Annotated in this window: 56 protein-coding genes (2 of these 56 running past the window's edge); 12 read left to right on the forward strand and 44 right to left on the reverse strand. The window is 52.6% G+C overall.

Annotation, left to right across the window (positions count from 1 at the left end):
* Window positions 1-1,371: the 5' portion of an IMP dehydrogenase gene (gene guaB, locus PMPD1_RS16635; RefSeq protein ID WP_173635097.1), read on the reverse strand. The gene continues 96 nt to the left of window position 1, outside the view; only the first 1,371 of its 1,467 coding nucleotides appear in the window; it begins with the start codon at window positions 1,369-1,371; its stop codon lies off the left edge, out of view.
* Between the two features lie 169 nt (window positions 1,372-1,540).
* Here guaB and xseA point away from each other — a divergent pair, with 169 nt between their 5' ends.
* The 3 genes from xseA to PMPD1_RS16650 all read left to right on the forward strand — a co-directional run bounded on the left by xseA (window position 1,541) and on the right by PMPD1_RS16650 (window position 4,347).
* Window positions 1,541-2,902 (forward strand): exodeoxyribonuclease VII large subunit, encoded by a 1,362-nt coding sequence (xseA, locus tag PMPD1_RS16640; protein WP_173635098.1) that lies wholly within the window; start codon window positions 1,541-1,543, stop codon window positions 2,900-2,902.
* A gap of 99 nt (window positions 2,903-3,001) precedes the next feature.
* Complete coding sequence (locus PMPD1_RS16645) at window positions 3,002-4,018, forward strand: M4 family metallopeptidase (RefSeq protein WP_173635099.1); 1,017 nt, start codon at window positions 3,002-3,004, stop codon at window positions 4,016-4,018.
* Complete coding sequence (locus PMPD1_RS16650) at window positions 4,015-4,347, forward strand: protealysin inhibitor emfourin (RefSeq protein WP_173635100.1); 333 nt, start codon at window positions 4,015-4,017, stop codon at window positions 4,345-4,347. The genes PMPD1_RS16645 and PMPD1_RS16650 overlap by 4 nt, the downstream gene beginning before the upstream one ends.
* A 75-nt stretch (window positions 4,348-4,422) precedes the next feature.
* On the opposite strand, the gene PMPD1_RS16655 is transcribed toward PMPD1_RS16650, so the two are convergent.
* The 10 genes from PMPD1_RS16655 to ndk form a co-directional block, all read right to left on the reverse strand.
* Window positions 4,423-4,638: a zinc ribbon domain-containing protein gene (locus PMPD1_RS16655; RefSeq protein ID WP_173635101.1), complete on the reverse strand. Its 216-nt coding sequence runs from the start codon at window positions 4,636-4,638 to the stop codon at window positions 4,423-4,425.
* Between the two features lie 69 nt (window positions 4,639-4,707).
* On the reverse strand, window positions 4,708-6,201 hold the full coding sequence (der, locus tag PMPD1_RS16660) for a ribosome biogenesis GTPase Der (RefSeq protein WP_173635102.1): 1,494 nt from the start codon (window positions 6,199-6,201) through the stop codon (window positions 4,708-4,710).
* 162 nt (window positions 6,202-6,363) lie between these two features.
* Window positions 6,364-7,545, reverse strand: a complete 1,182-nt coding sequence (bamB, locus tag PMPD1_RS16665) for an outer membrane protein assembly factor BamB (protein ID WP_173635103.1) — start codon at window positions 7,543-7,545, stop codon at window positions 6,364-6,366.
* Window positions 7,546-7,564: 19 nt separating this feature from the next.
* Window positions 7,565-8,182, reverse strand: coding sequence for a YfgM family protein (locus PMPD1_RS16670; protein WP_173635104.1), 618 nt, complete (start codon window positions 8,180-8,182; stop codon window positions 7,565-7,567).
* Window positions 8,183-8,226: 44 nt separating this feature from the next.
* The gene (hisS, locus tag PMPD1_RS16675) at window positions 8,227-9,501 is read right to left on the reverse strand and encodes a histidine--tRNA ligase (RefSeq protein WP_173635105.1); all 1,275 of its coding nucleotides are present in this window, start codon (window positions 9,499-9,501) and stop codon (window positions 8,227-8,229) included.
* Between the two features lie 108 nt (window positions 9,502-9,609).
* Window positions 9,610-10,731, reverse strand: coding sequence for a flavodoxin-dependent (E)-4-hydroxy-3-methylbut-2-enyl-diphosphate synthase (gene ispG, locus PMPD1_RS16680; RefSeq protein ID WP_173635106.1), 1,122 nt, complete (start codon window positions 10,729-10,731; stop codon window positions 9,610-9,612).
* Window positions 10,732-10,769: 38 nt separating this feature from the next.
* Window positions 10,770-11,807: a cytoskeleton protein RodZ gene (gene rodZ, locus PMPD1_RS16685; RefSeq protein ID WP_173635107.1), complete on the reverse strand. Its 1,038-nt coding sequence runs from the start codon at window positions 11,805-11,807 to the stop codon at window positions 10,770-10,772.
* Entirely contained in the window at window positions 11,797-12,531 is a 735-nt protein-coding gene (pilW, locus tag PMPD1_RS16690) for a type IV pilus biogenesis/stability protein PilW (RefSeq protein ID WP_173635108.1), read from the reverse strand. Before pilW ends, rodZ begins: the two co-directional genes overlap by 11 nt.
* Window positions 12,532-12,624: 93 nt before the next feature.
* The gene (gene rlmN / locus PMPD1_RS16695) at window positions 12,625-13,794 is read right to left on the reverse strand and encodes a dual-specificity RNA methyltransferase RlmN (protein ID WP_173635109.1); all 1,170 of its coding nucleotides are present in this window, start codon (window positions 13,792-13,794) and stop codon (window positions 12,625-12,627) included.
* A gap of 234 nt (window positions 13,795-14,028) precedes the next feature.
* On the reverse strand, window positions 14,029-14,460 hold the full coding sequence (gene ndk / locus PMPD1_RS16700) for a nucleoside-diphosphate kinase (protein ID WP_173635110.1): 432 nt from the start codon (window positions 14,458-14,460) through the stop codon (window positions 14,029-14,031).
* 464 nt (window positions 14,461-14,924) lie between these two features.
* Between ndk and sseA the strand changes: the two genes are divergently transcribed.
* Window positions 14,925-15,767 (forward strand): 3-mercaptopyruvate sulfurtransferase, encoded by an 843-nt coding sequence (gene sseA / locus PMPD1_RS16705; RefSeq protein ID WP_173635111.1) that lies wholly within the window; start codon window positions 14,925-14,927, stop codon window positions 15,765-15,767.
* Window positions 15,768-16,070: 303 nt separating this feature from the next.
* Here sseA and sseB read toward each other — a convergent pair whose 3' ends face one another.
* The 11 genes from sseB to trmJ form a co-directional block, all read right to left on the reverse strand.
* The gene (gene sseB / locus PMPD1_RS16710; RefSeq protein ID WP_173635112.1) at window positions 16,071-16,844 is read right to left on the reverse strand and encodes an enhanced serine sensitivity protein SseB; all 774 of its coding nucleotides are present in this window, start codon (window positions 16,842-16,844) and stop codon (window positions 16,071-16,073) included.
* An 80-nt stretch (window positions 16,845-16,924) separates the two neighbouring features.
* A complete protein-coding gene (gene pepB / locus PMPD1_RS16715; RefSeq protein ID WP_173635113.1) occupies window positions 16,925-18,211 on the reverse strand; it encodes an aminopeptidase PepB in 1,287 nt (428 codons plus the stop codon).
* 106 nt (window positions 18,212-18,317) lie between these two features.
* Complete coding sequence (gene iscX / locus PMPD1_RS16720; RefSeq protein ID WP_173635114.1) at window positions 18,318-18,518, reverse strand: Fe-S cluster assembly protein IscX; 201 nt, start codon at window positions 18,516-18,518, stop codon at window positions 18,318-18,320.
* A gap of 60 nt (window positions 18,519-18,578) precedes the next feature.
* The gene (gene fdx / locus PMPD1_RS16725; protein WP_173635115.1) at window positions 18,579-18,914 is read right to left on the reverse strand and encodes an ISC system 2Fe-2S type ferredoxin; all 336 of its coding nucleotides are present in this window, start codon (window positions 18,912-18,914) and stop codon (window positions 18,579-18,581) included.
* 3 nt (window positions 18,915-18,917) lie between these two features.
* Window positions 18,918-20,768, reverse strand: coding sequence for a Fe-S protein assembly chaperone HscA (hscA, locus tag PMPD1_RS16730; protein ID WP_173635116.1), 1,851 nt, complete (start codon window positions 20,766-20,768; stop codon window positions 18,918-18,920).
* 15 nt (window positions 20,769-20,783) lie between these two features.
* Window positions 20,784-21,302 (reverse strand): co-chaperone HscB, encoded by a 519-nt coding sequence (hscB, locus tag PMPD1_RS16735; protein WP_173635117.1) that lies wholly within the window; start codon window positions 21,300-21,302, stop codon window positions 20,784-20,786.
* An 83-nt stretch (window positions 21,303-21,385) separates the two neighbouring features.
* On the reverse strand, window positions 21,386-21,709 hold the full coding sequence (gene iscA, locus PMPD1_RS16740) for an iron-sulfur cluster assembly protein IscA (RefSeq protein WP_173635118.1): 324 nt from the start codon (window positions 21,707-21,709) through the stop codon (window positions 21,386-21,388).
* A 12-nt stretch (window positions 21,710-21,721) separates the two neighbouring features.
* Window positions 21,722-22,105 (reverse strand): Fe-S cluster assembly scaffold IscU, encoded by a 384-nt coding sequence (iscU, locus tag PMPD1_RS16745; RefSeq protein ID WP_173635119.1) that lies wholly within the window; start codon window positions 22,103-22,105, stop codon window positions 21,722-21,724.
* A 24-nt stretch (window positions 22,106-22,129) separates the two neighbouring features.
* A complete protein-coding gene (locus tag PMPD1_RS16750; protein ID WP_173635120.1) occupies window positions 22,130-23,344 on the reverse strand; it encodes an IscS subfamily cysteine desulfurase in 1,215 nt (404 codons plus the stop codon).
* Window positions 23,345-23,493: 149 nt separating this feature from the next.
* On the reverse strand, window positions 23,494-23,988 hold the full coding sequence (gene iscR, locus PMPD1_RS16755) for a Fe-S cluster assembly transcriptional regulator IscR (protein WP_173635121.1): 495 nt from the start codon (window positions 23,986-23,988) through the stop codon (window positions 23,494-23,496).
* Window positions 23,989-24,138: 150 nt separating this feature from the next.
* The gene (gene trmJ / locus PMPD1_RS16760) at window positions 24,139-24,867 is read right to left on the reverse strand and encodes a tRNA (cytosine(32)/uridine(32)-2'-O)-methyltransferase TrmJ (RefSeq protein WP_173635122.1); all 729 of its coding nucleotides are present in this window, start codon (window positions 24,865-24,867) and stop codon (window positions 24,139-24,141) included.
* 119 nt (window positions 24,868-24,986) lie between these two features.
* On the opposite strand from trmJ, the gene suhB reads away from it, so the two are divergent.
* Complete coding sequence (gene suhB, locus PMPD1_RS16765) at window positions 24,987-25,790, forward strand: inositol-1-monophosphatase (RefSeq protein WP_173635123.1); 804 nt, start codon at window positions 24,987-24,989, stop codon at window positions 25,788-25,790.
* Between the two features lie 46 nt (window positions 25,791-25,836).
* On the opposite strand, the gene PMPD1_RS16770 is transcribed toward suhB, so the two are convergent.
* Together PMPD1_RS16770 and PMPD1_RS16775 are read right to left on the reverse strand one after the other, a co-directional pair.
* Window positions 25,837-26,832: a nickel/cobalt transporter gene (locus tag PMPD1_RS16770; RefSeq protein ID WP_173635124.1), complete on the reverse strand. Its 996-nt coding sequence runs from the start codon at window positions 26,830-26,832 to the stop codon at window positions 25,837-25,839.
* Complete coding sequence (locus tag PMPD1_RS16775; RefSeq protein WP_435529742.1) at window positions 26,823-27,452, reverse strand: DUF1007 family protein; 630 nt, start codon at window positions 27,450-27,452, stop codon at window positions 26,823-26,825. The genes PMPD1_RS16770 and PMPD1_RS16775 overlap by 10 nt, the downstream gene beginning before the upstream one ends.
* Window positions 27,453-27,615: 163 nt before the next feature.
* Here PMPD1_RS16775 and csiE point away from each other — a divergent pair, with 163 nt between their 5' ends.
* A complete protein-coding gene (gene csiE / locus PMPD1_RS16780; protein ID WP_173635125.1) occupies window positions 27,616-28,887 on the forward strand; it encodes a stationary phase inducible protein CsiE in 1,272 nt (423 codons plus the stop codon).
* A 65-nt stretch (window positions 28,888-28,952) separates the two neighbouring features.
* Window positions 28,953-30,185 (forward strand): glycosyltransferase family protein, encoded by a 1,233-nt coding sequence (locus PMPD1_RS16785; RefSeq protein WP_173635126.1) that lies wholly within the window; start codon window positions 28,953-28,955, stop codon window positions 30,183-30,185.
* 60 nt (window positions 30,186-30,245) lie between these two features.
* Here the strand turns inward: PMPD1_RS16785 and glyA are convergent, their stop codons facing one another.
* Window positions 30,246-31,499: a serine hydroxymethyltransferase gene (gene glyA, locus PMPD1_RS16790; RefSeq protein WP_173635127.1), complete on the reverse strand. Its 1,254-nt coding sequence runs from the start codon at window positions 31,497-31,499 to the stop codon at window positions 30,246-30,248.
* Between the two features lie 334 nt (window positions 31,500-31,833).
* Between glyA and hmpA the strand changes: the two genes are divergently transcribed.
* Complete coding sequence (gene hmpA / locus PMPD1_RS16795; RefSeq protein ID WP_173635128.1) at window positions 31,834-33,018, forward strand: NO-inducible flavohemoprotein; 1,185 nt, start codon at window positions 31,834-31,836, stop codon at window positions 33,016-33,018.
* Between the two features lie 69 nt (window positions 33,019-33,087).
* Here the strand turns inward: hmpA and glnB are convergent, their stop codons facing one another.
* The 5 genes from glnB to purL all read right to left on the reverse strand — a co-directional run bounded on the left by glnB (window position 33,088) and on the right by purL (window position 41,571).
* A complete protein-coding gene (gene glnB, locus PMPD1_RS16800) occupies window positions 33,088-33,426 on the reverse strand; it encodes a nitrogen regulatory protein P-II (RefSeq protein ID WP_173635129.1) in 339 nt (112 codons plus the stop codon).
* Window positions 33,427-33,546: 120 nt separating this feature from the next.
* Window positions 33,547-34,881, reverse strand: coding sequence for a two-component system response regulator GlrR (gene glrR, locus PMPD1_RS16805; protein WP_173635130.1), 1,335 nt, complete (start codon window positions 34,879-34,881; stop codon window positions 33,547-33,549).
* A complete protein-coding gene (gene qseG / locus PMPD1_RS16810) occupies window positions 34,871-35,641 on the reverse strand; it encodes a two-component system QseEF-associated lipoprotein QseG (protein WP_173635131.1) in 771 nt (256 codons plus the stop codon). Before qseG ends, glrR begins: the two co-directional genes overlap by 11 nt.
* Window positions 35,638-37,071: a sensor histidine kinase gene (locus tag PMPD1_RS16815; protein ID WP_173635132.1), complete on the reverse strand. Its 1,434-nt coding sequence runs from the start codon at window positions 37,069-37,071 to the stop codon at window positions 35,638-35,640. The genes qseG and PMPD1_RS16815 overlap by 4 nt, the downstream gene beginning before the upstream one ends.
* 609 nt (window positions 37,072-37,680) lie before the next feature.
* Window positions 37,681-41,571, reverse strand: coding sequence for a phosphoribosylformylglycinamidine synthase (purL, locus tag PMPD1_RS16820; RefSeq protein WP_173635133.1), 3,891 nt, complete (start codon window positions 41,569-41,571; stop codon window positions 37,681-37,683).
* Window positions 41,572-41,837: 266 nt separating this feature from the next.
* On the opposite strand from purL, the gene mltF reads away from it, so the two are divergent.
* Entirely contained in the window at window positions 41,838-43,295 is a 1,458-nt protein-coding gene (mltF, locus tag PMPD1_RS16825) for a membrane-bound lytic murein transglycosylase MltF (protein WP_173635134.1), read from the forward strand.
* A 1-nt stretch (window position 43,296) separates the two neighbouring features.
* Here the strand turns inward: mltF and tadA are convergent, their stop codons facing one another.
* A complete protein-coding gene (gene tadA / locus PMPD1_RS16830; protein ID WP_173635135.1) occupies window positions 43,297-43,794 on the reverse strand; it encodes a tRNA adenosine(34) deaminase TadA in 498 nt (165 codons plus the stop codon).
* A gap of 66 nt (window positions 43,795-43,860) precedes the next feature.
* On the reverse strand, window positions 43,861-44,529 hold the full coding sequence (gene yfhb / locus PMPD1_RS16835) for a phosphatidylglycerophosphatase C (RefSeq protein ID WP_435529696.1): 669 nt from the start codon (window positions 44,527-44,529) through the stop codon (window positions 43,861-43,863).
* A 171-nt stretch (window positions 44,530-44,700) separates the two neighbouring features.
* Between yfhb and PMPD1_RS16840 the strand changes: the two genes are divergently transcribed.
* Complete coding sequence (locus PMPD1_RS16840) at window positions 44,701-45,540, forward strand: MurR/RpiR family transcriptional regulator (protein ID WP_173635136.1); 840 nt, start codon at window positions 44,701-44,703, stop codon at window positions 45,538-45,540.
* A 55-nt stretch (window positions 45,541-45,595) separates the two neighbouring features.
* Window positions 45,596-45,850, forward strand: a complete 255-nt coding sequence (locus tag PMPD1_RS16845) for a YfhL family 4Fe-4S dicluster ferredoxin (protein WP_173635137.1) — start codon at window positions 45,596-45,598, stop codon at window positions 45,848-45,850.
* A gap of 16 nt (window positions 45,851-45,866) precedes the next feature.
* Here the strand turns inward: PMPD1_RS16845 and acpS are convergent, their stop codons facing one another.
* The 11 genes from acpS to rpoE all read right to left on the reverse strand — a co-directional run bounded on the left by acpS (window position 45,867) and on the right by rpoE (window position 55,317).
* Window positions 45,867-46,247 carry a holo-ACP synthase gene (gene acpS / locus PMPD1_RS16850; protein ID WP_173635138.1) on the reverse strand — a complete coding sequence of 127 codons (381 nt, stop codon included), beginning with the start codon at window positions 46,245-46,247 and terminating at the stop codon, window positions 45,867-45,869.
* Complete coding sequence (pdxJ, locus tag PMPD1_RS16855) at window positions 46,247-46,978, reverse strand: pyridoxine 5'-phosphate synthase (protein ID WP_173635139.1); 732 nt, start codon at window positions 46,976-46,978, stop codon at window positions 46,247-46,249. Before pdxJ ends, acpS begins: the two co-directional genes overlap by 1 nt.
* A gap of 79 nt (window positions 46,979-47,057) precedes the next feature.
* On the reverse strand, window positions 47,058-47,795 hold the full coding sequence (gene recO, locus PMPD1_RS16860; protein ID WP_173635140.1) for a DNA repair protein RecO: 738 nt from the start codon (window positions 47,793-47,795) through the stop codon (window positions 47,058-47,060).
* A gap of 7 nt (window positions 47,796-47,802) precedes the next feature.
* On the reverse strand, window positions 47,803-48,708 hold the full coding sequence (era, locus tag PMPD1_RS16865) for a GTPase Era (RefSeq protein ID WP_173635141.1): 906 nt from the start codon (window positions 48,706-48,708) through the stop codon (window positions 47,803-47,805).
* The gene (rnc, locus tag PMPD1_RS16870) at window positions 48,705-49,385 is read right to left on the reverse strand and encodes a ribonuclease III (RefSeq protein ID WP_173635142.1); all 681 of its coding nucleotides are present in this window, start codon (window positions 49,383-49,385) and stop codon (window positions 48,705-48,707) included. The genes era and rnc overlap by 4 nt, the downstream gene beginning before the upstream one ends.
* A 225-nt stretch (window positions 49,386-49,610) precedes the next feature.
* Complete coding sequence (gene lepB, locus PMPD1_RS16875; protein WP_173635143.1) at window positions 49,611-50,585, reverse strand: signal peptidase I; 975 nt, start codon at window positions 50,583-50,585, stop codon at window positions 49,611-49,613.
* Between the two features lie 9 nt (window positions 50,586-50,594).
* Window positions 50,595-52,394, reverse strand: a complete 1,800-nt coding sequence (gene lepA, locus PMPD1_RS16880; protein WP_173635144.1) for a translation elongation factor 4 — start codon at window positions 52,392-52,394, stop codon at window positions 50,595-50,597.
* A gap of 241 nt (window positions 52,395-52,635) precedes the next feature.
* Entirely contained in the window at window positions 52,636-53,106 is a 471-nt protein-coding gene (rseC, locus tag PMPD1_RS16885) for a SoxR-reducing system protein RseC (RefSeq protein WP_173635145.1), read from the reverse strand.
* Window positions 53,103-54,056 (reverse strand): sigma-E factor regulatory protein RseB, encoded by a 954-nt coding sequence (rseB, locus tag PMPD1_RS16890; protein WP_173635146.1) that lies wholly within the window; start codon window positions 54,054-54,056, stop codon window positions 53,103-53,105. Before rseB ends, rseC begins: the two co-directional genes overlap by 4 nt.
* Window positions 54,056-54,712: an anti-sigma-E factor RseA gene (gene rseA / locus PMPD1_RS16895; RefSeq protein WP_173635147.1), complete on the reverse strand. Its 657-nt coding sequence runs from the start codon at window positions 54,710-54,712 to the stop codon at window positions 54,056-54,058. The genes rseB and rseA overlap by 1 nt, the downstream gene beginning before the upstream one ends.
* Window positions 54,713-54,741: 29 nt before the next feature.
* Complete coding sequence (rpoE, locus tag PMPD1_RS16900) at window positions 54,742-55,317, reverse strand: RNA polymerase sigma factor RpoE (protein WP_039379714.1); 576 nt, start codon at window positions 55,315-55,317, stop codon at window positions 54,742-54,744.
* Between the two features lie 464 nt (window positions 55,318-55,781).
* Here rpoE and nadB point away from each other — a divergent pair, with 464 nt between their 5' ends.
* Entirely contained in the window at window positions 55,782-57,401 is a 1,620-nt protein-coding gene (gene nadB / locus PMPD1_RS16905; protein WP_173635148.1) for an L-aspartate oxidase, read from the forward strand.
* Here nadB and trmN read toward each other — a convergent pair.
* A protein-coding gene (trmN, locus tag PMPD1_RS16910; RefSeq protein WP_173635149.1) for a tRNA(1)(Val) (adenine(37)-N(6))-methyltransferase TrmN crosses the window boundary here: on the reverse strand, window positions 57,386-57,671 show its 3' end. Its footprint extends 452 nt past the window's final position; 286 of the gene's 738 nt are visible here — the last part of the coding sequence; the start codon falls outside the window, past its right edge; it ends in the stop codon at window positions 57,386-57,388. The genes nadB and trmN overlap by 16 nt on opposite strands.

Raw genomic sequence — 57,671 nt, forward strand, 5'->3', positions numbered from 1 at the left:
CGCTTTGGTGCGCAGTGCGTCAATCGTGCCGCAACCGGTTAAGCCCATACAAGAACGTAGGCCGCCCATTTGCTGGTGAACAATCTCTTTCAGGCGCCCTTTATAAGCGACACGGCCTTCAATCCCTTCCGGGACCAATTTGTCAGCCGCATTATCGGTCTGGAAGTAACGGTCAGAAGAACCTTTAGACATCGCACCCAGCGAACCCATACCGCGATAAGATTTAAACGCGCGCCCTTGGTAGAGTTCGATTTCTCCCGGTGACTCTTCGGTACCGGCCAGCATTGAGCCAACCATCACACACGCGGCGCCTGCGGCGATCGCTTTGGCAATATCACCCGAGAAGCGAATGCCACCATCGGCAATCACCGGGATGCCGGTGCCTTCCAGCGCGGCAACCGCGTCAGAAACGGCGGTGATTTGCGGTACGCCGACGCCAGTAACGATGCGGGTAGTACAAATTGAGCCGGGGCCAATGCCGACTTTCACCGCGCTCACGCCCGCTTCGACCAACGCCAGTGCGCCCGCGCCGGTTGCCACATTACCGCCAACAATTTGTAGATCGGGATACTTGGCGCGCGTTTCGCGAATACGCTGCAACACCCCTTCAGAATGCCCATGCGAGGAGTCAATCAACAGCACATCCACGCCAGCGGCGACCAGCGCGTCAACACGCTCCTCGTTACCAGCACCGGCACCCACCGCCGCCCCGACGCGCAGGCGACCGTGCTCGTCTTTACAGGCATGAGGTTTACGTTCCGCTTTTTGGAAATCTTTCACGGTGATCATGCCCAGCAGGTGGAAACTGTCATCCACCACCAGCGCTTTTTCCACACGTTTTTCATGCATTTTTTGCAGAACGATATCGCGTGCTTCACCCTCTTTTACCGTGACCAAACGCTCTTTCGGCGTCATCACAGCGGAGACCGGCAAGCTCATATCGGTAACGAAGCGCACATCACGACCGGTAATAATGCCGACCAGCTCGTTATCACTGTTTACTACCGGATAACCGGCAAAACCGTTACGTTCGGTCAGCGCTTTCACTTCCTGCAAAGGGGTATCTGGCAACACGGTCTGCGGGTCGGTCACTACGCCGCTTTCATGTTTCTTCACTTTGCGGACTTCGTCAGCCTGACGTTCAATGGACATATTCTTGTGAATGAACCCCAGACCGCCCTCTTGCGCCAGCGCAATGGCCAGATTCGCTTCGGTCACGGTATCCATCGCGGCAGAAAGCATAGGGATGTTTAAACGAATAGACTTCGTCAGTTGCGTGCTGAGATCGGCCGTATTAGGCAGAACGGTAGAGTGTGCGGGAACGAGTAAAACGTCGTCAAAAGTGAGTGCTTCTTTAGCGATTCGTAGCATGGCAATATCTCAACCTGGGGTGAATGAGAACAGATAAAATATTGCCGCGGCATTATACAGGCCGAAACCGATTGCCTCCAGCGTTTTTTATCAAAAAGTCTTGATCCGCCCTCTCAGCCATGTAGTATCAAAGGATTAACCCGCTGATTTTTTATTTGATCTCTATCACATGTCGCTACCGCCAACCGCCAATATTTTTACCGTCAGCCGTTTGAATACCACGGTGCGTAAGCTGCTGGAAGGAGAAATGGGTCAGGTCTGGCTGAGCGCGGAAATCTCCAACTTTTCGCAACCCGCCTCCGGTCACTGGTATTTCACCTTAAAGGATGATGCCGCCCAAGTCCGCAGCGCCATGTTCCGCAACAGTAACCGCCGCGTCACTTTTCGTCCGCAAAACGGCCAACAGGTCTTAGTGCGTGCCAACATCACGTTGTACGAGCCGCGCGGTGATTATCAGTTGATCGTTGAGAGCATGCAGCCTGCTGGCGATGGGCTACTGCAGCAACAGTTTGAGCAGTTAAAACAGCTACTGGCTGCCGAAGGTCTGTTCGATGCACGCTTTAAACAAGCTCTCCCCTCTCCGGCGACCTGCGTTGGCGTGATCACTTCCGCCACTGGTGCCGCATTACATGATGTGTTGCGCGTGCTGCACCGCCGCGATCCCGCGTTACCGGTGGTCATTTATCCTACCCCGGTTCAGGGCAGCGACGCTCCGGCATCGATTGCGCGGGCTATTGAACTCGCCAACCTGCGCGCCGAATGCGACGTTTTAATTGTCGGTCGCGGCGGCGGCTCGCTGGAGGATTTATGGAGCTTTAACGACCAACGCGTCGCGCGGGCTATTTTCGCCAGCCGTATTCCTATTGTCAGCGCGGTAGGCCATGAAACCGATGTCACCATCGCGGATTTTGTCGCCGATTTGCGTGCACCAACGCCCTCGGCGGCAGCGGAATTGGTTAGCCGTAATCAAATCGAATTATTGCGCCAGTTACAAGCGCAGCAACAGCGCCTGTCGATGGCCATGGATTATTATCTGGCCCAGAAACAACGCCAGTTCACCCGCTTGCACCACCGCTTACAGCAACAGCATCCACAGCTTCAGCTTGCGCGCCAGCAAACACAGTTATTTAAGCTTCAGCGCCGCCTGGATGATGCGATGCAGCAACGCTTACGCCTGGCGGGCCGCCAGCAGGAGCATTTAACACAGCGGCTTGCCGCGCAACAACCGCAAAACCGTCTCCATCGCGCCCAGCAAACACTGCAACAATGGCACTATCGTTTACAGCAGGCAATGCATAGCCAGCTCAATCGCGATAAGCAACGCTTTTCTACTCTTGCCGCACAGTTGGAGGGCGTTAGCCCGCTGGCGACGCTAGCGCGTGGGTTTAGCGTCACCACTGCCGTTGATGGTTCGGTCGTAAAGCAAACTCGCCAGTTGCACACCGGCGACACGTTGAAAACCCGGCTGGATGATGGCTGGGTTGAGAGTGAAGTCACCAAAGTTTTACCGCAAAAAAAGCCGAGACGCTGAATATCACGCCTGACTGGAAGGCGAAAAGTAAAGGAAACGCAGATACCCACCCGGCAAACTATACTTAAGGGACATTCACATATTGCCTGGGAGACGGGTATGTACTATGGCGTTATACCTCCCTATATCTTGCGTAAAATTATCGATAATTGTTCCGGCCAGCAGCAGGATCGCGCGCGCCGTACGCTGACGCATGTTCAGAGTTTGATGGCGAAAAATCGACGCAAGCCAACCGCGTCGCAAACTGCCGTTGCCGGCCATGTTGAACGCGAGATTTATGATACGCAAAATACCGAAACCTTACCCGGTACGCTGGTGCGTAAAGAGGGGCAACCGGGAAATAACGATGTTGCTGCCGATGAGGCGTGGGAATATCTTGGCGTCACCTGGGATTTTTACTCGCAAGCCTATCAACGCAACTCGCTGGACAATCAAGGGCTGACGTTAAAAGGAACCGTGCATTACGGCCAGGATTATCAGAATGCGTTCTGGAATGGGCAGCAAATGGTGTTTGGCGATGGTGATGGCGAGATCTTTAACCGCTTTACCATTGCGATTGATGTGGTGGGTCACGAGCTTACGCATGGCGTAACGGAAACCGAAGCAGGCTTAATCTATTTTGAACAGGCTGGCGCGTTAAATGAGTCGATTTCCGATGTGTTTGGCTCGCTAGTAAAACAATTTCACCTTAAACAAAGCGCCGATCAGGCCGACTGGATTATTGGCGAAGGGTTGTTGGCAGAGGGTATCAATGGCCGTGGATTGCGTTCGATGGCTGAGCCTGGCACCGCCTATGATGATCCTAAGCTGGGGAAAGATCCGCAGCCCGCGCATATGGATGATTACGTTAATACGCGTGAAGATAATGGCGGCGTGCATCTTAATTCGGGTATCCCTAATCGCGCTTTTTATCTTACTGCAAAAGCCCTTGGCGGCTACGCCTGGGAGCTGGCAGGACAAGCCTGGTACGATACTTTGTGTGATAAAGCGCTGCCGCAGGATGCCGATTTTGAAACCTTCGCGCAATTCACCTTACGCCACGGGCAAACACGCTTTAACAAATCGGTAGCACAAGCGATCGAGGAGGCCTGGAAGCAGGTCGGCGTTTTATCATGAAACCGCTGCCCGATCTGAATGATGATGCGGTGATTGATCTCGCGCGCGAGGGCGGGTTTGCCTTTATCCCGAAACTGGCGGCTGAGCGGCGTATTGCGCTAGCAGGTTTGCCGCTTTCACAAAAACAGCGCGTGTGCGCCATTCTCAGGCAGGCAATGTCGCTTGGCGAGCCGCCAAGCGCGAACAACCCCGCCGGGCATGGCGATCAATTTTATTTTCGGTTACGAATCAGCTACATCACCGCACAACAGACGGGCGATATTGTGTTGCTGATTCCCGAAAGCCAAGCGCCAGAGGAGTTGAAAAAACTGTGGCAAGAGGGTGAGTAACTTGCGGTAAGCACTGGCCGGGTATGCCCGGCTATTACATATAAGGCAATGACTCCATCACCTACACGGCGTGCTTTACGCCACCACAAACACCACCCGCTTCTTCGATATTAAGCCGTGACCGTGCTGGCAAAAATAGTCCACTGCCCCACAGGCTTTTAATACCTCTAACGGCTGGCCGCAATCCGGGCAGCGTGCTTCGCGCGCATATTGCGCGCCACATTCGGCACAGTGAAACCCCTTTTCGGTAAGCTGCAGCTCATGCTTACAAGCTGGACAGAGTGGTTCCATCGCTTAGCTCCTTATCCATCACCACACCACTTCAGAATTGATTCGGGGGCCACTTCGGCCCCCGTTAGCTTAACGCTTGTTCTTTTTCAAATGCGACATCAAACGCTTACGTTTGCGTTGTTGGTTCGGCGTTAACAAGTTACGCTTCCCGGCAAACGGGTTGTCGCCCTCTTTAAACTGAATCCGAATTGGCGTTCCCATCACGTTAAGCGAACGACGGAAATAGTTCATCAGGTAGCGCTTATATGAATCCGGCAAATCTTTCACCTGATTACCGTGGATCACCACAATCGGTGGGTTATAGCCACCGGCGTGCGCATATTTCAGTTTTACCCGACGGCCACGCACCAGTGGCGGCTGATGGTCATCCTCCGCCATACTCATGATGCGCGTCAGCATTGAGGTGTTTACCCGGCGGGTAGAGCAATCATACGCTTCGGTAATCGATTCAAACAGGTTGCCAACACCGCTGCCGTGCAGCGCTGAAATAAAGTGAATGCGTGCGAAGTCGATAAAGCCAAGACGGAAATCTAACGTCTCTTTGACTTCATCCTTCACTTCCTGTGACAAACCATCCCACTTGTTAACCACAATTACCAACGAGCGCCCACTGTTAAGGATGAACCCCAACAGTGACAAATCTTGATCGGAAATGCCTTCGCGCGCATCAATCACCAACAGCACGACGTTCGCGTCTTCAATAGCCTGCAGCGTCTTGATCACCGAGAACTTTTCCACCGTGTCGGTGATTTTTCCGCGTTTACGCACGCCCGCCGTATCAATCAAAATATACTCGCGGTCGTCACGCTCCATTGGGATATAGATACTGTCACGCGTGGTGCCCGGCATGTCATACACCACCACGCGGTCTTCACCGAGGATACGGTTGGTCAGCGTGGACTTACCTACGTTCGGACGCCCAACGATCGCCAGCTTAATCGGCAAGCCTGTAGGATCGAAATCCTCCTCTTCCTCGCCTTCCGGCAACTCACCGTTTTCTTCCGCCGCCAGCGCCGCCCAGTAAGCCTCGTTCTCTTCTTCTTCCGTCAACGGTCCAACGCTTTCGGTATCACCCATCCACGGCAGTAATACCGTTTCTAACAGGCTGGTGACGCCACGGCCGTGCGACGCTGCAATCGGGTGAATATCCCCCAACCCCAGCGAGTAAAAATCCACCACGGCAGCATCCGGATCGAGACCATCGGTTTTGTTAGCCACCAAAAAAGTCGGTTTTTCACGCGAACGCAAGTGCTTAGCAATCGCCTGATCGGCAGGCATCAAACCGGCGCGAGCATCGACCATAAACAGCACCACGTCAGCCTCTTCAATCGCCAGCAGCGATTGTTCCGCCATACGCGTTTCTACCCCTTCTTCACTCCCATCAATACCACCGGTATCAATGGCAATAAACTCACGTCCTTCCACTTCGGCTCGACCGTACTTGCGATCGCGAGTAAGACCAGGAAAATCCGCAACCAGCGCATCTCGCGTACGCGTTAAACGGTTAAACAGGGTGGATTTGCCCACGTTGGGACGCCCAACCAGCGCGACCACAGGTACCATATTGAAGCCTCATGACAAATAAACAGGAGCCCGTTTTCCGGCAGCATAACGGCATTAATGCCATGCCGACGGGCTGAAGGCGCTAAGGATAACACGCCGGGTAAAAAACGAAACGGCTCCTGTGATCAGGAGCCGTTGTCATACTACGACGAAACGAAGTTACTAACGCGTAAACGCGTACACTTCACCGTCTTTTGACTGAATCAACAGCTTATCGCTGGCCACCACTGGTTCGGTCTGGAAGCCGGAGCTATCCACTTTTTGCTGAGCGACGAAACGGCCATCATCGGTATTCAGCCAATGCAGATAACCTTCGCTGTCGCCGACCACGATATAACCATTATACAACACTGGCGAGGTCAGATTACGGTGCAATAACTCGCTTTGACGCCAGATAGCCACACCGCCATCGGTATTAAGCGCGATAACGCGATCGTCTTGATCCACCAGATAGATACGACCCGCATCAACAATAAGATCTTTCACCGAGCCGATTTCACGTTTCCATAAAATCTGACCGGAGCGCAAATCCAACGCGGTCAGATTCCCGTTGTACGCCAGCGCATAGACCACACCATTCACAATTACCGGCGTGGTATCCACATCACTCAGGCGATCAATTTCGGTTGCGCCGCTCGGTTGGGAAATGCGCTGCTGCCAAATCAACTGGCCCTGGTTAAGGATAACCGCGCTAACACGCCCGTTATCGCCACCCACAATGGCACCGCCAAATGCGGTTGCCGGCGCCGACTCGCCGCGCAGCGACAGAGCGGGCATATCAAGGTTAACCGTCCACTTAATTGAACCGCTGTTCTGATCCAGCCCCTGCAACATACCGTTACTGGTGTGGATCAAGACTAAGCCGTCACTGACCACCGGACGCGATACTGCTTCGCCCGCAACTTGCGTTTGCCATGCGGTTTTCCCGTCTGCGCTATTCAGCGCAAACACTACGCCACGTTCGCTACCGATATAGATATGATCGGCTGTTGCGGTGATACCGCCAGACAGTAATGCAGGAAGATTTTTAGAGAAGAACCCTTTGTTTTCCGAGAGGTTAACCTTCCATTTTTCTTTACCGTTCGAGGCATCAAGCGCTTTCACGATACCAAAACGATCGGCGGCAAACACCGTACTGTCTTGCCATGCAGGATGCAGATTGGAATAAAAATCACCAACGCCATCCCCCACAGAAGTACTCCAGACTTTTTCCGGCGTGAACTGGTTTTCAACTTTCGGCAACGGGGCCATTTTCACTACATCTTCTTCGCCGCTGAACAGCGAACAACCGCTGAGTAACGTGACTGAGACCAGTCCGGGCAGCAGGTATTTACGTAATTCCATGCGCTCTCTCTTGAATGGATTAACCTAAGTTATTCATTTTCATCTGCATCATTTCTTTCAGCGCCGGAGAAGCATCCGAATCAATGCCTTTTTTCCACGCATCACGCGCGCCCTGTTTATCGCCTTTACTCAATAATGCTTCACCACGAAGATCGGCAACAATAGCGGTCCAGCCATCGCCTTTAATACCATCAAGGGTCTTCAACACCTCGTCCGCTTTTTTCTGTTGCAGTTGGATACGCGCCAGACGCAAATTAAGCACCGCCTGAAGGTTGGCATCTTTAGTGTCTTGCAAACCGCGTTGCAATTGCGTTACCGCATTACCCAAGTCGTTCTTATCAACGTACTGTTTAGCCAGATCGAGCGAAGCCAACGCGCCATAGGTGTTATTGTTGTTGCTGGCGAATTGCGTTACCGCCTCAACGGTCTGCGGCTTGCTGCCATCCAGTTCAGTAGTCAGTTTTTGATACTCTGCCGAGGTTTCTTTCGCGCTGCCATTTTCGTGGTTGCTCCAGTAACGCCAGCCCACTAAGGCACCCACGCCCAGCACCACACCAATCACCAATGCTTTACCATTGTCGGCAAAGAAACGACGGAGTGCATCAACCTGTTCGTTTTCGTTGCTATAGACTTCCACGCAATCCTTCTCCTTAACATTAAATCCTGCGACGCTGAAAAACGTTATTTCAACAGCGTGGCCAAGGTATTAGCCAGCAGGTCTTGCGCCAGCGTCTGCTGTTCGCCAGTGCGCAGATCTTTAACCACTACCTGCCCTGCTGCGATCTCATCTTCACCCAAAACCAGCGCGACGCGAGCGCCCCATTTATCCGCCCGGGCGAACTGCTTCTTAAAATTACCACCGCCAAAGTTGGTCATTAATTTCAATTGCGGCGTAGCATCACGTAATTTTTCCGCCAGTTGCATCGCCGCTGACTGCACACCCTGACCGGAAGCGATAACATAGACATCAACAATGCGTGTCGGTTCAAATTCCGGATTAACCGCTTGCACCAACAGAACTAAACGCTCAAGCCCCATGGCAAAGCCTACGCCCGGCGTCGCACGGCCACCTAATTGCTCAACCAAGCCATCGTAACGGCCGCCGCCGCATACCGTGCCCTGTGAGCCTAAACTGGTGGTAACCCATTCAAACACCGTGCGGTTATAGTAATCTAACCCTCGCACCAAGCGCTGATTAACGGTATAGGTGATGCCAGCGTCATCCAACAGCCCACACAAGCCAGCAAAATGGTCGCGTGACTCTTCATCGAGGTAGTCAAACAGCTTTGGCGCATCATTCAGCAACTGTTGAACGTCAGGATTTTTGCTGTCCAGCACACGCAGCGGATTAGTGTACATACGGCGTTTACAATCCTCATCCAGCACCTCTTGATGCTGCTCAAGGAAGGCAACCAACGCCTCACGGTAACGCGCACGCGCCTCCAGCGAACCAATAGAGTTCAGTTCAAGCGAGACGTGATCGGCAATCCCCAACGCTTTCCACCAGCGAGCGGTCATCATAATCATTTCGGCATCAATATCCGGCCCTTGTAGACCAAAGACCTCGGCGCCTATTTGATGGAATTGACGATAACGCCCTTTTTGCGGACGTTCATAGCGGAACATTGGGCCGATATACCACAAGCGTTGTTCTTGATTGTACAGCAGACCATGCTCGATGCCGGCGCGTACGCAACCCGCCGTCCCCTCCGGACGCAGCGTCAGGCTTTCGCCGTTGCGATCCTCAAAGGTATACATCTCTTTTTCAACCACGTCGGTAACTTCACCAATCGCGCGTTTGAATAACGGTGTCTGCTCTACAATCGGTACACGAATTTCGCTGTAACCATAGCTGGCCAGCACCTGCTTCAGAATACCTTCAATACGCTGCCACACGGCGGTATCTGCCGGCAGATAGTCGTTCATGCCCCTAATTGCTTGAATATTCTTCGCCACTTATTCGTTCTCTTTAATACAAAAAAACCTGTCCGGCATGTTACCGCGTGACGGTATGACCCGGCCAGGCTAAATCACTTCGGGAAACAGTGACGCTTCCCGTCTCGTTTATTTTTCAACCTGCTGCACATCAATACGGCGATTTTCATCCAGCATTGACGCTTTCGCCCGGATACGCGCCTCAAGTTGATCGATCATATCTTCGTTATCAAGGCGGTCGCGCTGGCGCACGCCGTCTTCGTAAAAGCCGCTTTTCTTATTACTACCAGTAACGCCAAGCGTTGAAACCAGCGCTTCGCCGGGGCCGTTGACCACGCAACCGATGATAGAAACATCCATCGGGGTAATAATATCTTCCAAACGTTGTTCGAGGGCGTTTACCGTACCAATAACGTCAAACTCCTGGCGTGAACAGGTGGGACAGGCGATAAAGTTGATGCCACGCGAACGAATGCGCAGAGATTTCAGAATATCAAAACCAACTTTGACTTCCTCCACCGGATCGGCGGCCAACGAAATACGCAGCGTGTCGCCAATCCCCTCGGAAAGCAGCAGACCCAACCCGATAGCCGATTTCACCGCGCCGGCGCGTGCGCCGCCTGCTTCGGTGATCCCAAGGTGCAGCGGTTGATCAATCTGTTTTGCCAGCAGACGATACGACTCCACCGCGAGGAATACATCAGACGCTTTTACGCTAACTTTGAACTGATCGAAGTTGAGACGATCAAGATGATCCACATGCCGCATCGCCGATTCCAGCAAAGCCTGCGGCGTAGGTTCACCGTATTTTTCTTGCAGATCTTTTTCCAGCGAACCGGCGTTAACGCCAATGCGGATCGGGATATTATTATCACGCGCGCAATCAACCACCTGGCGAATGCGTTCATTATTACCGATATTGCCGGGGTTGATACGCAGGCAGTCAACGCCATACTCCGCCACTTTTAGCGCAATGCGATAATCAAAATGAATATCCGCCACCAGCGGAACATTGACCTGCTGCTTGATGAGTTTAAACGCTTCCGCCGCATCCATCGTCGGCACCGAGACGCGAACGATATCCACGCCGACACGCTCCAGCGCTTTAATTTGATTAACCGTCGCGGCAACATCGGTGGTGCGCGTATTGGTCATTGATTGTACGGCGATCGGCGCGCCGTCGCCCACGGGCACCTTGCCGACGTAAATCCGCGTTGATTTGCGACGGTTAATGGGGGCCTGGTTATGCATATTCTTTCTCCACAATTGCCCGAGCCAGAGAAGATGCGTTATTGCGCACCCAATGTCAGGCGAGCAACCTGGTTATTACGGATAAAACGACTCAAATCTACAGGCTGCCCTTGATACTGGACCTGTACCGCCGACGGTGCGCCAATTTTCAAACGATAAGGCGCGGTGCCGGCCAGACTGAGTTTACCACCGCTACGTTGCATTCCGCTGAACAGTTTTTTGCCCGACGCATCGGTTACTTCCAGCCAACAATCAGCGTTAAAATTCATTACTACCGCATTAGGATCGGCCGCAGGCTGCGTTACACCGGCACTACCGGTCGGCAATTGACCATTGGTTGCCGAGGGTGCAGCGGCACCATTTTCCACCGGAGCTTGGCTCGGCGATACGACCGCATTGGCATCACTATTATTGGTCGCGGTCGGCGCAGCGCTATTGTTTGCGGCAGGTGCGTTAGCCGCCGGCGCGGCGGCAGATGGCGCAGCGCTGTTATTATTTCCGCCAGCGGGGGTATTCGCAGCGTTATCAGACGGTGCCGCAGGTTGAGCCGCATTGCTGCTCTCATCTGGCGTACTACCGTTATCCAGCGAAATAGACTGACTATTGTCATCGCCCGAAGTCGCCGTGTTTTGATCGCTCATCGAAACCAAATCATCCTGCGCGGCTTTATGGTTCTGCCACCACCAGGCGCCCGTCAAACCCACGACGACAAACAACACCAGCCAGGTGAAAATCATCAACCAACCGTCGCGTTTTTTACGACGTTTGCCCAGCGAGAAACTCTGCATCGGTTCAACTTTTGCCGCGCGAACCGGCGCTTGTTTCTCCATCATCGGCAACAGCTCGCCTTCCGGTACATGAACCAGACGCGCATAAGAGCGGATGTAACCACGCAAGAACGTTGATGCCAAATCGGCAGGAGACTTATCTTCCTCAATGTCACGGACGGTAGAAAGTTTCAGGCAAAGACGCTCTGCAACGTTTTGCTGCGTTAGACCCATTTGCTCACGGGCAATACGCAGGCGTTCGCCTGTGGAATTTACTGCAGAATTATCTTGAGTGGCTTCAGTATTCATTAGCTAAAAAATGCTGGTACTGTATCGATTGTGGAAAATTTCGCGCCAGGCGTTCACCGTGACGCTTAACGTCATCAGTACGCCCGCCCAACGCGGCGAAACGAATCTCTAACCACACACTTTCCGCCGTAGCGGGTAAGCTGTGTTGATATACATCTAACAGGAACCGTGCCAAAACAGGCTCCCCGTTTCCAAATCGCCTTTCGGCTTCTGTCAGCATCGTCATTCCTTTGTGCCGATCAACCTTAATGGCCTGACTCAGCGCCTGTCTCGCAGGTTCCTGTTCACCCTTAGTCAAATAACAATAGCCGGTATTTTCCAAACTATCGGCCCTGACCCCGGGCTGCAACTGACGACCAGCCAGTCTAAACTGTTGTTGTGCCGCATCATACTGCCCTAAACCGCAAAGAAACGCACCGTAATTGTTAAGCACGTAACCATTATGCGGTGCGCGTTGCAGCGCCAAACGGTAACCTTGCGCCGCCGCATCATTGCGCCCTTGCGCCTGATACAAACGTGCCATAGCAAGGTGTGTACGATAATCCTCCGGCGCCAGTACCTGCGCGCGTTGCAGATTACGCTGCGCGGCGTGCAATTGCCCTTGCGCCAAATAAATTAACCCTAGCTGCAACCGCGCCTGTAGCGCCGGGTGGTCACTCACCTGACTGACACACCCACTTACAACAAACCCCGCCAACAGGCTATACCGTAATCCATTACGCATACCCACTCCTTTAATAAGAAGTTTGGTATGTTACGCCACGCTCAGCAAGGGAAGTAGCTATTACCATCTGATAAAACAACTTATTTCCGGCTTTCAGAGCGCCTTCACAGATATTGATTCGCCGGCCATTTTTTTACGCAGCGTACGCTTAGTCCGATCAATAACCTCACCCGCTAATTGGCCGCAGGCGGCATCAATATCATCACCGCGCGTTTTGCGCACAATGGTGGTAAACCCATATTCCATCAGCACTTTCGAAAAACGATCGATACGGCTGTTAGAGCTGCGGCCATAGGGCGCGCCTGGGAAGGGGTTCCACGGAATCAGGTTGATTTTGCACGGCGTATCTTTCAATAACTCAGCCAATTGATGCGCATCATCGGTGCTGTCATTCACATGATCCAGCATGACATACTCAATCGTCACGCGCCCCTGATTAGCATTCGACTTACCCAGATAGCGACGGACCGCAGCAAGGAAAGTCTCTATATTGTACTTTTTGTTGATCGGGACAATTTCATCACGGATGGTATCATTTGGCGCATGCAGTGAAATCGCCAACGCGACATCAATCATATCGCCGAGTTTATCCAGCGCCGGAACCACGCCCGAGGTTGAAAGCGTGACACGACGTTTTGACAAACCAAAACCAAAGTCATCCAGCATAATTTCCATCGCCGGCACCACATTGGTTAAATTAAGCAGCGGTTCGCCCATCCCCATCATTACCACGTTAGTGATGGGACGCTGGCCGGTAACACGGGCCGCGCCGATAATTTTCGCCGCGCGCCAGACTTGCCCAATAATTTCCGAAACGCGCAAGTTGCGGTTAAAGCCCTGCTGTGCCGTTGAACAGAATTTGCATTCAAGCGCGCAACCAACCTGCGAAGAGACGCACAATGTGGCGCGATCGTCCTCCGGGATGTAGACCGTTTCAACCAGTTGATCGCCAACGCGAATCGCCCATTTAATTGTGCCATCGGTTGAGCGTTTTTCTTCCGCCACTTCCGGCGCGCGGATTTCTGTCAGTTGCTTTAATTTACCGCGCAGTACCTTATTGATATCGGTCATCTGGTCGAAATCATCACAGCAGTAGTGATAAATCCACTTCATAACTTGATCGGCACGGAACGGTTTTTCGCCCAGCGAAATAAAAAACTCACGCATTTGCTGACGATTGAGATCCAGTAAATTAATTTTTTCGTTCTTGGCAGAAACCATGGCGGGGGATGCGGACGACGGCGTCACAATTTGTTCGGACATAATGTTCTCTGGCCTCGTTATTACACGTTATGGCGCTGGTTTGATGATAGAAAAAGAAACGCCCTCACCGGATAACCCAGTGAGGGCGCATTATTGTACAAACATCTGTACCCGGATGCTATGGGAGGCCCGCTATCCACGCAATAATTTTGTAAACATACCCGCCATACTTCAAGCTGCAGGTACGTTTATACGCATTATCTTTGCCCGATTACCGGCTCCGCAGCCCGCGGCTCAACGCGTACGTGGGCAGATTTCGCCTTCACCAAAGAAGTAGGCGATTTCACGCGCGGCGGACTCTTGGGAATCAGAACCGTGCGTCGCGTTTTCAGTAAAGCTGTCAGCGTAATCAGCACGTAACGTGCCAGCCAATGCGTTCGCCGGGTTGGTTGCGCCCATCAGGTCACGGTGGCGTTGCACCGCATTTTCACCTTCCAGTACCGACACCATGATCGGGCCGGATGTCATAAACTCCACCAAGCCGTCAAAGAAAGGTTTGCCCTGATGTTCCGCGTAAAAGCCTTCCGCCTGCTCTTTAGTCAGGTGCAGCATTTTTGCCGCCACAATTTTAAAGCCCGCGCTTTCGAAGCGATTGTAAATAGCGCCAATTACGTTTTTTGCCACCGCGTTCGGTTTTACGATGGAAAAAGTACGTTCTACTGTCATGTTGACCTCTGTCTTAACTTCCAAATTAACCGGTTCGATATTGCTATACCTCAAATAATTCACATTACAGGAGGGCCGCAAAGAAGGACAACCCGATGAGCTTGCTCAAAGAGGGTCGATTACAGCCAACACAGATGCAGCTTGAAGTATGGTACCTACCGGCCTGCGAAATGACGCCGATTATAGGGGGGCGGCACGCCCTTGCCTATCAGCGTTGCAACAATTTTTTAAAAAATTATGATCACCATCGCGACAAAGCACCCGCTGATTTGCACGCTACCAGACCCTAACGCAATTCACTCGACAGTAAAAGACGTTGCCGCAACCTGTTCGGCATTGTTGCAGTTTTTAATCGAGCCAGCTCCAAAATGGCAGATAAGATCATCCGGCTACTCGCTCAGGCTCTTGTCACGCCGTGGCAGATCGCCGACACTCACTGCACATCAAACGTTAACGAGGCCGTTATGACAACCTCTTACTTTGTTACTCCCGGTTGGCTTGCCGAACATCTGAACCAAGACGATATTCAAGTGCTGGATGCGCGGATGCTGCCGCCAGGTATGGAAAAAGTACGTGATATTGAGGCGGAATATCTCGCCGGGCACTTACCACGCGCACCTTTTTTTAATATTGAAGCGCTTTCCGACCATACCAGCGACTGGCCTCATATGATGCCGCGTCCGGAAGCCTTTGCCGTTGCCATGCGTGAGTTGGGTGTCAGCCACGAAAAGCATCTGGTGGTGTATGACGAAGGTAATCTGTTTTCTGCGCCGCGTGCCTGGTGGATGCTGAAAGCGTTTGGCGTTGAGCAGGTTTCCATTTTGGCCGGTGGCCTTCAGGCATGGAAGCAGGCGGAGCTGCCGCTGGAAACCGGTGCCGTCAACTTACCCGAGGCCGATTTCGAGGCCACCTTTGATGCATCCCAGGTGCGTCGCGTTACCGATGTGCTGTTAATTAGCCACGAAGGCACTGCACAGATTGTGGATGCGCGTGCGGCAAACCGTTTTAACGCCGAGGTGGACGAGCCACGTCCGGGTCTTCATCGCGGTCATATTCCCGGTAGCCTGAACGTGCCGTGGAATGCGTTAGTGGTTAATGGCGAATTAAAGCCTAATGCGGAGTTGGCGGCTATTTTCGAGCGCCAGGGCGTCAATATTCATCAGCCGGTGGTCGCCAGTTGTGGTTCCGGGGTGACTGCGGTGGTGGTGATTTTGGCTCTGATGACGCTGGGCGCGCAGGACGTTACGCTGTATGACGGTTCCTGGGGAGAATGGGGCGCACGCGATGATTTGCCGATTGCTAAATAGCCGGTTGCCTGCATTTTTCCTGGTTTAATACCAGGAGCCAATATAAAAATGGCCCCTATGCTGCCGGGGCCAATGTATCTGCAGCGCGAAGTATGACTGCCTGTTCTAAATAATTTGTGTATGTGACCGGGGCGAGCGAGCGCGGCCAACGCACCTGCGGTGCGAAGTATGACTGTCTACTCTAAATAATTCGTGCTGCAGGAAGGCGGCAATCGAGTAAGTCCCCGGGAGCATAGCCAACTATGTGACCGGGGCGCGCGAGCGCGGCCAACGCACCTGCGGTGCGAAGTATGACGAGTAGAGCTAAAGGATCCGCTCACCCTTATAAGCCCGCAAAAAACTGCCCCAACGGCGCTCATAAAATGGCGTAATATGAGCGGTAAAGAAATGGCTAATGCCCTTCTCGCCCTCCACTACCTGACAAATATCCACTGGCTCATCATCCAGTAACGTATCGGTTGCCACGCTACCGGCCGCCTGAATAATCGTCTCAATGTCGCTATCGGCTTCAATCCCAATCAGCAAATTGGGCGCATCCTCAGCCGCCTCTTTAATATGCGCGACAAAGGCACGTCGCACCTCACGGTGTTTACTGAACAGTTGCGTCAACGAATCAATCATCTGCGCCGGCGGCTGCGCAATTTCCGACAGCAACAACGACGCACCACCTTCCAGCACTGTTTGTTGGCTCAGCGCATTCCCTTCTTCACCCAACAAATGGGCAATTTCTCGCGGCGTAAACTCTTTACCGTTGGGTAACTCCGGGTTCAAGAAGAGTGTTTCCCCCAACGTCATTTCAAACAGCGTACGCACTGGCATCATTACATAAGCTTGCTGGTCGCTAATGGCCTGCGCCATGGCGGATTCCGAAGTAAAAAAGGGAATCACGCTACTGCCGTCCTCTTTTTTCCAGTGCTGCAAATCAACGGGCGTATCGGCATCCAGTTGTGGCCCGGTACTCTCTCCCGGCACCCAAACGCTGGACTGCATCAGCAAAGTAAAAAACTCAGGGCGATGTGCCGGTTCCGTTGCCGCCAACTTCAGCACTTCTTCAAGACGGCTATTGGTTTCTTTCATCGGTTAACTCACGGTTTCTTCTACATATTCTGGCGGAGGCGACCATCGAGTCGGCCTCCGCTTACGCGTAAGCCGCGTACTTATTTTAATAACAGCCGGGCGAGGGTTCGCACGCCTAAACCCGTGGCGCCCGCTGCCCACTGGTCAACCGCGCCTTTACGGTAAGTTGCCGAGCAGTCGATATGTAGCCAGCCTTGCTGATAATTTTTCACAAAGTGCGACAGAAACGCCGCAGCAGTACTGGCACCGGCTGAGTGAGCAGGCCCGGCAATGTTGTTCAAATCGGCAAAGTTGGAAGGCAGATGATTACGATGGAACTCCGCCAACGGCAGACGCCAGAATGGCTCATTTTCGTCCGTCGCGCTATCCAGCAAGCGTTGCGCCAGCGCATCGTCAAAGGTAAATAACGCGTGGTAATCATTGCCCAACGCCGTTTTCGCCGCGCCGGTCAACGTTGCCGCATCAATAATTAAGGTTGGATTTTGCTCGCTGGCATCAATCAAACCATCCGCCAACACCAGACGCCCCTCGGCATCGGTATTCATCACTTCGACTGTCTTGCCATTGCGGTAGTGAATAATATCACCCAGCTTAAAGGCATTACCGCTGACCATGTTATCCGCACAGCACAGGTACAACTTAACGCGCTTGTTCAGACCGCGTGCAATCGCCAACGCCAAAGCGCCGGTTACCGTGGCTGCGCCGCCCATATCGGACTTCATGGAATCCATAAATGCGCTTTGTTTCAGGCTATAACCGCCGGTATCAAAAGTAATTCCTTTGCCGACTAAGCAGGCGTAAACCGGCGCGTCATCATCACCTGAAGGGTTATAGTCCAGCGCCAATAACACCGGGCTACGCGACGAGCCGCGCCCCACAGTGTGGATGCCCATATACTGCTGTTGGCGTAAATCTTCACCCTTGGTGATGCGGTAGCTCACCGCATCGCACGCAACGCCACATAACAGATCAACCGCTCGTTGGGCCAACTGTTCCGGGCTAAGATCTTCTGCCGGCAGGTTAATGGTACTACGTACCCAATCGATAATTTTCAGTCGGCTATCCAGCTCCGCGCGATCGCTGGCGCTTAATTGCGCCCATTCGACATGACGCTCACCTTTTGGGCCGCAATAGCCTTGCCAAAAGGCCCAACTTTTTTCCAGATCCCAATCGGCGCCGCTCAACGCCACATTGCGGATCCCCTGGCCATCAAGTTTACGTCCTGCTCGTTGGATCGCCGCCAGCGCATCGCTGCCGGTTAAATGGATAGTCATACCCTTATCATTACTGCTCAGGAGTGCTTTTTCACCCCAGCGCGCATCGGCCGCTGCTGTTGACAGAGTGATATTCATGGTTTCGGTTGTCATCGCATGGCTCCTTGTTATCTATTTGTTTGCCGCTCCCCGGCAACGCCAGGCGCTTACCGGGTGAGATTAGAATAATAATCACTGCCGCCAGATTTTAGGCTCAGAACTATTGATACTCATCCAGCCAGACTAACAGTATTGCTTCGAGAATTTTTTCATTGGATGCGGTGGGTTCATCATCAAATTCATCCAACTCACAAACCCATTGATGCATATCGGTAAAACGTACCGTAGTCGGGTCTGTCTCTGGCCGGGCGTCATACAGCGCTTCACCAATTTCCCGGCTGTCGGTCCACTTTAATCCCATACTTCATTCCTCATACAAAAACGGGCCGAATTCACTATCCGGCCCGCCTGACTAATACGATTAATGTTCGCGTGCGTGGTTGATGGTGTAGCGTGGGATCTCCACCACCAGATCCTCATCGGTAATGCGCGCCTGGCAGCCTAACCGACTTTCCGGCTCCAGCCCCCAAGCTTTATCCAACATATCATCTTCATCTTCGGTACTTTCCGCTAATGAATCAAACCCTTCGCGCACAACGCAGTGACAGGTAGTACACGCGCAGGACTTCTCACAGGCATGTTCAATATCAATACCGTTACGTAGTGCCACGTCCAGAATGGTGTCGCCCTGAGCGGCATCAAACACGCCCCCCTCTGGTAACAGATCCTGATGGGGTAAAAATACAATCTTTGGCATGACTCAAACCTCGTCCACAGAGTGCCCGGCCAGTGCGCGACGGATAGATTCATCCATACGGCGTGCAGCAAAATCCTGGGTAACTTTATCTAATTTTTTAATCGCGGCGGCGATGGTATCGGTATCCTCTCCGGCTACCGCATCGCGTAACGCCTGCTGCGCCTGACCAATGGCCGCACGCTCTTCATCGTTCAGTAAGCCTGCATCTTCGGCCAATGCGCCGTCGAGGCTTTCCAGCACCCGCAGCCCATCCACCTTCTGTTCAGCCAGCATACGCGCGCTAATATCCTGCTGGGCGTGCGTCATCGAATCGGTAATCATACCGGCAATTTCATTTTCGGTTAGACCGTAAGACGGTTTAACCTGAATTGAAGCCTCAACGCCGGTGGATTTCTCCATTGCCGTTACGCTTAACAAGCCGTCGGCATCAACCTGGAAGGTGACACGGATATGCGCCCCGCCGGCAGGCATGGTCGGAATGCCGCGCAGGGTGAAACGCGCCAGCGAACGGCAATCCGTGACTAATTCACGCTCGCCTTGCAGGACGTGAATACTCATCGCCGTTTGACCATCTTTAAAAGTGGTAAATTCCTGCGCGCGCGCCACCGGAATGGTGGTATTTCGTGGGATCACTTTCTCCACCAAACCGCCCATGGTTTCTAGCCCAAGCGATAAGGGGATCACATCTAATAGCAGCATTTCGCTGTCTGGCTTATTCCCCACCAGAATATCCGCCTGAATCGCAGCGCCGATCGCCACGACTTTATCCGGATCGATCGAAGTGAGCGGCGTACGGCCAAAAAATTCGCCGACTTTTTCACGCACCTGAGGTACCCGCGTAGAACCGCCAACCATCACCACTTCCAGCACCTCTTCCGGCGTCACTTCGGCATCTTTCAGCGTGCGACGGCAAGCCAGCAGCGTGCGTTTAACCAGCGGTGCAATTAGCGCATCGAAATCGGCGCGCGTCACATCACCACGCCAATCCGCCACCTCAACCGCGACACTTGGCGCAGCGCTTAGCGCGATTTTCGCCGCGATTGCCGCATCTAATAGCTGACGCTGCAAAACCGGATCGCCACGATCGCTCAGCCCTGCACGTTCACGCAACCAATCAGCCAGTAAATGGTCGAAATCATCGCCACCTAGCGCCGAATCGCCGCCGGTCGCCAATACTTCGAAAACCCCACGGCTTAGACGTAGCACCGAAATATCAAAGGTACCGCCGCCAAGATCGTAGACCGCAATCACCCCTTCTTTCCCCGAATCGAGACCGTAGGCAATCGCGGCAGCGGTAGGCTCATTGAGCAAACGCAGCACATGTAGCCCCGCTAAACGCGCGGCATCTTTGGTTCCCTGCCGTTGTGCATCATCGAAATAGGCCGGTACGGTAATCACCACACCGTCAAGTTCGCCCTCCAGTGAAGCGCGCGCGCGTTCCGCCAGCGTCGCCAGAATATCGCCAGAGACGTGAACCGGGTTAACCAACCCCGCCGGCGTGACAATCAGCGGCAGGCCATTTTCACTGGCCTGAAAGGCATACGGAAGATGCGGATAACGTTGTTGAATATCTGCCAGCGAACGCCCCATCAACCGTTTTACTGAACTAATGGTGTTGACCGGATCGGTGGCGGCGGCCTGTCGCGCCTCTTCGCCCACGGTTAAACCGCTGGCCTGATAGCGCACGACAGAAGGGAGAATATGACGCTGATGCGCATCGGGTAGCGTTTCGGCCTGCCCGCTACGGACGGTGGCGACCAGTGAATTGGTGGTACCGAGATCGATGCCGGCAGCAAGACGACGCTGGTGCGGCGCCGCGCTCAGGCCCGGCTCACTAATTTGTAATAACGCCATGTTGAGCTTCCAGATTTATAAATCGAGCAGTCTTTCTTCGAGTTGTTCGGCTTGGCTGCGAAGTTTAACCAGAAAACGTAATTTACGCACGGTATCCGCCGCTTGTGCCCACTGCGTGTCATTGAGCTGTTGTTTCATCTGCGCGCTACGTTGTTGCATCATCTGCTCAAGCCGCTGCATAAACGCGTTCAGTTGCTCTTCAGCATTTGCCGCCTGTTCAATGCTTTCCAGCTCTTCGCGCAGTTCCAACTGCTCCATCAGAAACGCCGTATCGCGCATCGTATGTTGTTCATTATTAATATCGATGCCCTGCAAAGAGAGCAGGTATTCGGCACGAGGTAACGGCTGGCGTAATGCCTGGTAGCCCTGATTAATGGTGGCGGCCTGTTGTAAGGCATGCAGACGCTCACGCTCAGGGCGCGTGGCAAAACGATCGGGATGAAACTGACGCTGCAACGTCTGAAAACGTTCAGTCAGTAGAGTGCCGTCAAGCTCAAACGAGACGGGCAACCCAAAGAGGGTGAAGTAATCCATAACAAGCTCGGTTTATGGCAGGAGAAGACTAAAATGAATCGCCCCGTCTCCGGTGCGATTCATTGTTGTTGGTAGGCTCCACACTAAACGTGGAAGCTTTCACCACAGCCGCATTCGTCTTTCACGTTTGGGTTAATGAATTTGAAACCTTCGTTCAAGCCTTCTTTCACGAAGTCCAATTCCGTCCCGTCCAGGTAGACCAGGCTTTTGCCGTCAATAACCACCTTAACGCCTTTGTCTTCGAACACGGTATCTTCACGATCCGGCTCATCAACAAACTCCAGCACATACGCCATACCGGAGCAACCTGACGTCCGCACGCCGAGACGTAGGCCAAAGCCCTTGCCACGGTTTTGCAGGAAAGCGCTCACGCGGGATGCAGCGCTGTCGCTTAACGTAATTGACATGGGAGCCCTCTCTTATGCGTTTTTCTTGCTCTTATAATCAGCAATCGCTGCTTTAATCGCGTCTTCCGCTAAAATGGAGCAGTGAATTTTTACCGGCGGCAGTTCTAATTCTTCCGCAATCTGGGTGTTTTTAATCGCTTCGGCTTCATCCAGTGATTTGCCTTTGACCCATTCAGTAATCAGTGAGCTGGAGGCAATTGCTGAACCGCAGCCGTAGGTTTTGAAACGCGCGTCTTCAATGATGCCTTCGGGGTTAACTTTAATTTGTAGTTTCATCACATCGCCGCAGGCTGGCGCGCCGACCATGCCGCTGCCGATGGAAGGATCGGCGTTATCAAATGAGCCCACATTACGCGGGTTTTCATAGTGATCGATTACTTTTTCGCTGTAAGCCATGGTTAAATCTCCTGATACCTGAAATTAGTGATGCGCCCATTCGATGCTGTTGATATCCACACCGGCTTTAAACATTTCCCACAACGGAGAAAGGTCGCGCAGACGGCCAATGGATTTACGTACCAGCTCAATGGTGTAATCAATCTCTTCTTCGGTGGTGAAACGCCCTAAAGAGAAGCGGATAGAGCTATGCGCCAACTCATCCGTCATTCCCAGCGCGCGCAGCACATAAGAAGGCTCCAGGCTGGCGGAAGTACAGGCGGAACCAGAAGAAACCGCCAAATCTTTCAGCGCCATAATCAGGGATTCGCCTTCAACATAGTTGAAGCTGACATTGAGGATGTTCGGTGCGCCCTGCTCGAGGTCGCCATTCAGATACACTTCTTCGATGTCGTTAATGCCGTTCCACAAACGGTTGCGCAATGTACGCAGGCGCGCCATTTCGCTGCCCATCTCCTCTTTCGCGATACGGTAAGCTTCCCCCATCCCGACAATCTGGTGTACAGGCAAGGTACCGGAACGCATACCGCGCTCATGACCACCACCATGGATCTGCGCTTCCAGACGAATGCGTGGTTTGCGGCGGACATACAACGCGCCGATACCTTTCGGACCGTAGATTTTGTGCGCGGAGAAAGACATCAGATCGACTTTCAACTGGCTCAGGTCGATAGGCAATTTGCCGACGCTTTGCGTGGCATCGACATGATAAATAATGCCACGCGCGCGGCACAGTTCGCCGATGGTAGCAATGTCTTGCACCACGCCTATCTCGTTATTGACATGCATAATTGAAACCAGAATGGTGTCATCACGCATCGCAGCTTCCAGTTCCTGCAAATCAATAATGCCGTTGCCTTTCGGCGCCAGGTAGGTAACCTCAAAACCTTCTCGTTCCAGTTGGCGGCACGTATCCAGCACCGCTTTGTGCTCGGTTTTGCTGGTGATAATGTGCTTACCTTTCTTTTGGTAAAAAGTCGCCGCACCTTTGATAGCCAGGTTATCTGACTCGGTGGCGCCGGAAGTAAACACGATTTCACGCGGGTCAGCGCCCACTAATTCTGCGACCTGGTTACGGGCGATATCAACCGCCTCTTCTGACTGCCACCCGAAACGGTGGGAGCGCGAAGCCGGGTTACCGAATGTACCGTCCAGGGTTAAGTACTGCATCATTTTCTCGGCAACGCGCGGATCGGCCGGCGTAGTTGCGGAGTAGTCCAGATAAATCGGTAATTTCATTGCTCTTAAGCTCCGTACATCACTTCAATACGTAAAATCATTTAAATACAAACATTTCAGCCCTTATCGGGCATACCTGTCCGCCAGCAATGTGGGTGTTTTTTACACCTAACCAATGAATGGTTTTATTTTTTGCGGCGGCAGGGGAATTAAGCACGCAGGTTTACGTTGATCGTTTCCTGAATTCGTCCGTTTGATAAACGGCGATTTTCATTGTCCTGACGATCGGCAACATCAAGAATCTCTTGGTTATTAACCAGCTCGGCCAGCGTAATATTGTTCAGGAAATCACTAATACGTTCACTTAAATCACGCCACAGGACATGGGTCAGACAACGCTCACCGGCCTGGCAGCCCTCTTTTCCCTGACAACGCGTTGCGTCAACCGACTCATCCACCGCTGTAATGACAGCGCCGACAGCAATCGCATTGGCGTCTTTACCCAATAGATAACCACCGCCCGGACCGCGTACGCTGGCCACTAAGCCATTTTTACGCAGGCGTGAAAACAGTTGCTCCAGATAGGAGAGCGAAATACCCTGGCGTTCGGAAATATCAGCCAACGGCACCGGCCCCTGGTGGGAATGGAGTGCAACGTCGAGCATGGCGGTAACGGCGTAACGGCCTTTAGATGTCAGTCTCATGGCTTGCGACCTCGGTTTTACCTGTTGTCGGTGTGATGTGAAGGAAAAAATGATGAGCGCAAGTCTGACATTCCTGAGTGTTTTGGTCAACTATTTAACCGAGTAAAACACTCAAGTATTCATTTCCTTTCGATCCGACAACGACAGAGATTATTTATCCGCCTGCTTTTTCTCAAAAGATGACAACATGCCACGCAAAATATTCAGCTCATCTCGCTCCGGGCGCGCGCGGGTGAACAGGCGACGCAGCTTGCTCATAACCTGGCCTGGGTTCGACTCGCGGATAAAACCGCTCTGCAACATCATCTGTTCCATATGCTGGTAAAAACGCTCAAGGTCATCCACCAGCGGATAAGGAGAGGCCGCATAATCCGGCGCCTGATGCTGTTCAGCCTGCAAAAACGCCATGCGCACTTCGTAAGCGATAACCTGCACCGCCATCGCGAGGTTTAGCGAGCTGTAATCCGGATTTGCCTGGATGGCGACGTGGTAATGGCATTTTTGCAACTCGTCGTTAGTCAGACCAACCCGTTCACGACCAAATACCAACGCAACCGGCGCCTGGCGCCCTTCTTCCACGCTTTTCACGCCGCATTCACGTGCGTCAAGCATCGGCCACGGGAGCGAGCGGGAGCGCGCGCTGGTGCCAACCACCAGGCTACAGCCGGAAATTGCCTCATCCAACGTGTCGACAATTTTTGCCGCGCCAATGACGTCGCTAGCGCCAGCGGCCAATGAAATAGCTTGCGAGTCCGGCTTAACCAATGGGTTCACTAAATAGAGGTTGGTTAACCCCATGGTTTTCATCGCGCGCGCGACGGAGCCCATGTTGCCGGTATGAGAAGTTTCAACCAGTACGATACGAATGTTATGCAGCATAGAAATTGATGGTCAAAGAGATAATTTGTCCATGCTAACATAAAAGCAGGACATTTTCCGAACTCCCTGCTATACTCCGCGCCGTTTTCCCGTTCTTTAACATCCAGTGAGAGATACTGATGCATCCGATGCTCAACATCGCCGTGCGCGCTGCGCGCAAGGCTGGCAATTTAATCGCCAAAAACTATGAAACTCCGGACGCAGTTGAAGCTAGCCAGAAAGGTAGCAATGACTTCGTAACCAATGTTGATCGCGACGCTGAACGCCTGATTATAGAGGTGATTCGCAAATCTTATCCGCAACACACCATTATTACTGAAGAAAGTGGTGAGTTAGCCGGAGAAGATCAGGATGTACAATGGGTTATCGATCCACTGGATGGCACTACTAACTTCATCAAACGCTTACCTCACTTTTCCGTCTCTATCGCTGTGCGCATTAAAGGCCGTACCGAAGTTGCAGTGGTTTATGATCCCATGCGCAATGAGCTATTTAGCGCGGTTCGCGGTCAGGGCACTCAGCTAAACGGCTATCGCCTACGCGGCAGCACGGCACGCGATCTTGACGGCACGATTTTGGCGACCGGTTTTCCGTTCAAAGCCAAACAACATGCCGCAACCTATATTAACTTGGTTGGAAAACTGTTTACTCAGTGCGCGGATTTCCGTCGTACCGGTTCCGCCGCGTTAGACCTCGCCTATGTGGCGGCAGGTCGGGTTGACGGTTACTTTGAGATTGGCTTGAAGCCTTGGGATTTCGCGGCCGGTGAACTGCTGGTGCGCGAAGCGGGCGGTTTGGTGACTGACTTTGTTGGCGGGCACGGCTACCTGACTTCCGGTAACCTGGTGGCGGGTAATCCACGTGTCGTGAAATCTCTGCTGGCGAATATGCGCGACGAGCTGAGCGACGCGCTGAAGCGTTAAGATTACTGCTGGCCGGTGCGACGGATGCCGCACCGGCCATAATTATTTACAGCGCGCCGCGAATCCCATTCGAGATCATCGGCTGTGCGCTCAGATACAGCATTATCCCGATCATTATCAGTGCGACACCGCCCACCAACGCCAGGCTCTGTATCCCCACCTTTTGCCAACCGGATGTCGGGCGATCGCGACTGATACGCACCGCCACCGCACGTGAAACCTGGACGAATAGCGCCATTGCCGATACCGTAAACGCCGTCCCCAACGCCATAATTACCGCCGATAAAACGCCCCAGGCATAAACACCAATCACCCTGGAAAACAGCAACATCATAATCGCCCCGGAACATGGGCGTAGCCCCATCGAAAAGACCACCAGCACTTTCGTTTTCCAGCCTACGGCTTTTGCCAATAGCGTGTTATCCGGCACATGTTGATGTCCACAACCACAGTCGGCGCTATGAACATGATCGACAGTATGGATGGACAAGATTTTCGGCGCGGCAGGACGCAGCACCCGCCATAGTTTCCTCAATGCCCGTACGCACAGCCAAATACCCAACCCGACCACCAGCAGATAACTGCCCTTTTCCAGCCAGTAACTGCTGAGATGAAGTTGCCGTGAAGAGAGTTGCAGCACTACCAGAATGATCGATACCAATAAAATCGCGACGCCGCCCTGCACCACCGCTGCCGCCAGCGTCAATTGCAGACTGGTTTTGATTTTAGTGGGATGGGTCGCCAAAAAGGTCGCGATAACCACTTTGCCGTGCCCCGGCCCAACAGCGTGCAGGACACCGTACACCAGACTAAAGCCGACCAACGCCCATCCCGCGCGTTGCCGCTGGATTTCCACCTGTTGCAACAGCGCGGTCATTTGTTGGTTCAAGCCGCGTTGCCAACCAATGCTTTGTAGCAATATTTGCGGCCAGTAAAGCCATAGCGCCACGCCGCCAGCGGCCAGAAGAATCAGCAATAGCCATAATGGCCAGGCGCTTCGCAGTAAATTATCGGTCTTTTGCGGCAAAATAGTTAGGGACATGTCAGGGTAACCGTTTGGGCAAATTGTCTGCCTAAATCCATATCTTCCGGCGGCGCATCGGCTTTATCCAGCGATAAGGCATAGGCTTGTAAAGAGGCGTTAGGTTTTGGCGTTTTTAATGTCAGCTTACATTGTGCCGCCCCGGCCTCCGGTATCCCCAGAGATTTTTCGTTATCATAAAACATATCTACAAAGTAGGAAGGATCGAAAGTGGAAAAGAGATAGGTTTGCCCCTTCAGACTTTGTGGCTCCGCCAACGGTAGCACAAACTCCAGCACCGCTTTCGCACCGTTACGCGACAGATGATACTCCGGCGGTAAATTATCAAACTTCACGCGTTTGCCTTGGTGCCAAAACTCCGTGAAATAGTGTTGGCCCAGTACGTTCGCCATCACACCCGCCGCGAGCTTTTTCCACACCACCGAATCGGGTTTGGCGTTACCGGCATCGTACAGCAGATCAGCAGAGGTGATTTCATCCATCGTCCATACCATACGTAGCCCGGTGAGCTGGTTATCCTTAGTGACCAGACTGGTTTTCATATCAATAAAACTGTGCGGATGTGCGAATGCTAGCGGTGCACTCAGCAACAGAATAAGTAGCATGCAACCGGGCAGCATACGCGAATAAATGTTACAACATAACAAAATCAACTTCATCGGCTTTCCTGGATAAAAATTCTGTGACCGGCCTTAAACGTCTGGATAAAAAACACCGCCACATTACGCGACCTAACGCATTTTGACTTATTCTTAGCACAGAGATGAACGACTGGAATTGCCCATGACGAGTTCTGCTACACCGACAGCACCACTCTTCTCCGGTTTACAGCGTCAATGCCACCTTCTGTTAACGCTTTACTTGCCTGATAACGCGCTTTCACTTGATGCGCTTTGCCAGCTTAATGGTGTGGAGCCAGCGCTCGCTCGGCAAGATATAGCGGAGGTCGCTGAAAAGATCCAGCGCTATCATCAGCTTGATCTTCTCCCCCATCAGGATGGACACTTTCAGCTCCGTGGCGCTGAACTGGCCAGACGGCTGTGCCTAATGCACTGGCTGCGGCGTGCGCTGCGCGTGTCTCCGGACTTTGTCTGGCAGCACTTCGCGCCAGCACTACGTCAGACATTGCGCACCCGGCAAATTGAAAAAGCCATCTATGATGAAAAAAACCTGCAAGCATTAATCCAGCATTGTAGCGCGCATCTCCAGCGCGATTTCAACCCGCGCGATCGGCATTTTCTGCAACTGTTTATGCAGTATTCACTTTGCCAGCAGACACCGGCTACGTTCACTGAACCCCAACAACGTTGGCTGGCGGATAAAAGCGAAAGAGCGGCGGCAGAGAAAGTGGTGAGCCACTGGCAGAAACGGTGCCGCCACGCGCCCGACACCAGCGAAATTGACTTTTATACGCTGATCTTTAGCCTGATCCACGCGCCGACCGCCGAGACAATTCAGCACCATCGCGAACAGCGTTTGATGGAGGATATTCGTTTACTGATTCAACGCTTCCAAACCCTGGCTGGCATGCATTTTTGCGATGAACAAGGGCTAAGCCAGCAACTCTATACGCATATGTCGCAGGCGCTGGATCGGAGCCATTTTGCCATTGGGATTGATAGCAATTTAACCGAGGAGGTAACACGGCTATATCCGCGCCTGTTACGGACCACCCGCGCGGCGATAGACGCTTTTGAAACACACTATGCGGTGCGTTTCACCCGTGAGGAACTGGTGCTTATCGCGGTGATTTTCGGCGCCTGGCTGATGCAGGAAAACACCTTACAGGAAAAACAGGTGCTGCTGTTAACCGGTGGCGATCCGGCGCTGGAAAAAGAGATCGAGCAACAATTGCGCGAACTTACCCTATTGCCGCTGAATATTAAGTTCCAGACTATGCACGCGTTTCAGCATCAGGGCGCACCAAAAGGCATTGCCTTGGTGATCAGCCCCTACGCTACGCCGTTACCGCTCTACTCCCCTCCGTTGATTCATGCTGAGCTTCCGCTCAGCGATCATCAGCAACACCGTATCCGTACGCTGCTTGAGTCCTGATAGGCACCGGAACTTTTGCGCTGCCCCATCCACCCACAGAAAATCTCCTTTTCTACGAGCAGCGTATGCGTATTCCACCTTCCGGTGCCTTAGCTTTTCATCAGGCCGTGGCACAAAGCGATACCGAAACTATTCAGCAGTTACGGCAACAGGGATATCGCCCTGTGGCGCTCGATGCACAAGGAGACTCACCGTTAGATGCGCTAGAGAAACGCCACGATATTGATGCCGCCACGCGGGTTAAACTCCATCAAAGCCTGCTGGCTTCGCTTAATACAACTGCCCCGCCAGGTTATACCAAGCCGGAAGCGTTTCACGGTTCGCCCTGGGGGTTTGAAATTTTGCGTAGCGGTATATTGAAAGGCGGCGTTAACGATCGTAAAGGTGGAAGCCAGTCGCTGGAAGGACAGGTCTTTTTCTCCGATCGCACCAAGCAATCGCCCAACGACACTGAGACGCGCCCTAACCTGCGTTCAAAACCACGCGTGTATGCAAAAGGAATGGGAGCAAAAATCACTACGGTAGAGACGCGTTCACAGATTTACCAACTGGCCAAAGCCATAAATCGGACCTCCCTCTCGTCTGACGCCGCAGCCCTGATGGTGAAAACCGGCGACGATCTGCCTGAGGCTGTCTATCAATCACTGATGCTGCGACTCTCTGCAAACAACCTCTCTCTAACCAAAGAGACACTGGAAAGCGTGGCGGCACAACTGATTCCAACCGACATTAAAGTGATTGATAACTCCTTAACGCTCTCTACCCCTCAATCCACGGAGTTGATTCGCACAGCCTTGCAGCGCATTGAGCAGGAGATGGTTAACGGCAAAATGCCGTATCTTAACCTGCTCAATAATGGCGCAACCGTGCCGCTGGTATTTGGTTTTAGCAAAATCAATAATCTGAAAACCCACCAAATTTCTCCCCTCACCAAACACATCAACCGGTTTAGTTATCAATCGGAAGATCATCCGCTAACCGGTTCTGCAAACGGCGGCAAACTGAAAGAGATTGAAGTTCGATCGCTCGCCGATCTTGCGACGCTGACGCTTGCCTGCCAGGCACAGGGTATAACGCTACCCACTGATGCCCTTATCCGCATTAACCCAACGCCACGTGAAAAAAAAGAGCACGGTAGCAAAGCACACTATCTTGATGCTTCTGCCATAGAACGGTTTCGCCATGCGTTACGCGACCCGGAAAGAGAGGATATTACTTCGCTGAGCATTGATGAGTTACAGGCGTTGAACCAACGCTGGCGGGAAAAAGTGGAGAGCGGTAGCCTGCCGATAGCGTAATGATGGCGAAAAAAAACGCCTCCTGACCGGAAGCGTTTTCAGCGACATCACGGTAAACGATTAGGCATAAACCGGGAAACGTGCGCAGATTTCCAACACTTTCTGTTTCACGCGTTCGATGTTGCCTTCGTCGTGAATGTTATCCAGCACATCCGCCATCCAGCCTGCCAGTTCACGGACTTCGGCCTCTTTAAAACCACGGCGCGTAACTGCAGGAGAACCGATACGAATGCCGGAGGTGACAAACGGACTCTTCGGATCGTTAGGGACACTGTTTTTGTTGACGGTGATATTCGCACGCCCCAATGCGGCGTCGGCCTCTTTACCGGTCAAGTTTTTATCCACCAGGTCCAGCAGGAACAGGTGATTATGGGTGCCGCCAGAAACCACTTTATAGCCGCGTTCCAGGAACACTTCGACCATCGCTTTCGCGTTTTTAGCCACTTGCTGCTGGTAAACCTTGAACTCAGGCTCCATCGCTTCTTTCAGCGCCACCGCTTTACCCGCGATAACGTGCATCAGTGGGCCGCCCTGGCCGCCCGGGAACACCGCAGAGTTGAGCTTTTTGTACAACTCTTCATCGCCGCCTTTGGCTAAAATCAGACCGCCGCGCGGACCGGCCAGCGTTTTATGCGTAGTGGTCGTCACAATGTGTGCGTGTGGAACCGGGTTCGGATAGACGCCAGCGGCGATTAGGCCTGCAACGTGCGCCATATCAACAAACAACCAGGCACCAATACTATCGGCGATTTCACGCATTTTTGCCCAGTCACAAATGCCGGAGTAAGCGGAGAAACCGCCGATGATCATTTTAGGCTGATGCTTTTTCGCCTGGGCCGCCAAATCGTCATAATCGATCTTGCCGGTTTCATCGATACCGTACGGCACCACGTTATACAGTTTGCCGGAGAGGTTTACCGGTGAGCCATGAGTCAGATGACCACCGTGGGCAAGGTTCATCCCAAGAATAGTATCGCCCGGCTGCAGCAGCGCAGTGTAAACCGCAAAATTAGCCTGAGAGCCTGAATGCGGCTGGACGTTGGCATAATCGGCGCCAAACAGTTCTTTTGCGCGATCGATCGCTAATTGTTCAACGATATCCACATATTCACAGCCGCCGTAATAGCGTTTGCCAGGATAGCCTTCGGCGTATTTATTGGTGAGCTGCGAACCTTGCGCCTGCATAACGCGCGGGCTGGTGTAGTTTTCTGAAGCAATCAGTTCGATGTGCTCTTCCTGACGCACCTTTTCTTGCTCCATCGCCTGCCACAATTCGGCATCATAATCGGCAATGTTCATATCACGCTTTAACATCCGCATCTCCTGACTGAGCTAACTAAAAACGGCAGTGAATAGCCCTAATGGGCGAAGGCCAACAGTTTAAACCGTTTTACCGGCCGATGGATAGCATCGGCGGCAGCTTTTTAGGCAAACGATTGGCATCAAGCCTGTAAAGGGTTTCTTACTGTTTTTACAACCCCCTCGATCGCGATTGTTCTTCATCTTCCAGGTGCATTTTTTTCAACTTTGCCGGTGGCATAACGTGCGATAAAGCCCCCTTTTTGTCACCGGGTATTTACAAACCAAGCGGCGAGGTTTTAACATGCATATAAAATACATGTTTTAATAAGCAATAAGGAAAGACGCTATGCTTGACGCACAAACCATCGCTATTGTGAAATCCACCCTTCCAGCCATTGCGGCTACCGGCCCCAAACTGACCGGATATTTTTACGACCGCATGTTTAAACACAACCCGGAGTTAAAGGATGTGTTCAACATGAGTAACCAACGCAATGGCGATCAACGCCAGGCGTTGTTTGACGCCATCTGCGCTTACGCGGCGAATATTGAAAACCTCAGCGCCCTGCTGCCCGCCGTTGAGCGCATCGCGCAGAAACACACCAGCTTTTCCATCCAGCCCGCGCAATATCAAATTGTCGGCCAACATCTGCTCGCGACCATTGATGAGCTACTGCATCCCGGCGCAGCGGTATTAGAGGCGTGGGCGCAAGCCTATGGCGTGTTGGCGAATGTGTTTATTCAACGCGAAGAGGCAATTTATCATGCCGCCGAACTGAAGGAGGGCGGCTGGCGTGGGAAACGCGCTTTCCGCATTAGCGCGATTACGCCGCGCGGTGAGGCGATCAAAAGCCTTGAACTGACGCCGGTGGATGGTAAATCGGTAGTGGATTATCGCGCCGGGCAATATCTGGGTGTACACGTACAGGATACGCATTTTCCCCATCATGAAATTCGCCAATATTCATTAACCCGTTCACCGAATGGAAAAGCATATCGTATCGCGGTCAAACACGAAGCGGGCGGCATCGTCTCTGGTTGGGTCCATCAACATGCAAAGGTGGGCACCGTTATTGAACTCTCTGCGCCAGCCGGAGATTTTTATCTGGATGTCACGCCAGAAACGCCGGTGACGTTAATCTCGGCAGGTGTTGGGCAGACACCAATGCTCGCTATGCTCCACAGTTTGGCGGATAACCTGCATCCGGCGGCGGTTAATTGGTTACACGCGGCGGAAAATGGCGATGTGCACGCCTTTGCTGATGAAGTTACCGCCGTGGGCGCAACGCTACCGCGTTTTACGCAGCATGTTTGGTACCGCCAACCTCGTGTTAAAGATGAAGGGCGCTATCAAAGCTTGGGATTGATGGATCTTGCTACCGCCTCCGCCGCGTTAGAGACCACCAGCATGCACTATTACTTGTGTGGTCCGCTGGGCTTTATGCAGTCTGTCGCCGGTCAGTTATTGGATGCCGGGGTGCAACAGGCCCAGATTCATTATGAAGTGTTCGGCCCGCATAAAGTCATTTAGCGCCTATAAAAAAACCGGGCGCCGCAATGGAGCCCGGTAATTGCTGTCGGCAAGCAGGAAGCGGCATGCTTAAATCGCCTCTTCATCCTCTTCACCCGTACGGATACGCACCACGCGCGCAACGTCGTACACAAAGATTTTACCGTCACCAATCTTTCCGGTTTGCGCCGTCTGCATGATAGTTTCTACGCAGGTATCGACAATATCATCGGCAACGACAATTTCGATTTTCACCTTGGGTAAGAAATCAACCATATACTCAGCGCCGCGATACAGTTCCGTATGGCCTTTCTGGCGACCAAAACCTTTCACTTCTGTTACCGTCATCCCGGTGATGCCTACTTCGGCTAGCGCTTCACGCACATCGTCGAGTTTGAACGGTTTGATAATCGCATCAATCTTTTTCATGGCAGACCCTTTTTCTTTCCCTCCGTGGCCGGATGGGTAACGTTCTGTAGATACCGGCGTGCGGTTCGTCTCTTTTCGCAGGCTAAGCTACCATAACTCGCCGATAAAACCGTATTAAAACTACTCTTTAAAATCGGTTGCATCGAGCTCGTGCCGCGCCAGCAGCTTATAAAACTCGGTGCGGTTACGCCCTGCTAAACGTGCCGCGTTAGTCACATTGCCTTTAGTCATTTGTAACAGTTTACGTAGATAGTTCAGTTCAAACTGATTGCGCGCCTCGACGAAGGTCGGTAACGCGGTGTTTTCGCCGACTAATGCCTGCTCAACTAACGCATCACCAATAACCGGCGAAGAGGTTAGCGCTACGCATTGCTCAATAACGTTGACCAGTTGACGAACATTACCCGGCCAACTGGCCGCCATCAGGCGTTTCATGGCATCCGTCGAGAAACTACGGACCTGCGGTTTGTGCCGATCGGCCGCCTGGCGTAATAAATGGTTAGCCAGCAGGGGAATATCTTCCGCGCGCTCATGTAACGCCGGGAGTTTCAGGTTAACCACATTGAGACGATAGAAAAGATCTTCACGGAACTCCTTTTTCTCCATCGCCTTCGGCAGATCGCGGTGCGTAGCGGAAATAATACGCACATCAATATCGACATCACGGTTGCTCCCCAGCGGACGCACCTTGCGCTCCTGAAGCACCCTGAGCAATTTCACCTGCAATGCTTGTGGCATATCACCAATTTCATCGAGGAACAGCGTGCCGCCTTCCGCCGCCTGAAACAGCCCTTCGCGGGCGCTGACCGCGCCGGTAAACGCCCCTTTAGCATGCCCGAACAGCTCCGACTCCAGCAATTGTTCCGGCAGCGCACCACAGTTAATGGCGATAAATGCTTTATTTGCGCGCGGGCTGGCGGCGTGAATGGCCTGCGCCAACACCTCTTTTCCGGTTCCACTCTGCCCGTTAATCAGCACGCTGACGTCTGATTGCGCCACCATTCTCGCCTGTTCTAGTAAACGCAGCATGGCCGGGCTACGAGTAACAATAGATTCACGCCACGCGTCATCGGTGGCGGGCGCGCTGTGCGCCAGCGCTTCATCAATCGCTTTATATAACGCGTCACGATCGACTGGCTTGGTGAGAAAACTGAAAACGCCCTGTTGAGTAGCGGAAACCGCTTCCGGTATTGAGCCGTGTGCGGTCAAAATTATCACCGGCAGGCCGGGAAAGCGTTTTTGGATTTCACTGAATAACGCCAACCCATCCATTTCATCCATCCGCAAGTCGCTGATTACCAGATCGACCTTCTCTTTCGCCAACTGGCGCAAAGCTTCCGGGCCGCTGGCGGCGGTGGTGACATGAAACCCTTCGCTACTCAGGCGCATGCCAAGCAGCTTTAATAACCCCGGATCGTCATCCACTAATAATAAACGTGCGGATTTATTTTTCATTATCGGACTCCTTTCCTTTAACAGATGGCGTTTTCGGGTTCGCCGCCGGTGACCAGGTCTCATCTGCCGGTACCGCATTTGGCGTATCCACTCTTTCACCGCTGCGGCTATTTTCAGAGACATCCGGCGACTTACGTGATGAAAGCTGACGCTCAATATCGGTCAACGTCTCGAGTTTACGTCGCGTCACTGCCAGTTCGCGTTTAAGCGCGGCCTGGCGATTACGCAATCCATCCAGTTCACTATCGCTGGTTTGTTGTAGATGGTGGTAGCGCGTACGAACATCAGACAAATCAAGCTGTGCCGCCTGGTTGCTCCGCCAAAGTTGTATCAATGGACGAATGGATAACGGATAGTCCATGCTAAAGCCATCCAATTGCTTCATATAAGTTTGGCGCTCAACCGGCGTCACATTCCCGTTATCCATCAACACGCCCTGCTTTAGCGCATTGTGCCAACTGTTCGCCGGCCAGCTTTTCGCTTCGGCCCGTGCCGCCGCTGGCGATAAACGTGCCGCGCAGTCAATCGCACGCAGCCAATAAAGCGGATTGTCCATGCTGTCGTCATCATTAATTTGCCATATGCGTTCGCAATTAACGGCAAGGTAATCCACCATTCTAATTTCGGGTTCCGCTAGCACTGGCTGACTCTGTTTCAGCGCGGAATGCGGTGTTTGGCTACAGGCAACCATTAGTAATGGCAAAAGGAGTGCGGAGAGCCTGCCAAAAGTACCGGTGGCAGAAAAAGCGGTTAATTTCATTCGTTATCGTTCTCGGCAGTTAAATTCAGTTCAATTCGGAAGCAGACATCGGCGCCCTCTACGGCCACCAACCGCAACTCACCTTGCATTCTCCGTATGCAATCCTTAGCGATACTTAGGCCAAGCCCACTGCCTTTAACCGCGCCTTTACGCTGTAAACTTCCCTGGAAAAAAGGCTCGAACACCATCGCCTGCTCGGCAGCCGGGATTGGGGTGCCGGTATTCGCGACATCAATGATCACCCGTTGCCCTTCCTGACGCGTACGTAGCCAAATGTTACCGGATTCACTGCCGTAGTGCACCGCATTGGAGTAGAGATTATCAATTACCCGGGCTAATAAAATCGGCTCTGCGCGGCAAGTGATAGCCTGAAGCTCAATCTCGGTATGGATTAATTTCGCTCGGGCGGGCAACGAGTGGGCGGCTACCACGCTGTCGATAATGTCATCCAGTGCCACCGTTTCCAGCTCGGTCGGCCCATCGACCAATTTGCGGTTATAGTCGAGTAATTGCTCAATTAACTGCTGAAGATGGCGGCTACTGTTATCCAGTATCGCGACCACCTCTTTTTGATCGGTGGTTAGCGGGCCGGCCACTTGGTCCGCTAACAGTTCAGTGCCTTCACGCATACTGGCCAGCGGCGTTTTTAGCTCGTGGGAAATATGCCGAAGAAACTCATGGCGTTGGGATTCCAGCCACGCAAGGCGTTCACTGAGCCATAAAATTCGTTGCCCCAGAGAACGTAGTTCTCGCGGGCCTTTAAAACTGATGCTGTTACCTAATGGCTGCCCTTCCCCCAGCCGGTTAATCATCTGTTCCACACTCTTCACTGGCCCAATGATCATGCGGGTAAACAACACCACCAATCCAAGGCTGAGTAAGAACAAGATCAGCGCCTGCCAGCCAAAGTATTGACCACGTTCGGCAATTTCACGCTGGAGTTGCAAGCCACGAGAGAAAGAGACTTCCCGCGTCGCCTGAACCATTCGTGAATTAGCGGAAGAGAAATTTTCCAGATTAGCCGCTGCCGCTTTTAGCGGGCTGCTGTCCTGGCATTGCAGTTTTGCCAGTTGATCGAGAAAACCCCGCAGACTTTGATAATAACGAATATCCGGCAGCACCGAGGCATGTGCATCAAGCATTTGTGCATATTTATTGCGCTGAGTTTGGTAAAGGCGTGCCAACATGGGATCATCCAGCACACAATACTGACGATAGCTACGCTCCAGTTCCAGCGCGGTTCGCGCCATCGCCTCGCTACGACGCACATCGGTGAGCGTAGTGCGGTTCGTATCTGCCGCCTGATCGCTGAGCGCAGATAAACTTTCCCATGCCTGCCAGGCCAGTACCAACAGGGGAAGCAGCACTAACAGAAATGCCATCAGGACTAATTGACGTAATGAACGGGGGAAAAGACGCCATGTGTTCACGAAATGCTTCCTTAATCAATATCTGCTGATGATGCTAGCTGACTAAGCGGCGGGAAGATAGAGCGAGTGCGGGAAACAAAAACGGCAGACTCATTGAGTCTGCCGTCGATTACGATAACTTAATCATCGTAAAAAAATTAGGTGGTGCCTAACTCAACGTTGCGCCCGATGCTTGATAACGTGGCAAAGCCAACGATTATCGGTTATGTGGACGGCAGGCACCGTATTGTGCGTCATTCGGAGTTTTATGAAGCGCTTGGCCGCTTTCGCAGGGCTGTCATAGTAAGGTGAATGAGCCACTACCATTGAATAAGCAATTTGCATGCCAAGTTTTTAATATCAATAAATATCTTTTAAAAACAATAAATTAAACATAAGCGATTTTTGGTTAACTTTTATTTAAATTGGTATTAGTTGAAAAATGTCGCCAAAAAGAAACAGATTAACTGCATCAGAAGCAATAGATTATAAATCAATAAGATAAACGTCTCTTTTTAGAGACACCGCAAGGCAGTTACTGTCGCAAATCTGCAACAGAGAGGGGAATTGAACCACCAACGCGGGCGGCATCATTGCGTTGCCGCCCGCGAAAGTAAGTTAGAACGGTAGTTAACCCAATTGCTTACGGGCGTTGCGGAAGATCCGCATCCACGGACTGTCTTCCCCCCACTCTGCCGGATGCCAGGAGTTGCTGACAGTCCGCGCCACACGTTCCGGATGCGGCATCATAATGGTTACGCGTCCACTCTGGTTGGTTACCGCAGTAATCCCATTTGGCGAGCCATTCGGGTTGGCCGGATAGGTCTGCGTCACCTTGCCATAGTTATCAACAAAGCGCAGCGCCACCAGCCCTTGATGTTCTAGCGCCGCTAAGTGCGCGCTATCGCGCACTTCGACAAACCCTTCGCCGTGCGATACCGCGATCGGCATCCGCGAGCCGACCATACCGTCAAGCAACAGGGACGGGCTGGCGGTGACTTCAACCAAACTAAAACGTGCTTCAAAGCGCTCAGATTGGTTACGCACGAAGCGCGGCCAGTTCTCACTGCCGGGGATCAGCTCTCGTAGATTGGACAACATCTGACAACCATTACACACCCCTAATGCCAAAGTCTGCGGACGATGGAAGAAGGTTTCGAACGTGTCGCGTACCCGCTCGTTGAACAGAATGGATTTTGCCCAACCTTCTCCGGCGCCTAACACATCCCCGTAAGAGAAGCCGCCGCAAGCGACCAACGCCTGCATATCATTAAGATCGCGACGCCCCGCCAGCAGATCGCTCATATGCACATCGACAGCATCAAACCCGGCGCGATAAAACGCCGCCGCCATCTCAACATGTGAGTTAACGCCCTGTTCACGTAACACTGCGACTTTGGGCCGGCTGCCGGTGGCGATAAACGGTGCGGCAATATCCTCTTCCGGTTTAAAGGTGAGATGCACATTCAGACCGGGATCGTTATCATCCTGTTTGGCTTCATGCTCCTGATCGGCGCACTGCGGGTTGTCACGTAGGCGCTGCATCTGCCACGTCGTTTCCGCCCACCAGGTCCGCAATGTCGTGCGGCTTTCACTGTATAGCGCGGTTTCACCATGACGAATCACAAAGCGATCGCCCGGCTGCGCGTGGCCCAGATAGTGAACGCACTCTGCCAAACCATGATCGGCCAGCACCTGTTCGACCGCCGCACGATGGTGCGCTGCCACCTGGATAACAGCGCCCAGTTCTTCATTGAACAACGCCGCCAATGCGTCGTCGCCTTGCGATGCAATATTCACCTCAATACCGCAATGCCCGGTAAAGGCCATTTCCGCCAGCGTAACCAGCAAGCCGCCATCAGAACGGTCATGATAGGCCAACAATTTGTCATCGGCGACCAGGGTTTGAATGGCGTTAAAGAACCCGGCTAATTGTTGTGCGTCGCGCACATCGGCCGGTTTATCGCCCAGTTGACGATAGACCTGCGCCAGGGCGGTTGCGCCCAGCGCGTGATTCCCTTTCCCAAGGTCGATAAGCAACAATGCATTATCCTGTTGCGGCTGTAACTGTGGCGTGACAGTACGACGAACATCCTCAACGCGGGCGAAAGCGGTAATCACCAGCGATAACGGCGACGTCATTTCCCGTTGCTGGTTACCCTGCTGCCAGCGGGTTTTCATCGACATAGAGTCTTTGCCAACCGGAATGGTAATGCCCAGCGCCGGACACAACTCCTCTCCCACTGCCTTGACCGCCTCGTAAAGACCGGCGTCCTCGCCTGGGTGCCCGGCTGCTGCCATCCAGTTTGCCGAGAGTTTAATGCGCTTTAACGCACCAATTTGCGTCGCCGCAATGTTGGTTAAAGCTTCGCCGACCGCCAAACGCCCGGATGCGGCAAAGTCGAGCAATGCCACCGGCGCACGTTCACCCAACGCAAAAGCTTCACCATAATAGCTATCCAGGCTGGCGGTGGTTACCGCACAGTTCGCAACCGGAATTTGCCACGGCCCCACCATCTGATCGCGCGCGACCATGCCGGTTACGCTCCGATCGCCAATGGTGACTAAAAAGGTTTTCTCCGCCACAGTCGGCAGATGAAGCACCCGTTTTACCGCCTCGGCCAGCACGATATCATCCCGTTGCAACGCGGTGCCCTGCACTTTTAGCGTGGTGACATCGCGCGTCATTTTTGGGGTTTTACCCAATAACACATCCAGCGGCATGTCGATGGGTTGATTATCAAAATGGCTATCAGACAGTGTCAGATGGCGCTCTTCGGTTGCCTCGCCAATTACCGCATAAGGCGCACGCTCACGAGCGCAAAGGTCGACAAACTGCGCGAGTTTTTCCGGCGCGACCGCCAGAACATAACGTTCTTGCGATTCGTTACACCAAATTTCCAGTGGGCTCATGCCCGGCTCATCGCTAAGAATATCGCGCAGCGTAAAGCGACCGCCGCGCCCGCCATCACTCACCAGTTCCGGCATTGCATTGGAAAGGCCGCCCGCGCCGACATCGTGGATAAACAGAATCGGGTTATCTTCGCCCAACTGCCAGCAGCGATCGATCACCTCCTGACAGCGACGCTCCATTTCCGGGTTATCGCGCTGTACCGAGGCGAAATCGAGGTCGGCATCCGACTGACCAGAGGCCATAGATGAAGCTGCGCCGCCGCCTAAACCGATATTCATCGCCGGGCCGCCTAATACCACCAGTTTCGCGCCAACGCTTATTTCACCCTTTTGCACATGCTCGGCGCGAATGTTGCCGATACCGCCCGCCAACATGATCGGCTTGTGGTAACCGCGCAGTTCAACACCGTTATGGCTATTAACTTGCTCTTCATAAGTCCGGAAATAGCCGTTGATAGCCGGGCGACCAAACTCATTGTTAAACGCCGCGCCGCCGAGCGGTCCTTCGGTCATAATATCTAGCGCGCTAACGATGCGCTCCGGCTTACCAAAATCTTGTTCCCACGGCTGCTCAAAACCAGGAATACGCAAGTTGGAAACCGAGAAGCCAACCAACCCCGCTTTTGGCTTCGCGCCGCGTCCGGTTGCGCCTTCATCACGAATTTCCCCGCCAGAACCCGTGGCGGCTCCCGGCCACGGTGAAATCGCCGTCGGGTGGTTATGGGTTTCTACTTTCATCAGAATATGTGTTTCTTCCTGATGAAAATCATAGAGGTCATTTTTCGCATCGGCAAAGAAACGCCCGACGGCTGAGCCCTCCATCACTGCGGCATTATCTTTATAGGCCGACAGCACGTAGTCCGGGGTTTTCTCGAAGGTGTTTTTGATCATTTTGAACAGCGATTTTGGCTGTGGCTGCCCGTCAATGACCCAATCGGCGTTAAAGATTTTATGGCGACAATGCTCCGAGTTAGCCTGAGCAAACATATACAGTTCAATGTCGTTTGGGTTGCGCCCCAGTTTCTCGAATGCCGCCTGCAAATAATCGATCTCGTCATCGGCTAATGCCAAACCCAGTTTCTGATTGGCGTCAACCAAGGCCTGCCGCCCCGCGCCTAAGACATCTACGCTTTGCAACGGCTGCGGCTGATGATGTGCAAATAACTGCCCGGCCTGCGCCAGTTCGCTATACACCGTCTCCATCATTCGGTCATGTAACAGCGCGGCAACCTGTTCCCACTGCGTTGGCGTCAACTGCGGCGCGGTGAGATAAAATGCCAGCCCGCGTTCCAAGCGTAAAACCTGAGTTAAACCGCAATTATGGGCGATATCCGTTGCTTTGGAAGACCAGGGCGATAAGGTGCCGGGACGTGGCGTAACCAGTAACAAGCGCCCTTGCGGCGTATGTTCGGCGAGAGAAGGGCCGTATTTTAACAGACGTTGCAAACGTTGTTGTTCATCAGCATTCAGTGGCGCGCTGACATCGGCAAAATGGACATACTCGGCGTAAATGTCACTCACCGGCAGGTGAGCATCCTGAAAACGGGCCAGCAGTTTGTTAATACGAAATGCCGACAGGGCGGGCGAACCACGCAGAATTTCCATCATAAGATCTCTCGTCTTCGAAGCGCCGGACGACGCTTCTTTGGGCGCAACAGGGAAAACGGGCGATATTATAGAGAATCCCCGCGCCCAACGAAACCGTTTGCGTAGAATTTATCGAGCCACGGATTAGGCTGAAAATTGCGCAAAACTTGCTGAATAAGTTGCTCTACGCCAGTTTGTTGCGCAAAATGCCCCACGCTCTGGGATTCCATACATAACAATAGCTGCCGTAAAAGACAGAGGCCCACGGGCCACCGAGAGATAACTATTTGAAACGCCTAAAAATTAATTATCTGCTGATCGGGCTAATCACGGTGCTGCTCGCGCTAGCCCTGTGGCCTTCGATCCCTTGGTATGGCGGATCGCAAGATAAGATTGCGCAGATAAAAGCGCGGGGAGTGCTGCGTATTAGTACCATTAACTCACCGCTAACATACTACACCATCAATAACGCCCCGGCCGGTATGGATTACGAGCTGGCAAAGCGTTTCGCCGATTATTTGGGCGTCAAGCTCAAAGTCACCGTCCGCCAGAACCTGAGCGATCTGTTTGACGATCTTGATGATGACAAAGCTGATGTGCTGGCAGCCGGTTTAATCTACAACCACGAGCGTCTGGAGCGGTTTCAGGCCGGGCCGAATTACTATTCGGTTTCACAGCAATTGGTCTACCGCATTAACCAGCCGCGCCCGAAAAATTTGGGCGATCTGAAGGGCCGTTTGGTGGTGCCTTCCGGTTCTGCCTATCTTTCTACGCTGCGTAATATGAAAGAGGCGCAATATCCCGATCTTGATTGGGCTATCGCCACCGATCAGGGGCCAAAAGCACTGCTGGAAGCGGTAGCCGATGGCAAAGTCCCTTACACTGTGGGCGATTCCATTACTATCAGCTTATTGCAACGTATTCACCCTCAGTTGGCGGTCGCCTTTGATATTACCGATGAGGAGCCGGTCACCTGGTATATGCAGCGCAATGACGATGATAGCCTGAACGCGGCGATGCTCGATTTTTTTAGCCAGATGGGCGAGGAAGGCGTAATGGCTCGGCTGGAGGAGAAATACCTCGGGCATGTCGGTACGTTTGATTACGTTGATACCCGGACATTCCTTAATGCGATAGATAATACCCTGCCCGCGATTAAGCCCATGTTCGAGAAATACGCTAGCGCCATTGACTGGCGCCTGCTGGCGGCCATTTCGTACCAAGAGTCTCACTGGAATCCGCAAGCAACCTCACCAACCGGTGTGCGTGGGCTAATGATGTTGACGCGTAACACCGCCGATAGCCTGAGCGTTTCAGACCGGCTCGATCCGGAACAGAGCATCCGTGGCGGTAGTGAATATTTACAGCGCATGATGGACAAGGTGCCGCAGACCGTCCCGGAGGATGAACGGATTTGGTTTGCGCTGGCGGCCTATAACATGGGGTATGCCCATATGTTGGATGCACGCAAGCTGACCGCACAGCAAAAAGGCAACCCCGATAGTTGGGCGGATGTGAAAACCCGCCTGCCAATGCTGAGCCAGAAGCGATATTACAATCAAACCACTTATGGCTATGCGCGTGGATATGAAGCCTACGCTTATGTGGAAAATATCCGTAAATATCAACTCAGTCTGGAAGGATATTTACAAGAGCGTGAGAAGAAAATGGCGCAACAGGCGGCGTTAGAAGCCGAGTTAGGGCAAGGTTATCCGGCGGTCGCCCCTGCTGTTGCGATGAATTGAGTTATTGCGTGCTTTTTTGCGCCAGCCGTAGCGCCTTTTTCTGCTCACGGCGTTGGCGGAAAAAATTGCTTAGCAGCGCGGCGCATTCGGCCGCCAACACACCTTCGACAATCGCGACCTGATGGTTCATTCCCGGATGGCGTAATACATCCAGTAGTGAACCTGCGGCGCCGGTTTTCTCGTCACGCGCACCGAATACCAGGCGGTCAATACGGCTATGCACCATCGCGCCTGCACACATGGCGCACGGCTCCAGCGTCACATACAGTGTGGCGTCAATCAGGCGGTAGTTCTCCAGCGCCTTTCCTCCCTGTCTTAATGCCATGATCTCCGCATGGGCAGTAGGATCGTGTTGACCGATAGGCCGGTTCCATCCTTCGCCAATCACCCGGTTGCCCTGTACCAGAACGGCGCCTACCGGCACTTCTCCCTCTTCCCAGGCGCGACGTGCCAACGCTAAAGCATGGCGCATCCAGTGTTCATCATTGTATTCGGACACAGGCCTCTCCCGGCAAAAAAACGGTGGGCATTATAGCGGGGAAATGGGCAATCGCGTAGTACGCGCTTACTCCAGTTGCTGGAGACGCCCTTGCGGCGTTACACGCCAACGGTGCTGGCAGAAAAATAGCAGCGGATTATCCTGCTTACTATCACTATAACCACTATATAGCTGTAATGGCGTACCGATTTGCTCTTCCAGTTGCGCCACCTTTTCATGCCCAAGGCAACGCAGCGCCAAAACACGGCCACCCCAGGCACGCGTCATTTGGCTGGCAATTAATTTAACCCGTGGCAGGAACGCAGAGTCATGGTAGACCAATTCAACCAACGGCTGCGGTGAACCGGTAATCAGCCACACATCCGCATCCGGGCTATTCAGGTAATCAGTCAGTCGTTGCTGCACAACCGGGAAAGCCGTCACTCGTTGACGAAACCAGTATGCGAATGCTTGCTCACGCTGCTGTAAACGCGTTTCCGCGTGACCAAAAGTAATCGCCCACAATAACAAACTCATCGGCCAGCGCGCGGCGCGCCCTTTCACTAACAACCCCGCGCCAATGATCGGCAATAGAGGAATCACCAACAGCAAGTTAAGTGGCTGACGCCATAACAAATAGCGCATAAAGGTGCCAAACATATCCTGTTGATGTAAGGTGCCATCCAGGTCAAAGAACACCACTCGTTTTTGCGAACCACTAATCAAACCGTTCCCCCCGGGAATAAAAGCCGACATCGGCAACATCTGAGTAACTAGTGTAGACAGAAGCCAGCCGACCGACGCCTTCAGGATGGATTCCTGTGCATGATTTTTAATTCTCGTTATAAAATCAATGCAAGAATAGTTTATTCCGCACGATACGATACGCCGGACGGCCGACGTTTTACTCTAACCGAGGAACAAAAAATGAGTTCACTGCTGCGTATCCGCCAGCTTTACCCGCGTCTCGCCCTTAACGAGCGTCGGCTGGCGGATTACCTGTTGTCGCAGCCAGATCGCGCCCGCCACTTAAGCTCACAAAAGCTGGCGTTTGAAGCGGGCGTTAGCCAATCTAGCGTAGTGAAGTTCGCGCAAAAACTCGGCTATAAAGGTTTTCCAGCCTTAAAGCTGGCGCTCAGCGACTCGCTGGCGGACAAAGATGCGATTACCGTCCATAACCATATTGTTAGTGACGATCCGCTAAAGGTGGTTGGCGAGAAGTTGTTTACTGAAAAGCAGTCGGCAATCCGCGCCACGCTGGATATTAACAGCGAAGAGAAGTTGCTGGAAACGCTACAACTGTTGAAAAACGCTCACCGTATCGTACTGGTTGGCATTGGCGCCTCCGGGCTGGTGGCGAAGGATTTTTCCTGGAAATTAATGAAGATTGGTATCAGCGCGGTCGCCGAGCAAGATATGCATGCCCTACTGGCTAGCGTACAGGCATTACGTCCTGGAGATTTATTGCTGGCCATCTCCTACACCGGCGAACGGCGGGAAATTAACCTCGCCGCGCAGGAAGCAGCGCGCGCAGGCGCCAACGTTCTGGCCTTTACCGGCTTCACGCCAAACACGCTCCAGCAATGCGCTACGCACTGTTTATATACCGTTGCCGAGGAGCTGAGCACCCGTAGTGCGGCAATATCTTCCACCACCGCTCAGCTTGCTTTAACCGACCTGCTGTTTATGGCGCTGGTTCAAAACGATCCTGAACGGGCATCCAGCCATATCCGCCATAGCGAAGCACTGGTGAAAAAGCTGGTCTGATGAGAGGTGAGGCGTATAATGGCCGCGCAATTTTTCCGTTAGCGTTGAGAGAGTGATGGCACTGCTGATAACTAAAAAATGTATCAATTGCGATATGTGTGAGCCAGAGTGCCCGAACCAGGCAATCTCAATGGGCGCTGAGTATTACGAGATTGATGCCGATCGCTGTACCGAATGTGTGGGGCATTATGATGCGCCAACCTGCCAAAGCGTCTGCCCGATCGACCACACGATTGTGGCCGATCCGGCGCGGGTTGAAAGTAATAATGCATTATGGGAAAAATTCGTCATCCTGCACCATTCAGCCTGAACGCGAGCGGCGTCGCTCAGTTTTCAATAATGACCGTTGCGCAGGCATAATTTTTTTCATCCGCCAGCGTGACATGCACAAACTTCACGCCCATCTTTTCCGCCACCACTGCCGCGTGTTCGAAAAAACGTAGGCCTGGCTTACCTAACGCATCGTTATAAACTTCAAACTGATTAAACGCCAAGCCGCCACGAATACCGGTGCCAAACGCTTTTGCCGCCGCTTCTTTCACCGCAAACCGTTTTGCCAGAAAACGCACTGGCTGTTGGTGCGCCTGATATTGCCGCCATTCGCTCTGGCTGAGTACACGCTGTGCCAGCCGATCGCCGGAGCGGGAAATCACCGCTTCAATACGGGCGATTTCCACAATATCGGTTCCCAGCCCGAGAATTGCCATTAGCGACGCGCTTCCCGCATCAACTGCTTCATCTCGTCTACCGCCGCCGCCAGGCCGCTCATTACCGCGCGCCCAATGATGGCATGACCAATGTTTAGCTCCTGCATTTCCGGCAATGCCGCAATCGGCTGCACATTATGATACGTCAGGCCATGACCGGCGTTCACTTTCAGCCCACGGCTGGCGGCGAAGCTGGCCGCGCGGCGAATACGTAACAGCTCTGCATCGCGCGCCTGGCCCTCTTCCGCTTCGGCGTAAGCGCCGGTGTGGATTTCAATCCAGGGCGCGCCGGAAGCCACCGCCGCTTCAATCTGCCGCTCATCGGCATCAATAAACAGCGACACCAAAATACCCGCCTCGCTCAATCGTTTGACCGCTGCAGTGACTTTCTCGCGCTGGCCCGCCACATCCAACCCACCTTCAGTAGTTACTTCCTGGCGTTTTTCCGGCACCAGGCAGCAAAAATGCGGCTTAATTTCGCAGGCAATATCGACCATTTCGTCGGTTACCGCCATCTCAAGATTCATACGGGTTTGGATGGTCTGGCGCAAAATGCGCACGTCACGATCGGTAATATGACGACGGTCTTCGCGTAGGTGCACCGTAATACCGTCGGCGCCCGCCTGCTCGGCAATAAATGCCGCCTGTACCGGGTCGGGATAGTGGGTACCGCGCGCATTACGCACTGTGGCAATGTGATCGATATTAACGCCTAACAACAACTCAGCCATGACAATCCCCATTTTCAATAAAGGTCATTACCCGGCAGTGTACAACTTTCCGGGTTGCCGCCGGAACCACTCTCAACGGCTAATCGCTGAGAGCGGGATCCGCTGCCGGCGGTTTTTTCGGTATAAACTGACGGAAGAGTTCCTGACTTTTTAACGGTTTACCACCGAGGAAAGGCTTCAATGCCATGCGCGTAAAGCGCTTAGCGGCGCGTAGCGTATCAGCATCGGGAAATTCGCGCGCATACAACGCCCGCAGTTCACGCCCGGTGAAGCTGCGTTGATTAATCACCATGCTGGCGATAAACCCCTTCTCCTCCCGGTAGCTATACGTCATCTCATCGCTAACCGACTCGCCACTCCCCGCACAGTGGAGGAAATCAACGCCGTAGCCGAGGTGGCCCAGCATCGCCAATTCAAAGCGACGTAATGCGGGCTCTGGCGAACCGCTGGCGGCGGCCAATGTTTGCAGGCAATTGAGGTAATCAAAGAACAGTTCGGAAAAGGCGGTCTCCTGCTCTAATACGCGCGACAAGAGTTCATTGACGTAGAGACCGCAGTAAAGCGTGATGCCGCTGAGAGGAAGCGCCAGCGAGACGGCTTCGGCGCTACGCAACGTTTTAACTTCGCCGCGTCCGCTCCAGCGAACTAATAGAGGAGTGAAAGGTTGCAGCGCGCCTTTGAGGGCGGAACGTTTAGAACGGGCGCCTTTCGCCAGCACCCGTATGCGCCCATGGCTTTCGGTAAACAGGTCGAGTAACAGGCTGGTTTCGCTATAAGGACGCCCATGCAGGACAAACGCGCGTTGCCAGCCATCCATTCAGGTTTTACAGATCGTCAACATAGCCCAGGCTGCGCAATGCACGTTCGTCATCCGCCCAGCCGGACTTCACTTTTACCCACAGTTCAAGGTGGATCTTCGCCTCGAACATCTCTTCCATATCTTTACGCGCTTCAATACCGATGGTTTTGATTTTAGCGCCTTTATTACCGATGACCATTTTCTTCTGGCCTTCTCGTTCCACCAAAATCAGGCCGTTAATGTCATACCCGCCGCGTTCATTGGTAACAAAACGCTCAATCTCAACCGTAACCGAGTAGGGTAATTCCGCGCCCAGAAAACGCATCAGCTTTTCACGAATAATTTCGGATGCCATAAAGCGTTGTGAGCGATCGGTAACGTAATCTTCCGGGAAGTGATGCTCGGCAGCCGGCAGGCGTTTACGGACAATACTGGCGATGGTATCGACATTTTTACCGCTTTCCGCCGAAATGGGCACCACATCCATAAAGTCCATTTGCTGGCTAAGGAACTGAATATGCGGCAACAGCACCGATTTATCGGTAACGTTATCCACTTTATTAATTGCCAACAATACCGGTACTTTGCTGTCTTTCAGCTTGTTGACCACCATTTCGTCATCCGGTGTCCAACGCGTGCCTTCCACCACAAAGATGACCAGCTCAACATCGCCGATCGAGCTACTGGCCGCACGGTTCATTAACCGGTTAATCGCCCGCTTTTCTTCCATATGCAGGCCCGGTGTATCCACGTAAATCGCCTGATACTCCCCTTCCGTATGAATGCCCATAATACGGTGGCGGGTGGTTTGCGGTTTCCGCGAGGTAATAGAAACCTTCTGCCCCAGAAGCTGGTTCAGTAACGTAGATTTTCCCACGTTGGGGCGACCGACAATTGCGATAAAGCCGCAATGGGTTTGTTGTTCGCTCATTCGAGTCCTAACTTAATCAGCGCCTGTTCGGCGGCTGCCTGTTCAGCTTTACGACGGCTTGATCCGGTGCCAACCACCGGATCGGCCATGCCGCTTACCTGACAGTGAATGGTAAATTCCTGGTCATGCGCTTCGCCGCGAACCTGCACCACCAAATAGGAGGGGAGCGGTAAGTGACGACCCTGCAAATACTCTTGCAGACGCGTTTTGGGATCTTTCTGTTTATCGCCTGGGCTAATTTGGTCAAGGCGCGTTTGGTACCAACTCAGGATCAGTTTTTCAACCGTCTGAATGTCGCTATCAAGGAATACCCCGCCAATTAATGCCTCAACGGTATCGGCCAGAATAGATTCACGACGAAAGCCGCCGCTTTTTAGCTCGCCCGGCCCCAAACGTAAACACTCACCCAGATCGAACTCGCGCGCCATTTCCGCTAACGTGTTACCACGCACCAGCGTCGCGCGCATACGGCTCATATCACCCTCGTCCACACGCGGAAAGCGGTGGTAAAGCGCATTCGCTATAACATAGCTGAGAATGGAATCGCCAAGAAACTCCAGACGTTCATTGTGTTTACTGCTAGCGCTACGGTGCGTTAATGCTTGTTGCAGCAATTCCTGATGAGTAAAAGTGTAGCCCAGCTTTCGCTGAAGCTTATTAATTACGATGGGGTTCATGCGATACCAATGTCAACAATGCGTCAATGAAACTGCATACGGAACAGGGCTGTCTGGAACCAACACTAAACAGTTTCGTGTGCAGTGGCTTCCCGAAGGAAGCCAACCTTTTATATCCGTCATACTTCGCGCTACGTTTGCTCACCCGAACCACTTGACCGGAGTAAGCTCATCGGGATTCCCTTAGTTGCCGTCTTCCCGTCGCTCGAATTAGTTAGGATATATTTAATGAATGCCGCCAATACGGCTCAGACGAACGCCGGTAGGCCACTCGCCTTCTTGTTTCTCAAAACTCATCCAGATGGCCGTTGCCTTACCGACCAAATTCCGCTCAGGTACGAAACCCCAATAGCGGCTGTCGGCGCTATTATCACGGTTATCGCCCATCATAAAGTATTGACCTTGCGGTACAACCCATGTGGACTGAGCCTGACCGGGCTGCTGATAATACATGCTGGCCTGGCTTTGCGCTTCCGTAACCAACAGAATATCGTGCGTCACCTCGCCTAACGTCTCTTTACGCGTCGCTAAACGTAGGCCGCCTTTCATCTCGCCGCCCTGAGGAACTTGCCAGAAACCGCTACCGGTTTCATTGCCGTCAAACCCATTGAATGTCTGAATAAAATCACTTGGGCGAACATCAGAATAGGTCACCGGCAAGGCTTTATCGCAGGGTTTAGCACCCTCACAAGCCGGGTTAATGGTCACCGTCTTACTCAGCGGATCATACGTCACCCGGTCGCCCGGTAAGCCTACCACGCGCTTGATATAATCCAGACTCGGATCTTTCGGATATTTAAATACCGCAATATCGCCGCGTTTGGGATGGCCGGTTGGGATCAACGTGGTTTGCGTGATCGGATCTTTAATCCCATAAGCAAATTTTTCCACCAGAATAAAATCACCGATCAAAAGCGTCGGCATCATCGACCCTGACGGGATCTGGAAAGGTTCGTAAATAAAAGAACGCACCACCAGCACCACTAACAGCACCGGAAAAACCGAGGCGGCAGTCTCTACCCAGCCTGGCTGTTTGGCAATTTTTTCCAGCGCCTTTGCATCCACCGCATCGCCGGTTTGCGCCTGTACCGCAGCGCGTTTCTCACGGCGAGCCGGCGCCCATTTAAACTTATCAATACACCAGATAATACCGGTAAGCAGCGTGGCTACTACCAGAATCAGGGCGAACATATTAGCCATTGAGTTTCCTTATTTGCTGTCTTTACCGACATGCAGAATGGCGAGGAACGCTTCCTGCGGTAGTTCAACATTACCGACCTGTTTCATACGTTTCTTACCCTCTTTCTGCTTCTGCAACAGTTTCTTCTTACGGCTAACGTCACCGCCATAACATTTGGCGAGAACGTTTTTACGTAACTGCTTCACCGTTGAGCGAGCGATAATGTGGTTGCCGATCGCCGCCTGAATGGCAATATCGAACTGCTGACGGGGGATCAGATCTTTCATCTTTTCCACCAGCTCGCGGCCACGATACTGCGAATTGTCACGGTGAGTAATCAGCGCCAGCGCATCAACACGTTCCGTATTAATCAGAACGTCGACACGCACCATGTCAGAGGCTTGAAAACGTTTAAAATTATAATCCAGCGATGCATAGCCGCGTGATGTTGATTTCAGGCGGTCGAAAAAGTCAAGAACCACTTCCGCCATTGGAATTTCATAAGTTAGCGCAACTTGATTACCGTGATAGACCATATTGGTCTGCACACCGCGTTTTTCGATACACAGCGTGATAACGTTGCCCAGGTACTCTTGCGGCAGCAGCATGTGGCACTCGGCAATCGGCTCGCGCAATTCAGCAATGTTATTTAGCGGCGGTAATTTTGACGGGCTATCGACATAGACAATCTCACCGGAGGTGGTTTCCACTTCATAGACCACCGTCGGCGCTGTCGTGATCAAATCAAGATCGTATTCGCGCTCCAGACGCTCTTGAATGATCTCCATATGCAACAGGCCAAGGAAGCCGCAGCGGAAACCAAAGCCTAACGCGGTTGAGCTTTCCGGCTCATAAAATAGAGAGGCATCATTAAGGCTAAGCTTGCCTAGCGCATCGCGGAACGCTTCATAATCATCTGAACTGATCGGGAACAAGCCCGCGTAAACCTGTGGTTTGACCTTTTTAAAACCCGGTAACGCTTTATCTGCCGGATTTTTCGACAAGGTCAGCGTATCGCCCACCGGCGCGCCAAGAATGTCTTTGATCGCACAGACCAGCCAGCCCACTTCGCCACACTTCAGTACATCGCGGTCAACCTGTTTCGGGGTGAAAATACCCAAACGATCGGCGTTATATACTTGGCCGGTGCTCATGACTTTAACTTTGTCACCTTTACGCAAGGTGCCATTTTTGATGCGAACCAGCGAGACGACGCCGAGGTAATTATCAAACCAGGAGTCGATAATCAATGCTTGCAGCGGCGCTTCCGGATCGCCTTCCGGCGGCGGAATGTCACGCACCAGGCGCTCAAGCACATCGGGAACGCCAATACCGGTTTTTGCTGAGCAACGCACCGCGTCGGTGGCATCAATGCCAACGATATCTTCAATCTCTTCGGCAACACGGTCGGGATCGGCAGCCGGCAGATCGATTTTATTTAGTACCGGCACCACTTCCAGATCCATTTCCATGGCGGTATAGCAGTTAGCCAGGGTTTGCGCTTCCACGCCCTGCCCTGCATCAACCACCAATAGCGCGCCCTCACAGGCCGCCAGAGAGCGTGACACTTCATAAGAGAAGTCAACGTGGCCTGGCGTATCGATAAAATTGAGCTGGTAAGTTTCACCGTTTGGCGCTTTATAATCGAGCGTTACGCTCTGCGCTTTAATGGTAATGCCGCGCTCACGTTCCAAATCCATAGAATCCAGAACCTGCGCAGCCATTTCACGAGCGGTTAAGCCACCGCAAATTTGAATCAGACGGTCGGAAAGCGTCGATTTGCCGTGGTCGATATGAGCGATGATGGAAAAGTTTCGTATGTGCTTCATTATAGAGGTTATTCTGCCTTACAAATTCTGAAACTCTCGTCATATACGTTGCGGAGAGCGTAATATCACAGGCCGACTTTTGCCCGAAAGGCTGCATTCTACACTACATATAAGAGTCGTGGAATCATCGACACCCGCGATAACTCGAAGAAAAAGCCAGTGCAGTGGAAACGGAGGGTATTTGGGACAAAAACGGGCGAGAAGTGGCGAAAACGGCTGCCGGATAAGCAGCCGAACGGAATTAAACTTCAGCTTCCATGTCAACACGCAATGCGTTTGGCGGCAGGCTAACGCTGAGGATCACCGGCTGAAAAGCATCTTTATCACCGAACAGACCTGAAACGCCTTTGGCAATAATAAACCCGCCCACGCCGCCTAACAAAGCCCCTGCCGCTGCCGCAAGGTCACTATGAAACAGCATTTGGAACAGACCGGCGACGGCAAATAAACCGACCAACGGTGTCATATAAACCAGTAATGCGGATCCTAACAGGCTACTTTCTTTGATACCTAACTCAACCCGTTGCCCAGCCTCAAGCGGCTCAGCGCTGGCAATTTGCATGACATGGGCATTTTTCGGCCCCAGCTTATTCAGCATCGCACTACCACAGCCTTTGCGCGCCGAGCAACTGTTACACGTGGTTTTAATTTCGGAATGCAAGGTAGCGATTCCGTCTTGCCACGAAACCACCGTGGCCCATTCTCTCATCATCTTAGCGTACCTAAATCGATGCTATCAGCAATGCGTTTCGCAGTGGACGGCGGTAACTCACCCACCACCATAATTTCCACATTATTACGCGTTTCGGTCTGCACCGTACGACGCCCAGTGCGCAATAACTGCGTTGTGCTGCTTTTATCCGCCGGACTAAGGTTGATAGAGAAACTAAATAGCCCATCAGAATAGAGACGTGACTCAACCGGTCGATTCAGTGAAGGAATGCTGCGACGACTCTGCGACACTTCCTGCATACCAACCGGCAGCCAGCCTGGCTTCCAGCTAAAACTGACCTTTTCTCCCGGCGGAACCGATAGCGTCGGCGGCAAGTTGGCTTTTTCCAACCCTTGCATTAAATTGCGAACGCCATCATCCACCGCGAAGCTTACTACCCGATATTGCTCCAGCGTTTCACCATCGCCATCCAGTAAATCCACCCGCAGCGGCAGTTTCGTTTCGCTATCCAGCCATACAATATAGCTATAACGCGTACCATCGCGCGCGACAATACGCACGACATCGCATAGCTGATCGGCAATACGCGTACGACCAACCGGTACAAAATCATAGCTGTCGGTCAGGCGCTTAAAATCGGCATAAACCACCGACGGTAACGCGTCAACAATATGATTTCCGGGGAGGGAAAACGGTTCAAGACCCGGCTCAAAATAGCTTATATCGCCGCCGCGCTGAATGACCTCACGACGGGGACCGTCCATTTGCAACAGTTGAGCATAAACCTTGTCATCGACCACTGCGTGGCGATAACGCAAAGACTCAATTCCCAACCGGGAAACATTGATATAAGCGAGTTCGTAATTGAGGGACTGACTAGCCTGCTCCATCTGTTGCAACAACGCCCCAGACGCAGATTCCTGCGCAGGGGCGATGGATGGATACAGCAGGCTGCCGACCAGGCTAACGGCATACCAGAGTTGCTTCATTACTGCTGTTGAATTCCTAACGACTGATTTCCGGGAACCTGAGCCTGTACCTGTGCCTGCTGCGGTGCATTTTGTTCAAATTGCATTTGCTCGGCATGCAGGCGACGCTGCAGTTCATAATCTTGCAGCATGGCATTGACGCGGCGACGTTGCATCTGTACCTGCTGGTTAGCGTTATTGGTATCAAAAGCGTCAGACGGCACGCCCAGGCTGACCGGAGAAGCTTTCCCCATCATGGGCAACGTATTGAAAACCGGCGCTTCAGATTTATCATTGGCATCTTTTGGTTGATTGTATTGCTGCACACCAACAATCACCGCCAATGATACGCAGGCCGCGACGCCAACTTGCGTAATTTGCGCCGCCCATGGACGCATTTTTTGCCAAAACGGCATTTTTGCCTGCTGAGCAGGTACCGGTTGAGCTTCAGGGATTAGCGTTGTGACGCGAGTAACGGGCTCTTTTTCAATCGCAGCGGCAACGCGCGCGGCAATATCAAAATGTACGACATTCTCAACATCGCCACGTAAAGTGTCGCGAATGAGGTGATAGCTCTCCCAGCGTTTTTGCAGCGTAGCGTCTTTAGCCAATGCCGATAACAGCTCACTGTCTAAGGTTTCGCCGTCCATCAAAGCGGAAAGTTGTTCTTTCTGCATGCCTCATACCCTTCCTGTATTCGTTATCACTAACGTTGGATAAGCGGTTGAACTTTATTATCAATAGCTTCTCGCGCCCGGAAAATACGTGAACGCACGGTACCCACCGGACAATCCATGATGGCGGCTATCTCTTCATAGCTCAGCCCATCCAACTCCCTTAAGGTAATCGCCATCCGTAAATCTTCAGGGAGTGACTCAATGGTACGAAAAACTATCTGTTTCAATTCATCAGACAACATTAAGTTCTCAGGGTTCGATATTTCTTTCAGCGCACCCGCACTTTCAAAGTTTTCAGCGTCGATAGCGTCCACATCGCTGGATGGCGGACGACGCCCCTGAGCAACCAAATAATTCTTCGCGGTGTTGACCGCAATACGGTACAACCACGTGTAAAATGCGCTATCGCCACGGAAAGATTCCAGTGCGCGATACGCTTTGATAAACGATTCTTGTACAACATCCGGCACATCGCCCGACGGAACGTAGCGCGAAACCAGACTCGCCACTTTATGCTGGTAACGAACAACCAGTAAATTGAATGACTTCTGATCTCCTTTCTGCACTCGTTCAACGAGAACCTGATCCGTTAACTGCTCGCTCATCCGAGGTAATGTCTCCCCAAATTTCTCTCCACGCGTAATTGAACAACCAGCAATGACTCAATTTCCTGAGCAAGCACCCGGTTAGAGTAATCACTTACACTTTAGTTCATTCACGCCATCATTTTTGTTGCGTCATCACTGAAGTTTACACTTCGACTTTGTTTTTCATTTTGGTGAAGCGTAAACCACTGCTTTCTTTGGCGATCGTAACCGGCACCGCCGATAAATCCTGATGACGCGACCGCAGAGTACCCCATGAGAGTCACTTTTTCATCTGCAAAACACATTTATTGAAGAAAGTTCGCAATATTAAACAGCCGTCTGCATGGTTTTGCACCGTTCCTCGCCGTTCTCTCGATGAGATAATTACGGCATTCCATTACAAGCGTGGACAATAAATTGCTTTTTTCCTGGCGCCTTTGGGCTTATGCTCAACAAACCACTTGTTTAGTAAATTAAACACCATGACGTACTCTCCTGACTATAGTTGTGACGTTTTGATTATTGGTAGCGGTGCCGCCGGGCTCTCTCTGGCATTACGTCTGGCCGCAGATAATCACGTCACCGTGTTGAGTAAAGGCCCGATAAGCGAAGGCTCCACGTTCTATGCACAAGGTGGCATTGCCGCCGTGTTTGATGAAACCGACAGCATTGAATCGCATATTGAAGATACGCTAATTGCCGGTGCCGGGATCTGCGATCGCGAGGCAGTCTCTTTTATTGCCGGTAATGCGCGCCGTTGCGTACAGTGGTTAATTGATAATGGCGTTTTGTTTGATAAAGAAACCCGTGCGGATGGCGAACAGCACTATCACCTGACGCGTGAAGGCGGACATAGTCATCGCCGTATTTTGCACAGCGCAGATGCCACGGGACGTGAAGTAGAAACCACTTTAGTTGGCCAGGCATTACGTCATCCTAACATTCGTATTCTGGAACGCACTAACGCGGTTGACCTAATTCTTTCCGATAAACTCGGCCTGCCAGGACCGCGCCGCGCGGTGGGCGCCTGGATTTGGAACCGGAACCGCGAAACGGTGGAAACCTGCCGTGCGCGTACCGTGGTGTTAGCCACCGGCGGCGCGGCAAAAGTATATCAATACACCACTAATCCGGATGTGGCTTCCGGCGACGGTATCGCCATGGCCTGGCGTGCCGGTTGTCGCGTTGCGAATCTGGAATTCAACCAGTTTCATCCCACCTGTTTATTCCATCCTGAAGCGCGTAATTTTCTGTTAACGGAAGCGTTACGCGGCGAAGGGGCCTGGCTAACTCGCCCCGATGGAACACGCTTTATGCCAGATTTTGATCCACGAGCCGAACTGGCGCCGCGTGATATCGTCGCCCGCGCCATCGATCATGAGATAAAACGCCTCGGCGTCGACTGTATGTACCTCGACATAAGCCATAAACCGGCTGAGTTTATTCGCGCCCATTTTCCGATGATCGTGGAAAAACTCCTCACGTTGGGTTTCGACCTTACCACGCAACCAATCCCAATCGTACCGGCGGCGCACTACACATGTGGCGGCGTGATGGTCGACCACCATGGCCGTACCGATATTGACGCGCTCTATGCGATTGGCGAAGTCAGCTATACCGGCCTACATGGCGCCAATCGAATGGCATCAAACTCCTTACTGGAGTGCCTGGTCTATGGCTGGTCGGCGGCGGAAGATATTGCTCAACGATTACCGCAGTTAACTGCGGTTGAAAGCTTACCGCTGTGGGATGAAAGCCGGGTAGATGATTCAGATGAACGTGTCGTCATCCAACATAACTGGCATGAGTTGCGGCTTTTTATGTGGGATTATGTTGGCATTGTTCGCACCACTAAACGCCTGCAACGCGCGTTGCGGCGTATTACCATGCTGCAACAGGAAATTGACGAGTACTACGCACATTTTCGTATTTCAAATAACTTGTTGGAGTTACGTAACCTGGTCCAGGTCGCGGAATTGATCGTTCGCTGTGCGCTGGCGCGTAAAGAGAGCCGAGGGCTCCACTTTACGCTTGATTATCCGGAACCGTTACCCACTTCCGGCCCGACGGTGTTGGCGCCGGATAATTACATGAACAGATAGAAGTCACGGGTCAGGCCACAATACGCTTCGGAGTAGCGCTGGTCCGGCCCGCGAATCACCATTCGCTCTTGCAATAGCTCACCGGGTTGCGGTGAAAGCCCCAACATCACCCGATGCGGCGCACGGTTTTCGTTATCGGCAATATCATTACGAAAGCGTAAATGCCAGCCACGCGTCGCCGCCATCTCAACAAAGCGATTACCGGCATCCTCCGGTAAGATCACACAGAAAAAACCTTCCTCATCAATCAGTGCTTCCGCACAGCCCAGC

This window comes from Paramixta manurensis, assembly GCF_013285385.1.
Lineage (GTDB): Bacteria > Pseudomonadota > Gammaproteobacteria > Enterobacterales > Enterobacteriaceae > Paramixta > Paramixta manurensis.

Excerpts from the sequence above, each read along its gene's own strand:
- iscR (WP_173635121.1), bottom strand. The coding sequence starts at position 23,988 with ATGAGACTGACATCTAAAGGCCGTTACGCCGTTACCGCCATGCTCGAC.
- lepB (WP_173635143.1), bottom strand. The coding sequence starts at position 50,585 with ATGGCTAATATGTTCGCCCTGATTCTGGTAGTAGCCACGCTGCTTACC.
- rnc (WP_173635142.1), bottom strand. The coding sequence starts at position 49,385 with ATGAACCCCATCGTAATTAATAAGCTTCAGCGAAAGCTGGGCTACACT.
- glyA (WP_173635127.1), bottom strand. The coding sequence starts at position 31,499 with ATGTTAAAGCGTGATATGAACATTGCCGATTATGATGCCGAATTGTGG.
- PMPD1_RS16645 (WP_173635099.1), top strand. The coding sequence starts at position 3,002 with ATGTACTATGGCGTTATACCTCCCTATATCTTGCGTAAAATTATCGAT.
- iscA (WP_173635118.1), bottom strand. The coding sequence starts at position 21,709 with ATGTCAATTACGTTAAGCGACAGCGCTGCATCCCGCGTGAGCGCTTTC.
- rlmN (WP_173635109.1), bottom strand. The coding sequence starts at position 13,794 with ATGTCCGAACAAATTGTGACGCCGTCGTCCGCATCCCCCGCCATGGTT.
- PMPD1_RS16840 (WP_173635136.1), top strand. The coding sequence starts at position 44,701 with ATGAGTTCACTGCTGCGTATCCGCCAGCTTTACCCGCGTCTCGCCCTT.
- glnB (WP_173635129.1), bottom strand. The coding sequence starts at position 33,426 with ATGAAAAAGATTGATGCGATTATCAAACCGTTCAAACTCGACGATGTG.
- der (WP_173635102.1), bottom strand. The coding sequence starts at position 6,201 with ATGGTACCTGTGGTCGCGCTGGTTGGGCGTCCCAACGTGGGCAAATCC.
- ispG (WP_173635106.1), bottom strand. The coding sequence starts at position 10,731 with ATGCATAACCAGGCCCCCATTAACCGTCGCAAATCAACGCGGATTTAC.
- era (WP_173635141.1), bottom strand. The coding sequence starts at position 48,708 with ATGAGCGAACAACAAACCCATTGCGGCTTTATCGCAATTGTCGGTCGC.
- iscX (WP_173635114.1), bottom strand. The coding sequence starts at position 18,518 with ATGGGATTAAAGTGGACCGACAGCCGGGAAATTGGTGAAGCGCTGTAT.
- hscA (WP_173635116.1), bottom strand. The coding sequence starts at position 20,768 with ATGGCGTTATTACAAATTAGTGAGCCGGGCCTGAGCGCGGCGCCGCAC.
- yfhb (WP_435529696.1), bottom strand. The coding sequence starts at position 44,529 with ATGTCGGCTTTTATTCCCGGGGGGAACGGTTTGATTAGTGGTTCGCAA.
- hmpA (WP_173635128.1), top strand. The coding sequence starts at position 31,834 with ATGCTTGACGCACAAACCATCGCTATTGTGAAATCCACCCTTCCAGCC.
- rseB (WP_173635146.1), bottom strand. The coding sequence starts at position 54,056 with ATGAAGCAACTCTGGTATGCCGTTAGCCTGGTCGGCAGCCTGCTGTAT.
- iscU (WP_173635119.1), bottom strand. The coding sequence starts at position 22,105 with ATGGCTTACAGCGAAAAAGTAATCGATCACTATGAAAACCCGCGTAAT.
- acpS (WP_173635138.1), bottom strand. The coding sequence starts at position 46,247 with ATGGCAATTCTCGGGCTGGGAACCGATATTGTGGAAATCGCCCGTATT.
- PMPD1_RS16845 (WP_173635137.1), top strand. The coding sequence starts at position 45,596 with ATGGCACTGCTGATAACTAAAAAATGTATCAATTGCGATATGTGTGAG.
- PMPD1_RS16750 (WP_173635120.1), bottom strand. The coding sequence starts at position 23,344 with ATGAAATTACCGATTTATCTGGACTACTCCGCAACTACGCCGGCCGAT.
- PMPD1_RS16655 (WP_173635101.1), bottom strand. The coding sequence starts at position 4,638 with ATGGAACCACTCTGTCCAGCTTGTAAGCATGAGCTGCAGCTTACCGAA.
- trmJ (WP_173635122.1), bottom strand. The coding sequence starts at position 24,867 with ATGCTGCATAACATTCGTATCGTACTGGTTGAAACTTCTCATACCGGC.
- qseG (WP_173635131.1), bottom strand. The coding sequence starts at position 35,641 with ATGAAATTAACCGCTTTTTCTGCCACCGGTACTTTTGGCAGGCTCTCC.
- ndk (WP_173635110.1), bottom strand. The coding sequence starts at position 14,460 with ATGACAGTAGAACGTACTTTTTCCATCGTAAAACCGAACGCGGTGGCA.
- glrR (WP_173635130.1), bottom strand. The coding sequence starts at position 34,881 with ATGAAAAATAAATCCGCACGTTTATTATTAGTGGATGACGATCCGGGG.
- rseC (WP_173635145.1), bottom strand. The coding sequence starts at position 53,106 with ATGATGAGAGAATGGGCCACGGTGGTTTCGTGGCAAGACGGAATCGCT.
- rpoE (WP_039379714.1), bottom strand. The coding sequence starts at position 55,317 with ATGAGCGAGCAGTTAACGGATCAGGTTCTCGTTGAACGAGTGCAGAAA.
- xseA (WP_173635098.1), top strand. The coding sequence starts at position 1,541 with ATGTCGCTACCGCCAACCGCCAATATTTTTACCGTCAGCCGTTTGAAT.
- fdx (WP_173635115.1), bottom strand. The coding sequence starts at position 18,914 with ATGCCAAAGATTGTATTTTTACCCCATCAGGATCTGTTACCAGAGGGG.
- rodZ (WP_173635107.1), bottom strand. The coding sequence starts at position 11,807 with ATGAATACTGAAGCCACTCAAGATAATTCTGCAGTAAATTCCACAGGC.
- lepA (WP_173635144.1), bottom strand. The coding sequence starts at position 52,394 with ATGAAGCACATACGAAACTTTTCCATCATCGCTCATATCGACCACGGC.
- PMPD1_RS16770 (WP_173635124.1), bottom strand. The coding sequence starts at position 26,832 with ATGTCCCTAACTATTTTGCCGCAAAAGACCGATAATTTACTGCGAAGC.
- rseA (WP_173635147.1), bottom strand. The coding sequence starts at position 54,712 with ATGCAGAAAGAACAACTTTCCGCTTTGATGGACGGCGAAACCTTAGAC.
- sseA (WP_173635111.1), top strand. The coding sequence starts at position 14,925 with ATGACAACCTCTTACTTTGTTACTCCCGGTTGGCTTGCCGAACATCTG.
- nadB (WP_173635148.1), top strand. The coding sequence starts at position 55,782 with ATGACGTACTCTCCTGACTATAGTTGTGACGTTTTGATTATTGGTAGC.
- csiE (WP_173635125.1), top strand. The coding sequence starts at position 27,616 with ATGACGAGTTCTGCTACACCGACAGCACCACTCTTCTCCGGTTTACAG.
- purL (WP_173635133.1), bottom strand. The coding sequence starts at position 41,571 with ATGATGGAAATTCTGCGTGGTTCGCCCGCCCTGTCGGCATTTCGTATT.
- PMPD1_RS16775 (WP_435529742.1), bottom strand. The coding sequence starts at position 27,452 with ATGCTGCCCGGTTGCATGCTACTTATTCTGTTGCTGAGTGCACCGCTA.
- PMPD1_RS16785 (WP_173635126.1), top strand. The coding sequence starts at position 28,953 with ATGCGTATTCCACCTTCCGGTGCCTTAGCTTTTCATCAGGCCGTGGCA.
- pdxJ (WP_173635139.1), bottom strand. The coding sequence starts at position 46,978 with ATGGCTGAGTTGTTGTTAGGCGTTAATATCGATCACATTGCCACAGTG.
- pilW (WP_173635108.1), bottom strand. The coding sequence starts at position 12,531 with ATGCGTAATGGATTACGGTATAGCCTGTTGGCGGGGTTTGTTGTAAGT.
- hscB (WP_173635117.1), bottom strand. The coding sequence starts at position 21,302 with ATGGATTACTTCACCCTCTTTGGGTTGCCCGTCTCGTTTGAGCTTGAC.
- bamB (WP_173635103.1), bottom strand. The coding sequence starts at position 7,545 with ATGGAATTACGTAAATACCTGCTGCCCGGACTGGTCTCAGTCACGTTA.
- sseB (WP_173635112.1), bottom strand. The coding sequence starts at position 16,844 with ATGAAAGAAACCAATAGCCGTCTTGAAGAAGTGCTGAAGTTGGCGGCA.
- PMPD1_RS16650 (WP_173635100.1), top strand. The coding sequence starts at position 4,015 with ATGAAACCGCTGCCCGATCTGAATGATGATGCGGTGATTGATCTCGCG.
- suhB (WP_173635123.1), top strand. The coding sequence starts at position 24,987 with ATGCATCCGATGCTCAACATCGCCGTGCGCGCTGCGCGCAAGGCTGGC.
- pepB (WP_173635113.1), bottom strand. The coding sequence starts at position 18,211 with ATGACAACCGAAACCATGAATATCACTCTGTCAACAGCAGCGGCCGAT.
- recO (WP_173635140.1), bottom strand. The coding sequence starts at position 47,795 with ATGGATGGCTGGCAACGCGCGTTTGTCCTGCATGGGCGTCCTTATAGC.